The following is a 57,017-nucleotide window of genomic DNA, read 5'->3' on the forward strand; positions in this document are numbered from 1 at the left end:
CAAGTAAGAGAGCCCTGAACACGCGTTCAGGGCTTTTTTACGTCCGCAGAAAGCTCAGAAATGCGTAAAAGCTAACCTTTTTTCAGCCAGCTGACGATAAAGTCTGCGACGTGATCAGGCTGATTGATATCCAGCAGCGGCAGATCCAGCGCCAGTGCTTCATCGCTGGCTACGGCAATAACATATTCATCCAGCAACTCTTCTGCCTCACCTTTTACACCACGCCGCCACAGTGCAATTTTTGTCACTTTCTCATCCCTGAATCCTTCAACCAGTATCAGATCCAGCGCTGCGCTGTTCATCTGTGCTGCCAGATGTTGCAGAGAGGCGGGTTCATCAGGCGTTTCACACATCAGCGCCCAGCGCCGCTCGCTGGCAACCATCACCTGATCGGCGCCCGCTTTACGTAAAACGTAGCTGTCCTTGCCTGGCGTATCGATCTCCAGCTGATGATGAGAATGTTTGATCAAACCGGTCCGCACACCGCGCTGTTTTAACAGCGGTATCAGTGATTTAAGCAGTGTGGTCTTGCCGGTACCGCTCCACGCGGCAATGGCGAGTAAAGGTACGTCCATTATTCTCCCTGCTCCTGTGCCAGATCGTCTGCGGTATTAATATTGCGAAATACCCTCTCATCCTCCTCAAACAGCACTGCGTGACCGCCGCTGGCGCGCAAAAACTGCATCAGACGCCGTTCGCCGCGTGCGAGATACACGGCGAGTTCATCAGCCAGCGCCCGGTTAAGCAGAGCCAGCACCGGATGATCGCGCATGGCTGACCTGACCCAGACCGCCGGCGCTTCTGCGCGCTGTTGCCACAGCCGCAGAACGAAATCCTGAGGTATATAGGGTGTATCACAGGCGCAGAAAACGACCCACTCACTCTGGCTATGGCGTAACCCGCTCAGCATACCTGCCAGCGGTCCGGGCCAGTCAGGTAATGTGTCGGTTATCACCTTACAGCCGCTTAACTGATATTGATCAAGGTGCCGGTTAGCGCTGATCAGCACACTATCTACCTGTGGCTGCAGTCGCTGCAGAACATGCTGATAAAGAGGCTGATTGTGCAGCTGCACCAGCCCCTTATCACGGCCTCCCATACGACTACCCTGGCCGCCTGCCAGAATAACGCCGGTAAATACGGGCATGGTTGTCTCCTTTAATGAACCCGTGCAGTGTAAAGCAGTGTGATGAGGGATCCGCTATGAAAAACCATCGTCTTAACGAACTGATTGCGCTTCTGCAGCCTGCCTGGCAGCAGGAGCCAGAATGTCACCTGCTGGCCTTTTTACACAAGCTGGCGCAGGAGGCGGGCTTTCATGGCCCGTTAAGTGAATTACGCGACGACATATTGATTTACCATCTCAAAATGCGTGATGCCGACAGCACGACAGAAATACCCGGTATCAGAAAAGATTACGAAGCAGACTTTAAAACGGCACTGTTACGCGCACGCGGTGTGATCAAGGCTGACGAGTAGTGCTATCCTTGCGCATCTACTGCAAAGGTAACATACAGGGCCGAAAATGAACGACGCTGCCTTTAATTTTCATACGCTGGATCCGGATGCCATCCTCGATGCTTTATGGGATACCGGGCTGCGGGTGGAGTCAGGCTTAACGGCACTGAACAGCTACGAAAACCGCGTTTACCAGTTCAGCGATGATGAAAACCGGCGCTACGTCGCTAAGTTCTATCGTCCGCAGCGCTGGAGCCGGGAACAGATCCTTGAAGAGCATGCGCTGTCGCTGGATCTGCTGAATGACGACGTGCCGGTAGCGGCACCGCTTACGCTACAGGGCAGCACGCTTAACCAGCATGCCGGATTTATGTTTGCCGTGTTTCCCAGCGTTGGCGGTCGTCAGTATGAAACGGATAACGAAGAACAGATGGAGTGGACAGGACGTTTCCTCGGCCGCATGCATCAGACCGGCTGCCGTAAACCTTTTGTCCGGCGTCCGACGCTGGGTCTTGAGGAGTATATCCTGCAGCCACAGCAGACGCTGGCGCACAGCGAGCTGGTGCCAGCAAGGCTTAAAGAGAGCTTACTGAAGGCGCTGGATAGCCTTTTTATCACGCTGCAGCAGAGCTGGCATACAAAGTGGCAGCCGCTGCGCCTGCACGGTGACTGTCATCCGGGCAATATTTTGTGGCGCGACGGCCCGATGTTTGTTGATCTGGATGACGCGCGCACCGGTCCGGCCGTGCAGGATCTCTGGATGCTGATAAACGGCGACCGGCAGGAGCAGCGCATTCAGTGGGATATCCTGATAGAGGCGTATAACGAGTTCGGTGATTTCGATTTACATGAATTGACACTGATTGAGTCTTTACGCGCCATGCGCATGGTTTATTATCTGGCCTGGGTCGTACGCCGCTGGCAGGATCCCGCTTTTCCGCGTGCGTTTCCCTGGATGACTGACGAGGATTTCTGGCGCCGGCAGATTGCCCTCCTGATTGAGCAGGAGCGACTGTTGCACGAACCCCCATTACGGCTTGGTCCGCAATTTTAATAACGTACTCAGGAGATAGGTTAACAATGAAAAAAATCTGGCTTGCGCTGGCGGGAATGCTGCTGGCATTTAGCGTATCAGCGGCGCAGTTCACCGACGGTAAACAGTATGTCACGCTGCAGAAACCGGTGGCAGGTGAACCGCAGGTCATGGAGTTCTTCTCCTTTTTCTGCCCGCACTGCTATCAGTTTGAACGTGTTTATCACGTCAGCGACGCGGTGAAGAAGAACCTGCCGGCTGAGACCAAAGTGACAAAATATCACGTCGATTTTCTCGGCGGCGATTTAGGCCCGGTGGTCACGCATGCCTGGGCAGTGGCCATGGCACTGGGCGTGGAAAGCAAAGTTACCGCACCGATTTTTGATGGCATTCAGAAAACGCAAACCATCACCGATCCGGCTAGCCTGAAAGAAACCTTTATTAAAGCAGCAGGGATCTCAGCTGGCGATTATGACGCTGCCTGGAACAGCTTTGCGGTGAAAGCGCTGGTTGCGCAGCAGCAGAAAGCGGCTTCTGATGTCAATCTGCAGGGCGTTCCGGCTATTTTCGTCAACGGCAAATATATGGTCAATAACGGCGGTCTCGACACCAGCTCTATGGAGAATTTTGTCGCCGATTATGCCAACGTGGTTAAGTTCCTGGCTGAAAAGCAGTAACGCGCCACCCTTAAACGCTGGCAACGCCAGCGTTTTTTATTTCTTCACCCTCATTTATTCTTTTTCCTGTCTGCACTCTGTAGTGATATCCACATGGACGATCGCGTTTTCAAAATCGCGTTCTGCGTCACGGCAACTTATTAACCTCTTGTAAATAAATAGTTATTATCTGCTTATTATTTTTCTCATGCTAAAAAAATAGCGCCTTATGAAATTTGCGCACAAAGTTATCCACAGAAAGATCGTTGCGATCCACGTTTGATAACCGTGAAAAAAAGCGCCTCTCTCCCGTGTTCATTCAACATTTTTCTCAGGTTGTGGCATCCTTATAAGCCTGAATCTCGCAACGAAGAAACCTTAACACTATGGCGAAAATCGCAGAAAATCCCCTGATTCTGGTAGACGGATCCTCTTATCTCTACCGTGCATATCATGCCTTTCCGCCACTGACCAACAGCGCGGGCGAACCTACCGGCGCGATGTATGGTGTGCTCAACATGCTGAAAAGTCTGTTGATGCAGTATCAGCCCAGCCATGTGGCTGTGGTCTTCGATGCGAAAGGAAAAACCTTCCGCGACGAACTGTTTGAACACTACAAATCTCATCGTCCGCCGATGCCTGACGATCTGCGTGCGCAGATAGCACCGCTGCATGAGATGGTAAAAGCGATGGGGCTGCCGCTGCTGGCTGTATCGGGCGTGGAGGCAGACGATGTTATCGGTACGCTGGCACTGGAAGCGGGCAAACAGGGGCGCAGCGTACTGATCAGTACCGGTGATAAAGATATGGCGCAGCTGGTCACGCCAGAGATCACACTGATCAATACCATGAGCAATACCGTACTGGGACCGGAAGAGGTTGAAGAGAAATATGGTGTGCCGCCGGCACTGATCATCGATTTTCTGGCGATGATGGGCGACAGCTCCGATAACATTCCCGGCGTACCCGGCGTGGGAGAGAAGACCGCACAGGCGCTGCTGCAGGGGCTGGGTGGTATGCACGCCATTTATGACAATCTCGATAAAGTGTCCGGTCTGTCATTCCGCGGCGCGAAAACCATGGCGGCTAAACTCGAACAGAACCGCGATGTGGCCTTTCTCTCTTACCAGCTGGCGACCATTAAAACCGATGTGCCACTGGAGGTCAGTTACGATCAACTGACGGTAAACCAGCCTGACGTTGAGACGCTGCAGACGCTGTTTGCCCGCTTTGAATTCCGGCGCTGGCAGGCCGATCTGCAGGAAGGTAAGTGGCTGCAGGGTAAAAAGAGTAATGTGCAGGCGCAGAGCGCTCTGGCTGATGAGCCTGAGGCTGCGGAAGCTACCAGCGTGCTCTCCGCGGACGGGTATGTCACTATCCTTGATGAGGCAACCTTTAGCACCTGGCTCGATAAGCTGAAGCAGGCTGAAGTGTTTGCATTCGATCTCGAAACGGATTCACTCGATACGCTTAGCGCCACCATTGTCGGTATCGCGTTTGCTGTCGCCCCAGGGGAGGCTGCCTACCTGCCGGTTGCGCATGACTATCTGGACGCACCCGATCAGCTCGATCGCACTGACGTGCTGACGAAATTAAAGCCGTTGCTGGAGGATGAACGCGCGGCGAAAGTGGGGCAGAACCTGAAATACGATCGCGGCGTGCTGAAAAATTACGGTATTGAGCTGCGCGGCATCCGGTTTGACACCATGCTGGAGTCCTACTGCCTGAACAGCGTTGGCGGCAAGCATGATATGGATAGCCTCTCTGCGCGCTGGCTGAATCACAAGACGGTCACGTTCACAGAGATCGCCGGCAAAGGTAAAAATCAGCTCACGTTTAACCAAATCGCGCTGGAACAGGCGGCACACTATGCGGCAGAAGATGCCGATGTGACGCTGCAGCTGCATCAGCAGATGTGGCCAAAACTGGAGCAGGAAGCGGGCCCGAAACAGGTCTTTACCGATATCGAAATGCCTCTGGTTACGGTGATTTCGCGCATTGAGCGTAACGGCGTGCTTATCGATCAGAACATCCTCGCCAGACATTCGCAGGAGCTGACAACCCGCCTCTCTGAGCTGGAACTGAAGGCGCATGAACTGGCGGGAGAGCCGTTTAATCTCTCCTCCACCAAACAGCTGCAAACCATCCTGTTTGAAAAGCAGGGCATTAAGCCTACGAAAAAGACACCGGGCGGCGCGCCGTCAACCAGTGAAGAAGTACTGGCCGAGCTGGCGCTTGATTATCCGCTGCCAAAAGTCATCCTGGAACATCGCGGGCTGTCGAAGCTGAAATCTACTTACACTGATAAACTGCCGCAGATGATTAATCCGGTCTCAGGACGCGTTCACACCTCTTATCATCAGGCGGTCACGGCGACCGGCCGGCTATCCTCGACCGATCCGAACCTGCAGAACATTCCGGTTCGCAACGAAGAAGGGCGCCGGATCCGTCAGGCCTTTATCGCCGGTGCAGATAAACGCATTGTTGCTGCGGACTATTCTCAGATTGAGCTGCGCATCATGGCGCATCTGTCGCAGGATAAAGGTCTGCTGGAGGCCTTTGCGCAGGGAGAAGATATTCACCGCGCTACGGCAGCGGAAGTGTTTGGTTCCCCGCTGGAAAAGGTCTCAGCTGAGCAGCGCCGCAGTGCCAAAGCGATTAACTTCGGCCTGATTTACGGCATGAGTGCGTTTGGCCTCTCGCGTCAGCTGAACATCGGTGCCGGTGAAGCGAAGAAATATATGGATCTCTACTTCGAACGCTATCCGGGCGTACTGCGCTATATGGAAAAGACCCGCGATCAGGCGGCGTCTAAAGGTTACGTAGAGACGCTGGACGGGCGTCGTCTGTGGCTGCCGGATATCAAATCCAGCAACGCTATCCGCCGCAAAGCCGCTGAGCGGGCGGCCATTAATGCGCCGATGCAGGGCACTGCAGCGGATATCATCAAGCGGGCGATGATTGCCGTGGATGGCTGGCTGCAGCAGCAGAACAGTGATGATGTGAAGATGATCATGCAGGTACACGATGAACTGGTATTTGAGATCCACAAAGACGCGGTAGAGAGCGCCAGCGAGAAAATCCGTCAGCTGATGGAGAGCAGTATGTCGCTGGATGTACCGTTGCTGGTGGAAGTGGGTGTCGGTGATAACTGGGATCAGGCGCACTGATCTAACTCGCTGCCTGTTAAACATTTTTTTGGAAATTAAACTACAGCCGCTGTGCGAAAGTGTGACGGAGCTGGTAAAAATTATGTCAAAAGCTGAAATTGGATCACAAAAAATCCTTTGTCGGTCAGAAAAAATCAGGTAAAGTTCGTCGCGTAGGGTACAGAGGTAAGATGTTCTATCTTTCAGACCTTTTACTTCACGTAATCGGATTTGGCTGAATATTTAGCCGCCCCAGTCAGTTATGACTGGGGCGTTTTTTATTGGGCTTTTTTCACCCGGCAACGCTGCCGTTACTCAGCCGGCTGGTTATCTGCGTCACCTTCACGGGCCGGCTCAAGTTCGCTGAACCAGGTATCCAGTTTCTGACGCACCTTGTCCACGCCCAGCTTTTTCAGCGAAGAGAACATCTCAACCTGCACGTCGCCCATAAAGCCCAGCGCGGCTTCGCGCACCATGTTGAGCTGCGCTTTACGTGCGCCAGAGGCGAGCTTGTCCGCTTTGGTCAGCAGCACCAGTACCGGAATATTGCTGCTTACGGCCCACTCAATCATCTGCTGATCGAGATCTTTAAGCGGATGGCGAATATCCATCAGCACCACCAGCCCTTTCAGCGCCTGCCGCTTCTGCAGATACTCTGCCAGCGCACGCTGCCATTTACGTTTCATCTCCTCAGGCACTTCGGCATAGCCGTAGCCGGGCAGATCCACCAGACGTTTGCCTTCAACCACTTCAAACAGGTTGATAAGCTGAGTGCGCCCCGGCGTTTTACTGGTGCGCGCCAGACTTTTCTGGTTGGTCAGGGTATTAAGCGCACTGGATTTGCCTGCATTTGAGCGCCCGGCAAAGGCTACTTCAATACCCGTGTCGGCCGGCAGATGACGGATATCTGGCGCACTGAGCATGAAGTGAGTGATGTGATAATTCAAAGCAGACAAAATAGACTCCAGCTGATAGATACGGACTAATGGCGCTGATTATACCTGTTATGGCGCAAAAGTACCCGACAGCCGTAGCCCTGACAAATCGTGTAAGAGATCGCCGATTTTTGCTGCCAGTTTTAGCTTAAAAATAAAAAGTTCAATATTTTTTTATTATTATAATACAATGAATTGCGCATTATTTTGCTCTTTTCCCTTTAAAAAAGAGCGAGATCTTACTTGTTGATTTGGCACTTTCGTCTACATTTGGTGTCAGTGCAAGGCAGCACCCATCAGGATGATGCGCTCAGGAGTGTCCGGAAGACCAGGAGCATGGCAGGAGTACGATTCAGGCAGGAATCGGGAATGGACAGGGATTACTCGCAGGAGCGATATGGCGACGGAGCGACCGGGACGTTGAGAGCCGTAAAGGATTTATTCAGAGTTTCCTTCGTACGAAGGTGCGAAATAAGGCGATAGCAAAAGCTATCGCCTTTTTTCTTTGTCTGCTTTCTGCTAGATTTCGCCGCAATTCTATACTGAACTCACCAGGCATCACTGAGACCGGACATCATGAAGCAACCTGCACCCGCCCAGCGTGGCAAACCCGCTGCTAAAGCCAAACGTAAATCGCGTGAAGAACTGAATCAGGAAGCGCGCGATCGTAAACGCGATAAAAAGCATAGCGGCCATAAATCGGGCAGCCGCACCAGCCCGACGGCGCAGAGCAGCGGCAGCGCACAGACTAAAAAAAGCAGCGATGCCCGCATTGGCAGCAAAAAACCGGTGGCGCTGGTGGCTGACGGCAAAACGCAGCCCGTGACAAAAGCGGCACCTCAGCCCAAAGCGAAAGCGCAGAAAGTACGCCTGACGCCTGAAGAGGAGCTGGCGAAGCTGGAGAACGATGAACGTCTCGACACGCTGCTCGATCGCCTGGAAAAAGGCGAGACGCTGAGCGGTGAAGACCAGGCGTGGCTGGATGAGACGCTGGACCGCATCGATGAGCTGATGGAAACGCTGGGGATCGCGCTGGATGATGACGCCGAAGATGAACAGGCTGAAGAAGATATGATGCGCCTGCTGAAAGGGCAGTAATCCCGTTACCGGACGGCATGCGCCGTATCGCATGCCGCGCTGAACAGGTATTCGACAATGTTTTGGCCTGGATCAATTTTAGCGCTGCTGCTCACATGTTATATCCTCTGGTTATTGTTTAAACTACGCCGCCTGTCGCGCCTGAAGTCGCGTTTACGGCGGCGTTCTCTTCACCGCTTCACTGACCCTTCTGCGCGACCTTTCCGGACCACACGCCACCGAAAGAGGTAAGCATGACCGCGCAGCAGATAGAATGGGATCAGCAGCTGGTGGAGAAATACAGCGGCTCAGGCCCGCGTTATACCTCCTATCCTACCGCGCCGGAATTCAGCGAAACTTTTCGCGCCGCAGATTTTGAGCAGGCTGCTACCCGTTATCCTCACCGGCCGCTCTCTCTTTACGTGCATATCCCGTTCTGCCACAAACTGTGTTACTTCTGCGGCTGCAATAAAATAGTGACGCGCCAGCGGCAAAAAGCTGATCGCTATCTGAATGCGCTGGCGCAGGAGATTGCCTGTCGTGCTCCGCTGTTTGCCGGTCGCCGGGTGACACAGCTGCACTGGGGCGGTGGCACGCCGACCTTTCTTGACGGAGCGCAGATAAGCCGGCTGATGGCGCTGCTGCGGCATCACTTCGCGATAACGGATGATGCTGAAATGTCGATCGAAATCGATCCGCGTGAGATCGCGCCAGCCACGATCGATCATCTGCGGACGGAAGGGTTCAACCGTCTGAGCATCGGGATCCAGGATTTTGATCGGGCGGTGCAGGCGCGCATTAACCGGATACAGGATGAAGCGGCCATTGGTGCGCTGGTAAAGCGCGCGCGCGAACAGGGTTTTCGTTCGGTCAGTTTCGATCTGATCTACGGTCTGCCGCTGCAGAGTGCGGAACGGTTTGCGCTGACGCTGCAGCGGGTGATCGCGCTCGCTCCCGACCGTCTGAGCCTGTTCAGCTATGCGCATATGCCGGCGCTGTTTGCGGCACAGCGCAAAATCAAAGCAGCAGACCTGCCCGACGGCGCGCAAAAGCTGCTGATCCTGCAGCAGAGCATTGCCACACTGACCGCCGCAGGTTACCGGTTTATCGGGATGGACCACTTCGCCCGGCCGGATGATGACCTGGCGATCGCACAGCGCAGCGGTCTGCTGCACCGCAATTTTCAGGGCTACACCACGCACGGTGAGAGCGATCTGCTGGGGCTGGGCGTATCTGCCATCAGCATGCTGGGCGACAGCTATGCGCAGAACCGGAAAGCGCTGAATGAGTGGTATGCAGGGGTGGAACAGCAGGGTAGCGCGCTGTGGCGCGGATTAACGCTGACGGAGGACGATCGTCTGCGGCGTGAGGTGATTAAACAGCTTATCTGCAACTTCACGCTCGATTTTGCCGCCGTGGAGGCGCAGTGGCCGATCGTGTTTGAGGACTATTTTGCCGACGATCTGGCACAGCTGGCTCCGCTGGTGGCGGAGGGGCTGGTTTGCTATGAGAGGCGGCGTATAACGGCGACCGGACGCGGTCGTCTGCTGATCCGCTCTGTCTGCATGTGTTTCGATCGCTACCTGCGGCAGAAAAGCCGCCAGCAGCACTATTCCCGGATCATCTGAATAACAAAGGGAGCATACGCTCCCTTGCTATTAACTGAACAGGCTCGCCGTAATGGCGCATACCACAGCAGCCAGCGCAGTCTGCGGCGAATGGGCCACCGCGCTGCCAATGGCTGCCAGATTATGCGCTATTGTCAGCATGACAGATTGCAGCATGATACTTCTCTCCCGATTACCGCGAATATCATACTCACCGGTAACGGTCTGTACAGCCTGTGCGTGCAAAAAATCAGCAGAAGCGCCGCTGATGTCGCAGCGTTACTCCATGCCCAGCTCTTTAAGTTTGCGCGTCAGCGTATTGCGCCCCCAGCCAAGCAGGCGTGCCGCTTCCTGTTTATGCCCCTGGGTGTGACGCAGCGCCGTGGTCAGCAGCGTACGCTCCATCTCCGGCTGCGCTTCAGATAACAGGTTCTGATGACCGGAACGCAGCGCGCGATCGGCCCACTGCGCCAGCAGCGTGGCCCAGCTGTCCGGCAGCGACTGCACCGGACTGTCAGGCGTGACGGATTCAAACAGCTCCGGCGGCAGATCCTGAATCAGCACTTCCTGACCGGCGGCCATGACCGTCAGCCAGCGGCAGGTGTTCTCCAGCTGGCGCACGTTGCCCGACCAGTGCAGGCGGGTCAGCGCCGTTTCCGTTTCCGGATGCAGGATTTTAGCCTCAACGCCCAGCTCGCGTGCGGCAACCTGCAGGAAGTAGCGTGCCAGACGCGGAATATCTTCGCGGCGCTCACGCAGCGGCGGAAGATGTACCCGAATGACATTGAGGCGGTGGAACAGATCCTCACGGAATTTGCCTTCCTGCACGCGCAGCTCAAGGTTCTGATGCGTGGCGGCAATAATGCGCACGTCCACTTTTACCGGCGCGTAGCCGCCCACGCGATAGAACTGACCGTCTGCCAGCACGCGCAGCAGACGCGTCTGCACATCCAGCGGCATATCGCCAATCTCATCAAGAAACAGTGTGCCGCCATCAGCCTGTTCAAAGCGCCCCTGACGGATCTGATTGGCGCCGGTAAACGCGCCTTTTTCATGCCCGAACAGTTCAGATTCAATCAGGTCTTTCGGGATCGCCGCCATATTCAGCGCGATAAAAGGCGCCTTGGCGCGCGGGCTGTGGCGGTGCAGCGCATGCGCGACCAGCTCTTTACCGGTTCCCGACTCACCGTTAATCAGCACGCTGATGGAGGAGCGTGACAGACGGCCAATAATACGGAACACATCCTGCATCGCCGGCGCTTCGCCGATGATGTCGGTTGTCGGGCCGCTGACGGGCTGATTGCGCGGCTGCTGCTGCTCCTGATAGTGGCTGATGGCGCGCTCGACCAGCGCTACCGCCTCATCGATATCAAACGGCTTGGGCAGATAATCAAATGCGCCCTGCTGATAGGCACTGACGGCGGCATCAAGATCGGAGTGCGCCGTCATAATGATGACCGGCAGCATCGGATGACGCTGCTTGATCTGCTTCAGTAGCGCCAGGCCATCCATGCCCGGCATGCGAATATCTGACAATAGTACGTCCGGGGTTTTGCTGGCGAGTGCATCCAGCACCTCACTGGCGCTGTCAAACGTCGCGCAGCTTAAACCGGCTCCAGTGAGCGCGCGTTCAAGCACCCAGCGGATGGAGCTATCGTCATCGACGATCCAGACTATCCCTCGTTGCATAGAAACCTCACTGGCGAATGGGCAGGTAGACCGAAAACTCGGTGTGACCTGGCCAACTGTTAAATTCAATTTTTCCGGAGTGCTGATCGATCAGGCTGCGGGCGATAGAGAGTCCGAGACCGGTACCCCCTTCGCGTCCGCTGACCATGGGATAGAACAGCGTATCCTGCAGCTGTGCCGGTATGCCCGGCCCGTTATCTTCCACATCAATACGTGCCACCAGCCGGTAGCGCGTGCCGTGCAGCGTCAGCTGAAAAGCGGTACGCGTACGCAGCACGATGGTACCGCCCTCTACGCCGAGCGCCTGCAGCGCATTGCGTACGACGTTAAGCAGCACCTGTTCAATCTGGTCAGGATCGTGCGGCAGCTCCGGCAGGCTGGGATCGTAGTCGCGTACCAGCGTTATGTTGTCCGGCAGCTCCATCGAGACCAGCTTGACCACGCGCTCCGCCACCTGATGAATGCTCTGCGTAACGTGCAGCCCCGGCTGCTGCGGGCCCAGCAGACGATCGACCAGGTTGCGCAGCCGGTCTGCCTGCTCGATGATAACGTTGGTGTATTCGTTCAGCGACGGGTCAGGTAGCGCGCGCGACAGCAGCTGTGCCGCGCCGCGCAGGCCGCCAAGCGGGTTTTTAATCTCATGCGCCAGGCCGCGCACTAAATCGCGTGCGGCAACCTGCTGAGCATGCTGGATCTGCTCCTGGCTGAGCCGGCGCTGATTGTCCATCGGCGCCATCTCCAGCAGGATCAGGCCGTCCGGCAGACGCTGCGCGGTCAGCGACATGATGTGCGCGCGTCCATCGACCACCAGCGTGACTTCGCTGTCGGTAAAGCCCTGGCCTGCGGCCAGGCTCTCGCGCATCACGTCAAGATTGAGCGAAAAGTAGCCGGTCAGCTCCGGCAGCGGCGTACCGAACAGCTTACGCGAACTCTGCGCCAGCAGCTGCTGCGCAGCCGGATTGGCATAGTGGATCACCAGCCCGTCATCGACCAGCAGAATACTGTTTATCAGGGAGTTGAGAATCTGCCCTGCGTCGGGCAGTGAGCCAGCAACCATACCACGATCCTCTGCACCAAATGGGTGCACTATAGCGTTTTGGGATGGAAAACTCCCCGATAACGGCAATTTTGCGGTGAAAAAAACCCATCCGGAGATGGGCTAAAGTTTCCACGGCAACAAAAAAACGTTGTCCTCTTTTGCCCGGCCTGGCGGACAAAAGAGGTGAATGGCCATTTAAACGCTGTAGTAGAGTTCAAATTCAACCGGGTGTGGCGTCATGCGAACGCGATCAACATCTGGCTTGCGCAGTTCGATATAAGCATCGATAGCGTCATCAGTGAATACGCCGCCGCGGGTCAGGAACTCGCGATCTTCATTCAGCGCGTTCAGTGCTTCTTCCAGAGAACCGGCTACTTTCGGGATCTCCGCTTCTTCTTCCGGCGGCAGATCGTAGAGATTTTTGTCCATCGCATCGCCAGGATGGATTTTATTGATGATACCGTCGAGGCCAGCCATCAGCAGCGCAGTAAACGCCAGGTATGGGTTAGCCGCTGGATCCGGGAAGCGCGCTTCAATACGGCGGGCTTTCGGGCTGGCAACCACCGGAATACGGATGGAGGCTGAGCGGTTACGCGCGGAGTAAGCGAGCATAACCGGCGCTTCATAACCCGGCACCAGACGCTTGTAGGAGTTGGTGGTTGGGTTAGCCAGGGCGTTAATCGCTTTAGCGTGCTTGATCACACCGCCGATGTAGAACAGCGCGGTTTCAGAGAGGCCGCCGTACTTATCGCCAGAGAACAGGTTTACGCCACCTTTAGAGAGTGACATATGGCAGTGCATACCGGATCCGTTGTCACCAAACATCGGTTTTGGCATAAAGGTTGCGGTCTTGCCGTAGGCGTGCGCAACGTTGTGCACGACATACTTATAAATCTGAATTTCATCCGCTTTTTTGGTCATGGTGTTGAAGCGGGTTGCCACTTCGTTCTGACCAGCGGTTGCCACTTCGTGGTGATGTGCTTCTACAACCAGACCCATCTGCTCCATGGTCAGACACATGGCAGAACGGATATCCTGAGAGGAGTCAACCGGTGGTACCGGGAAGTAGCCGCCTTTCAGACCCGGACGGTGGCCTTTGTTGCCGCCTTCGTACGCTTTGCCAGTGTTCCAGCACGCTTCAATATCATCGATAGCGACGTGTGAACCTGAAGTCGATGAACCGAAACGGATATCGTCAAACAGGAAAAACTCTGGCTCAGGTCCGAACAGCACGGTGTCAGCAATACCGGAAGCGCGCAGGTACTCTTCAGCGCGCTTGGCGATGGAGCGCGGATCGCGATCGTAACCCTGCAGCGTGCCTGGCTCGAGGATGTCACACCGGATGATGAGGGTCGGGTCTTCGAAGAACGGGTCCATCACCGCAGTGGTGGCATCCGGCATCAGCACCATGTCTGATTCGTTAATGCCTTTCCAGCCACCGATGGATGAACCATCGAACATTTTGCCTTCTTCAAAGAAGTCTGCGTTAACCTGATGAGCAGGAATGGTGACGTGCTGTTCTTTACCTTTAGTATCGGTAAAACGCAGATCGACGAACTTAACTTCATGCTCGTTCATCATCGAGAGAACGTGTTCAGCGGACATACTCAACTCTCCTGGAAATGGTCATCTGTTGTCGTGGTGAGAGAACTCAAAATGCCTGGAATGTGTCACGACTACTGACCACCCCTGACTAAGATCCCGGCAAGCTATTCAGCCATCAGGCCACTGTCGTTTGCACTTAAAAAAGATAAAGCGAATTCTGTGCCAACTTTTTTTAAGCGCAATAAATAGCGCTGTGCGGCGCGCTGCGGTGCATCAGCAGCTGCACCAGAACAGACGCATTGCTTTATTATGGTGCAAAACGGTGCGCTGATGGCACTAAAATGGTGCATAAAGCCAGCAGAGTGCAGATATTTGCACCGCTAATGGTGCTAAAAACCAGCAGCGTGAGAATATTGTCGGGAAAACTGTGATCATGTTCAGTATTCCGCTTAATCCGTGTACAATACCGCGTTATTTCTATAATGCCTGAGGCAAAGCTGTGATCGAAAATTTGCGTAACATCGCCATCATCGCGCACGTTGACCATGGAAAAACCACCCTGGTCGACAAACTGCTGCAACAGTCTGGTACTTTTGACGCTCGTACCGAAGCGACTGAACGTGTGATGGATTCCAATGATTTGGAAAAAGAGCGTGGAATTACCATCCTCGCAAAAAACACCGCCATCAAATGGAACGACTACCGTATCAACATCGTTGATACCCCGGGACACGCCGACTTCGGTGGTGAAGTAGAGCGCGTCATGTCCATGGTGGATTCGGTGCTGCTGGTTGTTGATGCGATGGATGGCCCTATGCCGCAAACCCGCTTCGTAACCAAGAAAGCCTTTGCTCACGGTCTGAAACCTATTGTTGTTATCAACAAAATTGACCGTCCAGGCGCGCGTCCTGACTGGGTTGTAGACCAGGTATTCGACCTGTTCGTTAACCTCGACGCGACTGACGAGCAGCTGGACTTCCCTATCATTTATGCGTCAGCGCTGAATGGTATTGCAGGTCTGGAACACACTGATATGGCTGAGGACATGACTCCGCTGTATCAGGCAATCGTCGATCACGTTTCTCCGCCGCAGGTTGAAGCTGATGCGCCGCTGCAGATGCAGATCTCTCAGCTGGACTACAACAACTACCTGGGCGTTATCGGTATTGGCCGCATCAAGCGCGGTAAAATCAAGCCGAACCAGCAGGTTACTGTGATTGATAGCGAAGGCAAAACCCGCAACGCGAAAGTGGGTAAAGTGCTGACGCATCTGGGTCTGGAGCGTATTGACAGCGATCTGGCAGAAGCGGGCGACATCATTGCCGTTACCGGTCTGGGTGAACTGAACATCTCCGATACCATCTGCGACACGCAGAATGTAGAGGCGCTGCCGGCGCTGAGCGTAGATGAGCCTACCGTAACCATGTTCTTTAACGTCAATACCTCACCGTTCTGCGGTAAAGAAGGTAAATACGTTACTTCACGTCAGATCCTGGATCGCCTGAACAAAGAGCTGGTACACAACGTTGCACTGCGCGTTGAAGAGACCGAAGATGCTGATGCATTCCGCGTATCAGGTCGTGGTGAGCTGCACCTTTCCGTTCTGATCGAAAACATGCGTCGTGAAGGCTTTGAGCTGGCGGTATCCCGTCCGAAAGTTATCTTCCGTGAGCATGAAGGCCGCAAGCAGGAGCCGTTTGAGAACGTTACCCTCGATATCGAAGAGACCCACCAGGGCTCAGTGATGCAGGCGATGGGTGAGCGTAAAGGCGACATGAAAAACATGGATCCGGATGGCAAAGGCCGCGTACGTCTCGACTACGTGATCCCAAGCCGTGGTCTGATCGGCTTCCGTAACGAATTCATGACCATGACCTCCGGTACCGGTCTGCTCTACTCGACTTTCAGCCACTACGACGACGTGCGTCCGGGCGAAGTTGGTCAGCGTCAGAACGGCGTTCTGATCTCTAACGGTCAGGGTAAAGCCGTTGCGTTTGCTCTGTTTGGTCTGCAGGATCGCGGTAAGCTGTTCCTGGGTCACGGTGCAGAGGTTTATGAAGGCCAGATCATCGGTATTCACAGCCGCTCTAACGACCTGACGGTAAACTGTCTGACCGGTAAGAAACTGACCAACATGCGTGCGTCAGGTACCGATGAGGCGACGACGCTGGTTCCGCCACAGAAAATGACGCTGGAGCAGGCGATCGAGTTCATCGATGATGACGAACTGGTTGAAGTTACGCCACAGTCAGTCCGTATCCGTAAACGTCACCTGACCGAGAACGATCGCAAACGCGCGTCTCGCGGCGGTAAAGAGTAAACGATACGTTCTGTTATCAGGCCCCGCACTGCGGGGCTTTTTTGTTTCTGTTGCCCGCCTTTTTCCCCGAATGCTCCCTGTTCAGCTACGCTTTTTGCCGCTAGAGTGAATGATCCCGGAAGCACAGAGGAGAGGCGTCATGCTGTACATCTTTGATTTGGGTAACGTGATTGTTGATATCGACTTCAATCGCGTACTGGGCGTCTGGAGTGATTTAGGCCGTGTGCCGCTGGCCACGCTGCAGAGTCGCTTCAGCATGGATGAAGCGTTTGAACAACATGAACGGGGCGAGATCAGCGACCCGGAATTTGCCGAGCGCCTTTGCGAGCAGCTCGATATTGCCCTGAGCTATGAGCAGTTTACCGCCGGCTGGCAGGCCGTGTTTGTCGGCGTTCGCCCGGAGACGCTGGCGATCATGAACCAGCTTCGCGCCCGCGGCGAACGCGTGGTGATCCTTTCCAACACCAACCAGCTGCATTTTGAATTCTGGCCGACGCACTATCCGGAAGTTCAGCAGGCTGCCGATCGCGTCTATATGTCGCAGGAGCTCGGCATGCGTAAACCGGAAGCGCGGATTTTCAGCCATGTGCTGGCGCAGGAGGGTTACACGGCGGACCAGGCCATCTTCTTTGATGACAATCAGGCGAATATCGATGCGGCGCGCGCGCTGGGAATCGAAAGCGTGCTGGTGGAAGATCACAAAACCCTGCCCGCCTGGTTCGCAGCGCGTGGGTAAATGTGATGGCTAACACTCTGCGCCACCGGGCGCATGCGTTCTTTTTGTGGCTGAAACTGCTGTGGCGGCGCATCGACGAAGATAACATGACCACGCAGGCGGGGAATCTTGCCTACGTTTCCCTGCTGGCGCTGGTGCCGCTGGTGGCGGTGATCTTCGCGCTGTTCGCCGCGTTCCCGGTTTTTTCCGACATCAGCGTACAGCTCAAGAATTTTATCTTTACCAACTTTATGCCGGCAGCTGGCGACGTGATCCAGCGCTACCTTGACCAGTTTGTCGCTAACGTAAATAAAATGACGGCGGTAGGCGCGGTAGGGCTGATTGTCACGGCGCTGCTGCTGATGCACTCCGTTGACAGCGCGCTGAACGCCATCTGGCGCAGCAATTCGCCGCGTCCGATGATCTATTCGTTTGCCGTTTACTGGATGATCCTGACGCTCGGCCCGCTGCTGGCTGGCGCCAGCCTGGCGATTAGCTCCTATCTGCTGTCGCTGCGCTGGGTCAATGTCACCGGCGTTACCAGCCTGATCGACCAGGCGCTGCGTATCTTCCCGCTGGTGCTCTCCATTCTGGCGTTCTGGCTGCTTTACAGCGTGGTGCCAACGCGGCGCGTGCCGGGGCGCGATGCGCTCACCGGGGCGGTGGTGGCAGGCCTGCTGTTTGAGCTGGGTAAAAAAGGCTTTGCGCTCTATGTTACGATGTTTCCCTCGTATCAGTTAATTTATGGCGTACTGGCCGTTATCCCGATTCTGTTTCTGTGGGTCTACTGGACGTGGTGTATTGTTTTGCTGGGAGCGGAAGTCACCGTCACCCTGAATGACTATCGCCAGCTAAAGCTGCAGGAACATGAACCATCCCGTGAGGAAACATGATTGCATTAATTCAGCGCGTCAGTGCCGCCAGCGTGGCGGTCGACAACCAGATCATTGGTGAGATTGGCGCCGGACTGCTGGTGCTGCTGGGCGTGGAAAAAGAGGATGATGATCAAAAAGCCCGGCGGCTCTGCGATAAAGTGCTCGGCTACCGTGTTTTCGGTGACGAGAATGACAAAATGAATCTGAATGTGCACCAGGCTGGCGGCAGCGTGCTGGTGGTTTCGCAGTTTACGCTGGCGGCAGATACCCGTAAGGGCATGCGTCCCTCCTTTTCCGGCGATGCCGTACCGGCAGAAGCGGAGCGGCTCTATAACGTCTTCAGCGACTGCTGCCGGGCCAGCGGTATCACAACCGCCAGCGGTCGCTTTGCGGCCAATATGCAGGTTTCACTGGTTAACGACGGTCCGGTCACTTTCTGGTTGCAGGTGTGAGATCGGCAGCCTGGCGGCAGGCAATCGGCCACGCTGGCTCCGAACGGGAGAATCATTTTATGTATCATCTTCGAGTGCCTCAGACGGCCGAAGAGCTGGACATGTATTACCAGTTCCGCTGGGAAATGCTGCGCAAGCCGCTGCGCCAGCCGCAGGGCTCAGAGCGGGATGCCTGGGACGCGCTGGCGCACCATCAGATGGTGGTGGATGAGCAGGGCAAGCCGGTTGCCGCAGGCCGCCTCTATATCAACGCAGAGAATGAAGCAGCTATTCGCTTTCTGGCCGTGCACCCGTCGGTACAGGGCAAGGGGCTCGGGACGCTGGTGGCGATGACGCTGGAATCCGTGGCGCGACAGGAAGGCGCCAAGCGCGTAACCTGCAGCGCGCGCGAAGACGCCGTGGAGTTTTTTGCCAAGCTGGGTTTTATCAATCAGGGTGAAATCACCGCACCGCAGACCACGCCGGTGCGCCATTTTCTGATGATCAAACCGGTGGTGACGCTGGATGATATTCTGCATCGCGCCGACTGGTGCGGCCAGCTCCAGCAGGCGTGGTATGAGCATATTCCCCTGAGTGAGAAGATGGGCGTGCGCATCCTGCAATATACCGGGCAGAAATTTGTCACCACCATGCCGGAGACCGGCAATCAGAATCCGCACCATACGCTGTTTGCCGGCAGTCTTTTCTCGCTGGCCACGCTGACCGGCTGGGGGCTGATCTGGCTGCTGCTGCGCGAACGTCATCTGGGCGGAACCATCATTCTGGCGGATGCGCATATCCGCTACAGCAAACCGATCAGCGGACGGCCCGGCGCCACTGCCGATCTCGGCTCGCTGAGCGGCGATCTCGACCGCCTCGCGCGCGGGCGCAAGGCGCGCGTGCAGCTGGAGGTTGAGCTGTACGGAAATGAAGAGCCGGGCGCAGTATTTGAGGGCGTCTATATTGTGCTGCCTGCGGACCAGCATGGTCCACTCGAAGCGGGTGGCTCCGGCGCGCTGATAAACTGAGGATGGTGCAGCCGATCGCGCGGCAACAACGCGATCGGCCTGCCGTTCTTAATCTGTCTGCCCGTTACGCATGCTCTGCTGCAGCGAGCCGGCGTCCGTGGTAACGGAAAGGTCTGCCGAAATGCCCGGACGCAGCGGCGTACCGGCGCGCAGTGACCCCTTAAGCTGCAGCTGCAGATTACTGTCACCGCTCTGCGTCAGCGCTGGCCAGCCCCAGTTTTCCAGTACGTTGACCGGCACCGCCTGGCCCTTCAGGCTCAGCGTCAGCGGACGTTCGGCGCTCTGGCCTACCGTTGCCGTCGCCTCCAGCAGTCCATTGCCGTTAAAAGCGCTCATTTCTGTTATCTGGATTTGCTGCTCATCTGCCGTCAGCGCTATTGAGGGATGACGCAGATCGGTACGGTTAAAGGTCGCTTCTGCCGCGTTAAGACTCGCTTTGCCCGACCAGATCCCCCACTGATGCGCGCGCGCCAGCAGCAGATTATCCGCAGAGCCGTCCAGCGCCGTCATCTGGAAAGGAAACGCCGGGTTGATATCGATGATCAGGTTACGATTGGCGGTGGCGTGCTTCACCAGCACGCTGTCAAGCCAGGCGGGCAGGGCGGCCTGCCAGCGCTCGCGCCAGTTCTGCGGCAGCGTATACTCCAGTCCGGCCACGGCCAGATCGTCCAGCGTCAGCTGCCGGTTGCTGCGCGTCCAGCTGCCGCTGGCGCGCAGAATACCGTTAACCCAGCGGGAGCTGAACTGCGTAAGTCTGACGCCTTCAGGCGAGAACTCTGCATTAACGATAGGATCATCCAGCGCCAGGCTGCCATTGATAAAGTTGCCGGCATTCATCGCCAGATAGCCTTCGTTACTCTGCCAGTCGCCGTTGCGCAGGGTAATGTCCCGCAGCGTAAGATCGAGGTCGGTGACCGCCCAGTCCGGTCCCTGCAGCCGGGCGTCGGTGACATCCAGACGGTTAATTGTGACCGCAGGGGCCGTCAGCAGCGGGCGCAGGAAATCATTCAGCGATTGGCTGGTCTGCAGACGGATATCATTCAGGCGCAGCTGATCAATGCTCCAGTTACCCTGGTCGTCACGCTCTGCCCGACCGGTCACCGATCCCCGGGCGATATCCGCACCTATCGTGGTGAGCTGCAGGCGGCGCTGCGCCACGTTGCCCTGTAGCAGCACGTTATCACCGGCCAGCCCGTTCAGCGTCAGCTGCGCGGCGCTTATCTGAAACTGTGCGTCACTGCCCAGCATATCGGCGGATACAGGTTTCCATGGAACAATACCGCCATTGACGCCGCGGGCAGAGAGCGGCAGCGCGGTGCGCGGGCTTTCCAGGCGCACATTGCGCAGCTGCAGGCGGTTGGCCTGAACGGGCAGCGTGGTGGATGGCGTCTGATTAGCGAGATTGATCTCCCCTTCATGAATTTCAATGCTGTCAAAATGAAGCCAGTCGCTGAACTGCACCATCGCCAGGCCCAGATCGATGCGTTTAGCCACGACAACCGCAGGCTGGCCATCGTGACCAAAACTGAAATTATCCAGCACGATATGCGAAGGGGAAGAGAAGTTGTGCTCAATTTTACTGACGGAGAGATGCCACGCAGTTTTATCACTTACCCAGCGGCTAAACCAGCCGGCGCCCCACTGTGTCTGCACCAGTACATAACCGATCACCAGCAGCAGCAGAATCAGCAGTAATAGAGTAAGGAAAAACTTGCCCAGGAATTTCATTGCATTCATCCATCGCGATCGTTGTCCGGTCAGTGGTTGTTATGCCTGAATTACCGTTACAGCTCAACCGTCTGGCGAAAAATGCGGATAAATAGCAGGCAGGCGGGCGCCTGCCTGCTGCGCTATTTTTCCTGCGGGAAAATAAGATTAAGCACGATCGCCGTAATACCGCCGGCAGCAATACCGGAAGAGAGCAGCGTTTTCAGCCACTCTGGCGCAAACTGCAGGATCAGCGGCTGCTGAGAGACACCGAGTCCGACCGCCAGCGATAGCGCAATAATCATGATAGCGCGGCGGTTAAGCGGCTCACGGGATACAATGCGCACGCCGGAAGCGGCAATGGTGCCGAACATCACGATAGTGGCCCCGCCCAGCACCGGTTCCGGAATATGCTGAACAAAGCCGCTGACCGCCGGAAACAGCCCGAGAACCACCAGCATCAGCGCCACCACAAAGCCTACATAGCGGCTGGCCACGCCGGTCAGCTGGATCACGCCGTTGTTCTGACCAAAACAGGAGTTGGGGAAGGTGTTAAACAGGGCAGAGACGCAGGAGTTCAGGCCGTTTGCCAGTACGCCCCCTTTCAGGCGCTTCATATAGAGCGGGCCGCTGACCGGCTGTTCTGAAACGTCAGAGGTGGCGGTGATATCACCGATGGTTTCCAGCGAAGTAACCATAAAGACCAGCATCAGCGGGATCAGCAGATTCCAGTCAAAACCCAGCCCGTAATAGAGCGGTGAAGGCACAGCCAGCAGCGGCTGCTCTACCGGTGCCGCGCTCTCCGGCAGCATATCCAGTCCCCACGCCAGTGCATAACCCACCGCCATCGCGATCACCAGCGATGCCACACGCAGATAGGGGTTGCGCTGACGGTTAAGCAGAATAATCACCAGCAGCACGGCACCTGCCAGCAGCAGATTTCCAGGCGCGCCAAAGCTGTGATCGTTCATAGCAGCAAAGCCGCCGCCAATTGAGGTCAGCCCGACCTGAATCAGTGAGAGACCGATAATCATCACTACGATGCCCGACACCAGCGGCGTAATAATCCGGCGTGCAAGATGCAGCACGCGCGACAGCAGCATTTCGGTACAGGAGGCGACCATCAGCGTGCCAAACAGCGCTGCCATCATGGTGGGCACATCCGCGCCACCATTCTTCAGCGCCATACCGCCCATAATCAGCGGCGTAACAAAGTTAAAGCTGGTGCCCTGAATCGACAGCAGCCCGGAGCCCACCGGTCCCCAGGTTTTGATCTGCAGCAGCGACGCTACGCCGGAGGCAAACAGCGACATACTGATGATGTGCTGCGTATCCTGTGCCGGTAGCCCCAGCGCCTGGCAGATCAGCAGTGCCGGGGTGATCACGGCAACGAACATCGCCAGCAGGTGCTGACAGGCGGCAAACAGCGTCTGCGGCAGCGGCGGGCGATCCTCAAGACGATAAATCAGTTCGCTTTTTGTCGTGGCAGACGCACTGGCGGGCGAAAGGGGTTCGGCACGATTAACAGACATGACAGGCTCTCAGTAACAGCAAAGTGGCGATTTTAAACGGTTGCCCGCTGAAAGCAATCGTTTGCATCGCTGCGGCTAATTACCGGCTGGACAATTTTTCAGCGGGCGCGCAGGGCGCGCCTGAAACCGGCCTCTATGCGTGGCTGTAGCGTTCAGTTTCCGGCAACCAGCGCTCAATCAGCGCCTGTGCCTGTTCGGGGTAATATTGATGGATATGGCGCGCCACGCGCTGCACTTCGGGGATCATGGCCTGATCGCGCAGCAGGTCAGCGACCCTGAATTCAGCGTTGCCGGTCTGCCGCGTGCCCAGCAGCTCGCCGGGGCCGCGAATTTCAAGATCGTGCTGCGCAATCACAAAGCCGTCGTTGCTGTCGCGCAGTACCTGCAGGCGACGCTGAGCGGTTTTGCTCAGCGGGGCTTTATAAAGCAGCACGCAGTGTGAGGCGACAGCGCCGCGTCCGACGCGTCCACGCAGCTGATGCAGCTGTGCCAGACCGAGCCGCTCCGGGTTTTCGATGATCATCAGGCTGGCGTTAGGGACATCCACGCCAACCTCAATAACGGTAGTGGCGATAAGCAGCTGGATCTCGTTCGCTTTGAACGCGGCCATTACCGCCTGCTTCTCTGCGGGCTTCATCCGACCGTGCACCAGGCCGGTGCGCAGATCGGGTAATGCCACGCTCAGCTCCTGCCAGGTCGCTTCAGCGGCCTGCGCTTCCAGCACGTCCGATTCATCAATCAGGGTGCAGACCCAGTAGGCCTGACGTCCCTCCAGGCAGGCGCTTTTTACGCGTTCAATAATCTCGCTGCGGCGCGTGTCCGGAATGGCAACCGTTGTGACCGGCGTGCGGCCCGGCGGCAGCTCATCGATTGTCGAGGTGTCGAGATCGGCGTAGGCGGTCATCGCCAGCGTGCGCGGAATGGGTGTCGCGGTCATAATGAGCTGATGCGGATGAAAACCCTGCTCTTCGCCTTTTTCCCACAGCGCCAGCCGCTGATGCACACCAAAGCGGTGCTGCTCATCAATAATCACCAGCGCCATGCCGTTGAACTTCACCTGCTCCTGAAACAGCGCGTGCGTGCCCACCACCATCGCCACCTGACCACTGGCGATCGCCGCCTGCTGCGCTTCGCGCGCTTTGCCTTTCTGCTTGCCGGCGAGCCAGCCAACCTCGATGCCGAGCGGCGCAAACCACTGACGGAAATTTGCAGCGTGCTGCTCGGCCAGCAGTTCAGTCGGCGCCATCAGCGCCACCTGTTTGCCGTGGGCAATGACGTTCAGCGCTGCCAGAGCCGCCACCAGCGTTTTACCGGAGCCGACATCGCCCTGTACCAGGCGCAGCATCGGATAGTCATTAGCCAGATCGCGCTCAATCTCTTTTACCACGCGCTGCTGCGCGCCGGTCGGAGAGAAAGGCAGCGCGGCCAGCAGCCTGTCCACCAGCGTATGGCAGGGGGTCAGCGGCAGCGCATGATGACGCTGTGCGCCCGCGCGCACGGCCAGCATGCTGAGATTATGCGCCAGCAGCTCTTCAAGAATTAATCGCTTCTGTGCCGGATGGCGGCCGGTTTCCAGTTCGCTGAGCCGGAGATCGGGCGGCGGCCGGTGCAGCGTGCGCAGCGCATCAGGCAAGCTGATCAGCCCGCCGCTCAGCTCTGACGGCAGCAGCTCAGCGATCGCACAGCTCTCCAGGAGAGTCAGCGCCTGGTCGGTAAGATTGCGCAGCGTGGCCTGACGTATCCCCTCCGTGGTGGGATAGACCGGCGTCAGGGTTTCCTGCAGCTCAACGCCGCCCTGCTCACCCTGAACGCGGTATTCAGGATGGATAATTTCGGCGCCGCGCTGTCCGCGCTTGATCTCACCATAAGCGGTGACGCGGCGACCCGGCGCCAGGCTGTTTTTCATGCCGGCGGTGAAGTTAAAAAAGCGCAGAGTGGCAATCCCGCTGCCGTCACCAATCTGGCATACCAGCATGCGGCGGCGACCAAAGGTGACTTCGCTGTTCAGCACTTCGCCTTCGATGGTGGCCCAGATACCAGGCAGCAGATCGTTAATTTTGTAGAGCTGGGTGCGATCTTCATAGCGCAGGGGCAGGTGCAGCAGCAGATCCTGGATAGTAAACAGGCCGAGTCTGGCCAGCTTAGCGGCCTGGCTGGCGCCGACGCCGGTCAGGGTACTGAGCGGTATGGCATCCAGCAGCCGGCCTTTCATTTCCGACCCGTGGCTTGCATGGCGGACCACCAGCTGGCATCAGCATCGATGCCACCCTGCATGTTGATCTGCGGATAGGGCAGGCCTTTCTGCTTCGCCACGCGGGCGAGAACCGGATAGCCGCCTTCAAACAGCAGACGCTGCTGCTCTTCTTCATCCAGCAGGCTGTGCTTACGCTGATACATGCCGGCATTCTGTCGCTGGCGCTGTGCTTCATACAGAATCAGCGCCGAGGCCACAGAGACATTCAGCGACTGCACCATACCCACCATCGGAATAATAATATCCTGGTCAGCCAGCGCCAGCGCGTCGGCGGTGATGCCGGTTTTTTCCTGACCCATCAGAATGCAGGTCGGGCGGGTGTAATCGATAGCGCGAAAGTCGACCGCCTTGTCTGAAAGATGGGTGGCGAGCACCTGCATGCCGCGATCTTTCAGATGGCGTACCGCTTCCGTAATGTGCGTATGGGTTTTAACTTTTACCCAGCTGTTGCTGCCTGCGGAGGCCGAAACCATCGTGCGCATCCGCACGCTGGGCCAGACGGCGTGAACCTCATGAATGCCCACTGCGTCTGCCGTGCGGATCACCGCAGAGACATTGTGCGGCTTGTGCACCTGCTCCATGCAGACGGTGAGATCGTGCTGACGCAGCGCCAGCATTTCCTGAATTCGGGCAAAACGTTGAGCATTCATGCATTAATTACGGTTACGGTGGACTTTAATCACATCCGGCATCACGCGAATTTTGCGCATGATGTTTGCCAGATGGACGCGGTCGTTAGCAGTCAGACGGATAAAGGCGCTGTAGACGCGGCCATCGCGCTCTTCGGTATTCAGGCTCTGAATATTCGATCCCGCCGTGTTAATGGCGGCGGTCAGGTTCGCCAGCGCACCCTGGTGGTTAAACATATCCACCTTAATCTCCGCCACGAATTCCTGATCGGTTACCTTATCCCACTCTACAGCCATAAACTTCTCGGGCTCTTTCTGGTAGCCACGGATATTACGGCACGATTCATGGTGTACGACCAGACCCTTGCCAGGGCTGACGTGTGCGACAATCGGGTCGCCGGGAATAGGACGGCAGCACTTGGCGAAAGTGATCAGTACGCCATCCGCGCCTTTAATCGGCAGTTTTTTGCTGCGCTTGCTGCTCTGCGCCGCATCCGCAGCGGACTGCAGCAGGTTTTTCGCTACGACCACGCTCATGGCGTTGCCCAGACCAATTTCAGCCAGCAGATCGTCCATGCTGGCGAGCTTCATACGCTCCAGCTCCAGCTGCACGTTTTCTGCCGGTATCTCAGCCAGCTTTTTACTGCCGCCCAGCGCATGGCTCAGCAGACGACGCCCGAGGTTAACGGAATCTTCACGCTTGAGGTTTTTCAGCAGCTGACGGATCTTGGCGCGCGCTTTTGAGCTGACCACAAAGTTGAGCCAGGCAGCGTTCGGGCGTGCGCCAGGCGCGGTGATAATCTCGATTGTCTGTCCGCTGGTCAGCGGCTGTGACAGCGGATAGGGCTGGCGATCGACGCGCGCGCCGACACAGGCGTGGCCAATGTCGGTATGTACCGCGTAGGCGAAATCGACCGGCGTCGCACCAGCAGGCAGCTCAACGATGCGGCCTTCCGGCGTAAATACGTAGATCTCATCCGGAAACAGATCGGATTTAACACTTTCGATAAATTCAAACGAGCTGCCAGCGCTTTGCTGCAGCTCCAGCAGGCTCTGCAGCCATCGCTGAGCGCGGATCTGTGCGGTCGTGCCGCTTTCGCCCGCTTCTTTATAGGCCCAGTGGGCTGCCACCCCCATCTCTGCCATTTGATCCATATCTTCGGTACGGATCTGCACTTCAACCGGCACGCCGTGCGGGCCAATCATGGAAGTGTGCAGGGATTGATAGCCGTTGGCTTTGGGAATAGCGATATAATCTTTGACGCGGCCGGGACGCGGCTTATACAGGCTGTGCATCTGACCCAGCACGCGATAGCAGGTGTCGAGATCTTTCACCACCACGCGGAATGCGTAGATATCCATGATCGAGTGAAAACGCTGCTCTTTGAGGTGCATTTTGCGGTAGATCGAGTAAAGATGCTTTTCGCGTCCGCTGACGCGGCAGGGAATGCCCGCCTCCAGCAGACGCCCGTCAATTTCTGACAGGATCTTCTGAATCATCTCTTTACGATTACCGCGCGCCGCTTTGACCACCTCTTTGATCACCCGAAAACGATTAGGGTAGAGCGCTTCAAATCCCAGCTCTTCCAGCTCTGTTTTCAGATGATGAATACCAAGACGGTGCGCCAGCGGGCTGTAAATCTCCAGCGTCTCCAGCGCAATGCGGCGTTTTTTATCCGGACGCAGGGCGCCCAGCGTGCGCATATTGTGCGTACGGTCAGCCAGCTTGATCAGAATGACGCGGATATCCTGCACCATCGCCATGATCATTTTGCGGAAGTTTTCAGCCTGCGCTTCTTTCTTGTCGCGGAACTTCAGCTTGTCGAGCTTGGATACGCCTTCCACCAGTTCAGCCACGCTCTTGCCAAACAGCTGTTCCATGTCCTGATAGGTGGCAGGTGTATCTTCGATCACATCATGAAGCAGCGCGGCCATCAGCGTTTCATGGTCGAGTTTCATCTCGGCCAGAATGCAGGCCACGGCAACAGGATGGGTGATGTAGGGCTCACCGCTGGAGCGAGTCTGTCCCTCGTGAGCATCACGTGCGACAAGGTAGGCTTGCTTGAGGCGCTTGATTTGCTCCTCAGGCAAGTATTTTTCAATCAGCTGATTGAGGCTTTCAAACAGATACAAGGTTGACCTGCAGAGTGCGGTTAACGACGACCTTCAGCGATAGCGGTAACGGCTTGCAACTCAGCGGCTTCCTGCTCTTGCTGTTCCTGACGATCACGCACATCCAGAATCTGGTTGGTGATCAGGCCTTCTTCGATTTCGCGCAGGGCGATAACGGTGGCTTTATCGTTCTCTTCCGGAACCAGCGGGTCTTTGCCGCCTACCTGCATCTGACGTGCACGACGTGCAGCGACCAACACCAGGTCAAAACGGTTACCAATTTTCTCTACTGCGTCCTGAACGGTTACGCGTGCCATAGGTGTGCTACTCCACAGATGATGAAGAAATGACTGGGCATAATACTGAAACTGAATTCAGACTGCCAATAGTTTGCTGATTAAAGCATCATGACGCGCTTTCTGGCGTCCCATACGCAGACGTTCTGCGCGAATAATGGTTTTCAGATCGGACAGCGCCAGATCGAAATCATCATTAACAATCAGGTAATCGTATTCAGCATAGTGGCTCATTTCCGCCACGGCCTGCGCCATGCGGCGGGCGATAACCTCTTCGCTATCCTGACCACGGCCGCGCAGACGGCGATCCAGCTCTTCGGTTGACGGCGGCAGGACAAAAATACTACGTGCTGCAGGCATTCTGCTGCGGATCTGCTGCGCGCCCTGCCAGTCGATATCCAGAAAGACATCCACGCCGGTGGCCAGAACCTGCTCAATCGCGGCACGGGATGTACCGTAATAGTTGCCAAACACTTCGGCATGCTCGAGGAACGCATCTTCAGCAATCATGCTTTTGAATTCAGCTTTGGAAACAAAAAAGTAGTGCTCACCATGCGCTTCGCCAGGCCGCATGTCGCGGGTGGTATGCGATACCGACACCTGCGTGTCGTAGAGCGGTTGTGTCTTTAACAGCGCCTGAATCAGGCTGGATTTACCCGCGCCGCTGGGGGCGGAAACAATATAAAGCGTGCCTTGAGCCATGGTTATCTTGAATTGAGTAAAGAGCGGAGTCGATTTCCTGCACAGTATACACGGGTTAGGGCCGCCACGCAGCGTTTGCCGCGCAGGTAAGGCAATTCTTTTCTGCGAACAGGCGCAAACCGCGCGGTAACAGAGAGTAAAACGTCAGATTTGTGCGCGAGCGCGATTCCATACTCTGCGCAGGCTACTGGCTATGACCACCGCCGCACGCTTCAATCAGCAAAAAGGAGAGCGGCAATGAAACGATGGCTGTGGTTAGGTCTCTGCCTGCTGAATGCAGAAAGCCGGGGAAAAGCGCTGTGCCCCGTCTGGTCGCCGGTGCGGGCGCAGCAGGAGATAACGCGCCTGCAGGAGCAGCTGCGTCACTGGGACAACGTTTACTACCAGCAGGGGGCGTCGCCGGTCAGCGATGATGACTATGACAGTCTGCTTTCCCGGCTGCAGCAGTGGCAGCGCTGCTTTGTACCCGGCGAACCGGTACATGAAACCGCGCTGCCAGCCAGCCGTGGCGCGCCACATCCGGTTGCGCATACCGGGGTGCGCAAGCTGCGCGACAGGCTGGCGGTTGCTTACTGGATGCAGCATAAATCCGCGCTCTGGGTTCAGCCTAAAGTCGATGGCGTGGCCGTCACGCTGCTCTATCGTCACGGCAGGCTGACGTCGCTTATCAGCCGTGGCGATGGCGTGCGCGGTGAGGAGTGGCGCGACAAAGCGGCGCATATTCCGGCTATTCCGCAGCGGATTGAGACCTCGCTGGCGGAGGTCGTCCTGCAGGGAGAGCTGTTTCTGCAGATGACCGGTCATCAGCAGGCGCGCGATGGCGGAGCCAATGCGCGGGCGCAGGTGGCCGGCGCGATGATGCGGCGCGAGATCGGTCCGCTGCTGAAACGCACCGGGCTGTTTATCTGGGCGTGGCCGGACGGCCCCCCGGAGATGACGGAAAAACTTACGCAGCTGTCGCGCTGGGGCTTTGATCTTGCCCGGCAGTGGAGCCAGCCGGTCAGTGATGAAGAACAGGTTGCCGCGTGGCGCGAGCGCTGGTTTCGCGCCGCGCTGCCGTTTGCCACCGATGGCGTGGTGATCCACGCTGCGCCTTCTGCTGCCGGCCGGGACTGGCAGCCAGGACAGGGAAGCTGGTCCGCCGCATGGAAATATCAGCCTGCCGAAGTCAGCAGCGAAGTGCGTGCCGTTACGTTTTCCGTTGGCCGCACCGGGAAAGTTGCGGTGGTGCTGAACCTGCAGCCGGTGCAGGCAGAGGATAAAACCATCCGGCGTATCAGCATCGGCTCTGTTGCACGCTGGCGCGCGCTGGATGTGATAGCCGGCGATCAGGTCACGCTGACGCTGGCCGGGCTGGGGATCCCGCGTCTGGAGCGGGTGATCTGGCGGGTGGCGGAACGCCACTATCCGGAACCGCCCGCCAGTGATGATTTTCACGCTACCAGCTGTCTGCATATTACGCCTGCCTGTCGTGCGCAGTTTCTTTCCCGCCTGAGCGGGCTGAGCCAGAAAACCGTGCTCGATATTGCCGGTATGCAGCGCAGCAGCTGGCAGCGCCTGGTACAGCACGGTGCGCTGACGCACCTGTTTTCATGGCTGACGCTGACGCCAGAGCAGATTGCCGCAGCGGAAGGCATATCGCCGGCGCGGGCGCAGCGTATCTGGCTCAGTTTCAGGCTTACGCGTCAGCAGCCGCTGCGGCGCTGGATCGCGGCGCTGGGTCTGCCGCTGCCGCGTCAGGCGCTTGCGTCCCTGCCGGATACGCAGTGGGAAGCGCTGCTGGCACGCACCGGGGCGGACTGGCAGCAGCTGCCGGGGGTTGGCGACGTGCTGGCGCAGCGGCTGGTCACCATGCTGCAGACGCCTCAGCTGCGTGAGCTAATCGCGTTTCTGCAGCAGCAGGGCATTCCGGCCGCTCCCTCAGTGTTCAGGATGGGGATAGTTGAAGACCGGCAGGCCGAGACGGAAACGCAGGGCGAGCAGGCGGGCAGCAAAACCGAACAGCAGGGTGATAATGACCACCGCTTCATGCGCCAGCGAGGTTTTCAGCAGCAGGATATAGATCCAGCCAGATGCGAAGGCGATACCGGCATACAGCTCTTTCTGGAACACCAGCGGAATGCGGTTGCAGAACATATCGCGCAGCACGCCGCCAAATACGCCGGTGATGACCGCAGCAATTGCGGCGATGATCGCTGCGTGGCCGGAATCCAGCGCGACCTGCGCACCAATAATCGAGAACACCACCAGGCCCAGCGCATCAAGTACCAGAAACACTTTGCGCAGGTGATTCATCAGCGGTGCAACAAAAGTGGTGACCACCGCTGCCGCCGCAACAATCATGATGTACTCCGGATGCTTTACCCAGCCGAGCGGGTAGTGACCCAGCAGAATATCGCGCACCGAGCCGCCTCCGATTGCGGTGACAGAAGCGATGATAATAACGCCAAACAGATCCATTTTGCGCCGGCCTGCAGCCAGCGCGCCGGTCATCGCTTCAGCGGTAATGCCGATAAGGTAGAGAACAGTTAATAGCATGGGGGGCTCCAGCAGTCTGGCCGGCAAGGCTAAAGCCTCCGCGGCGCAGAGACTATTGAGATTTTTTCAACTGAACGGCGTCAGATTAGAATAGATAATGTGATGATTAAGAAAAGGCAGGCAGGGAAGGGGATAAACAAAATGCGTCAATATTTGTGATAAAAAAATATGATGCGGGGAAGCCTGTTTTCAGACGAGGATCGATTAAATCGCCTGCAGCGCAGAAAAGAAAAAAGCGTGCTGTTAACCAGCACGCGAACGCATCGGACAGATGCCCAGAGCCCACCATACAGACTTGTTGTTATTATCCGTTTCTTGCTCGCACGCTGGCGAATTCTTTCAGGCTAAAACGGTACGCAGGCTGGAACCAGGCGCGACCGTAGTAGCAACAGAGCAGCATTCTGACGGAGACCAGCGCAAGGTATCCCCAGACCGCGCATAGCGCCGACGGCATCAGCCACACCGTAAAGAGTGTTGCCGCCAGGCCCGCTGCTACCGAGGTGATCTCAATAAAAGCGATACGCGTAAACTGCTTTTCCCGCTGCAGGATAGCCCGGTAGTGCTGCCCCTGCGGGATAATAATAAATATTACCGACATCATCTCCAGCATAACCGCAAGATGCGGCTGCTGCGCTATTATAGCGCTATAAATGTCACTGCCAATAAACAATGCTGCAAAAATAAATAAGCCGGTAAAAATACTTCCCCAGTAAAGAACGGACATTTCGCTATTATTAAAGCTTATTTTGCGAATTATTTTATTATTAAAGCCGCGATCGGCAAGTGTATCGATAACCAGCAGAGCCAGTATGGCGATAACCAGCAGGTTTAATTCATTCGCCTGCAAAGTCTGCGCCAGCAGCGTCAATTGTAAAACGCCAATGCCAATAATTTTTGCTGAAGAGAGAAGCGACCATTTGGCGCTGGACAGCTCTCTTTCACGTATCGCCACAGTATGCTCATTATGGTACATGTACCATCACAGTTAAGGAGTTGTACAGAGCAGAAGCGGCACGCCCTGCACCTTAGTGCAGCACATCCTGACGCAATCCTGAGATACCTTTCAGGTTTTGCCATTTATAAATACACTGCAGCAAATGGTGTTCTGAAAATAGCGCAATACCGCAGGCGTTTATTATTTCTTTTGTCTGCACGGTATCTCCTCCGGTACGGAGGAAATCCGTGAGATCGTTATAAAATCCTTTTGTATTATTATAATCCCCGGCCAGCATCCGTCTGGCAATCTCAACGAATTCTTTTTCTGACAACAAAGGATAAGTTGAGCGATCCATGTTTTTCCCTGTTTTTATTATTAAGTCTTGCTGTGTGTGAATACGTTATACAGTTTTTTATTTAATTTAACACCATGAGAAAATTCCTATAAACAAACTTTAGAAATTAATGGTTTCAGACTATGCATTAAAATAGTTAAGCAGCGATGTTTCTGACTAATTAATATTTTCAGGAAACTGTCTTATTTCTCTCAGCGCCTGACCTCCAAATGATATGAATATCTTTTTATATCAATACCTTTACAGGATTACGTCATGCGGTCAGCCAGGAATTTTCCTGTTAACAACGCTTTAGCCTGGCTGGGGATACGGTGCTGAAATCGGAGAAAAAACCACGAAACAGTTAAGGAGTACTGCGCAAAAAAAATGCAGTTTTTTTTGTAATTGCGCCCAGCAATGGCTGGGAAATCAGGATTTATGTAAGCGTTTGATTCTAGTGAGTTAAAAGATAAAGTAATCTTTCCATGTCGGCGCGCAGGGCCGCCACTTCCTGCACGAAGTGCGCATCGGAAGTAAAAGGCTGACAGTAGAGCACGGCCACAAGTTCAGCTCCCTGGCCATTAGCAATCACGCGCATCGGCATGTAGCGCTCTTTACCGCTGCCGTTATCTGTCCAGTAGTCCATAACGCCAAACGGATTATGCGGGGTAAAACGCAGTTTCAGCGAATTCTCTCCGCGCTTTGCCCGCCAGTATTGTCCCTCCTGCACCAGTGTTGCGCCGTTCAGGTCGCTTACCCATTTTGCAAAACAGGTGGGTTGCCAGATGGTTTCATACAGATCCAGCCAGTTACGCGGCACGGTAAGCGTGAGAGTCTGTGAGGGCAGCATAATGCCTCCTGAGGCAGTGTCATTCATAATGAACTCACCCTATCGGAAGCTGACCGGGCTGCCTATGACGCAACAGAAAAAGTGTGGTGCAGCAGAGGTTTTTTGCGCTATGGCCGGTGAAGCCGCGCCGCCGGCAGGAGGATGGCTGTTACGTGAGGGGGCAGGGCAGCCGGCAGCGGATGCTGCCAGCGGGTGGATCCTGATTACCGGAGCGGCAGTCCGCACGAAAGAGGAAATGCATGCGGACCGTTATTGCGCAGATCAGACGTAAAGAGAGGCTTCACCTGGCGGACGCGTTTTGAAACGACGATGCAGCCACAGGTACTGCTCCGGCGCACGCAGGATCTCTTTTTCAATCACTCTGTTCATATAGGCAGCGGCAGCGGCTTCATCTTCATGCGGATAGCCTTCCAGTTCCGGCTGAATGATGAGCTGGTATCCGGTTTTATCCGGATTGCGGATCAGGACAATCGTCAGCATTGCGGGCCGCGCAAGACGCGACAGAACAAAAGTACCGTTCGTGGTAGCGGCTTTCTCTACTGCAAACAGCGGTGCAAATACGCTGCCTTTCGGACCGTAATCCTGATCGGGGGCAAACCAGACGGCTTCGCCCTGCTTCAGCGCCTGCACCATGCCGCGTAGATCGCGACGGTCAATCATCGCTTTATTGGAACGCATACGGCCTCTGGTCTGCGCCCACTCCATCGCCTGATTGTTATGCGGACGATACATGGCCATCATTGGCTGACAGAGACCGGTAATGCGGCCGCCCAGCTCCAGCGACATAAAGTGCACGCCGATAACCATCACGCCGCGCTGCTGATTCTGCGCATTCTGCAGGTTAGCAATGCCGCTGACGTCAAACAGACGACGAACCCGCGCATCTGACCAGAACCATGCGATACCGGTTTCCGCCAGCGCCATGCCGAGCGACTCAAAGTTGCCGGCAATCATGACCTCTTTCTCTTCTTCATTAATATGCGGGAAGCAGAGTTCAATATTGCGACGGGTGATGCGTTCGCGCCGCTTGAGGAAATGGCGCGAGAGTTTACCCGCCGTTGCCCCGAGACGGATCAGAACGGGATAGGGAAGCTGCACCAGCAGCCAGAGCACGGCCAGACCGAACCAGGTAAACCAGTAACGGGGATGCAGCAGTGTGGAGCGAAACTGTCCGGTTTTCTTCATAGCACCTTCATAGGTAGAGTAAATGTAACGCGCTAAGAAGTCGGTCCATGGTTCCTGGTGCGGTACAACTGTAGTAATTACGACCGGCACTTTAGCAAATAGTGCCTTAGGAATTCTGCTAACTTTAGTATCTTTAGGATTGATGGAATTTATGGAACCCGGGACATTACCGGCTGCAGGAAGGATGAGTTTTCTATTAATTGAGTAAAATCAATCAGATAAAATAGCAGTATTAATGCTGAAGATACCGCAGATATGTCAGGACAGGTCAGCAGCAGACACAGCTGTACATCATTGCACGCACAATGCTTACATTGCAAAAGATAAAAAATAGTCTAGCGAAAGGGTTGCTGCCTGAACCTGCTGCTGCGGGCTCAGGCAGAGATGCTGCTGAGGCTGGCAGATGAAACGTTATTCGATGTTCTGAATCTGCTCGCGCATCTGCTCAATCAGCACCTTCAGCTCAATGGCTGAAGCGGTGATATCTGCATTGATCGATTTAGAGGCTAAGGTGTTCGACTCGCGGTTAAACTCCTGCATCATAAAGTCGAGGCGACGGCCGACCGCTTCCTTCTTCTTCAGGATGTTGTAGGTCTCTTTAACATGCGCGTCGAGGCGATCCAGCTCCTCCGCCACGTCAACGCGCTGGGCCATCATGACCAGTTCCTGCTCCAGACGATTATTCTCCAGCTGAACTTCTGCCTCTTCCAGCCGGGTCACCAGGCGTTCGCGCTGCCATTTCAGCACGTCCGGCATCTGCGCACGTACTTTGCTGACTTCCTGCGATACGCCCGCAAGACGCTGCTCAATCAGACTCTTCAGCGCGTTACCTTCACTTTCACGCGCTTCGATAAAGTCATCCAGCGCGCCATCCAGCGCCGTCAGCAACTCAGCATTAATGGCGTCCAGATCCTGCTCCGGTGCTGACATTACACCCGGCCAGCGCAGAATATCCAGCGGATTAATGGCACCCTCATCGCTCTGCATTTTTACCCAGTTGGCAGCCTGCACCAGCTGTTTTGCCAGCGCTTCGTTCAGTTGCAGCTCGCCCTGTGCGCCCGGATCGGCATCAAAACGCAGATGGCACTCAATTTTGCCGCGCGTCAGGCGGGTGCGGATGCGCTCGCGGATCACCGGCTCCAGGCCGCGGAACTGTTCCGGCAGGCGAATATAGGTTTCCAGATAGCGCTGGTTCACCGAGCGCAGTTCCCAGGTCGCGCTGCCCCAGCTGCCTTTGGCTTCGCGACGGGCGTAAGCGGTCATACTGCGGATCATAAGCTTGTACTCTTTCAGGGAATGTTCTGCGCATTATAGCGGCGTGCGGTGCGGCGGGATAGGGATAGCAAAACGCTGCTATGTTTAGAGCAGGCCTACTGATCCTGAGCGAGCATATTACCCGGCGATGATGATGTCCGATCTGTTTCGTACTCCGTATAAGTCTTTTTGCAGCCTGGTGGCACTGCTGCTGCTGGCCGGATGTCAGACTGCACCCGCGCGCCTGCAGCCGATCCCGCAGCACAACGCACCGGTGGCGCTGTGTGGTGCCGGAGAGATGATGATGCAGACCACGCTGTGGCTGAGTGCAGTGCCGGAGCGGGAATGGCAGCCGTTTCTGCGTGAGGAGCTGATGCCGCACTTTGGCGATACGCTGACAAGCTATGACGCCGCAGGAAAGGGAGAAGCGCGCCGGGTTGTAGTGCTGCTCTATCCGCCGGATGTCGCCTTTTCTGCCGTGATTGAGCGCGCGCGCGACCGGTATCGTACGCGCTTTAACGCCAAAACCACTACCCGCATCGATACGCTGGTCTGCGCCGCGGTCCGCTGAGCAGAAAGAGAATCGTCGATCTGCTCCACGCGCGCGGGACAGCTGCGGCTGAAGTCCGTATAATGCGCAGCCAAACTCAAGCAAGCCGGAGAGAACCTATGCGTCCTGCAGGCCGTAGCACTTCTGAAGTGCGCCCCGTTACCCTTACCCGTCACTACACCAGACACGCCGAAGGCTCGGTTCTGGTTGAATTTGGTGAAACCAAAGTGCTCTGCACCGCGACCGTCGAGGAAGGCGTGCCGCGTTTTCTTAAGGGTAAAGGTCAGGGCTGGGTAACCGCAGAATATGGCATGCTGCCGCGTTCAACCCACAGCCGCATGGCGCGCGAAGCGGCCAAAGGCAAGCAGGGTGGCCGTACGCTGGAAATCCAGCGTCTGATTGCCCGCTCGCTGCGTGCTGCGGTTGACCTCGCCGCGCTGGGTGAATACACCATCACGCTGGATTGCGATGTAATTCAGGCGGACGGCGGCACGCGTACCGCGTCAATTACCGGCGCCTGCGTGGCGCTGGCGGATGCGCTGAATGCGCTGGTTGCCGCAGGTAAACTGAAGAGCAGCCCGCTGAAAGGCATGGTAGCCGCTATCTCCGTCGGTATCGTTGGCAGCGAGGCGCTGTGCGATCTGGAGTATGTTGAAGATTCCGCAGCGGAAACGGATATGAACGTGGTGATGATGGAAGATGGCCGCATGATTGAGGTGCAGGGCACCGCAGAAGGCGAGCCGTTCAGCCACGAGGAGCTATTAACACTGCTGGCGCTGGCGCGAGGCGGGATTGAACAGTTGATTCAGGCGCAGAAGGCTGCGCTATCCAGTTGATGTACTAAGGCGACCCCCGGGTCGCCTTTTGTTTATTTGAGGAGTGAGAGATGAAAGCCTGGCAGCGTCAGTTTATTGAATTTGCCCTGAATAAAGGGGTGCTGAAATTTGGTGAGTTTACCCTGAAGTCGGGGCGAAAAAGCCCCTACTTTTTTAATGCCGGCCTGTTTAACAGCGGACGCGATCTGGCCCTGCTGGGGCGTTTCTATGCGCAGGCGCTGGTTGACGGCGGTGTCAGTTTCGACCTGCTGTTTGGCCCGGCGTATAAAGGTATTCCCATCGCCACGACCACCGCCGTGGCGCTGGCCGACCATCACGATCGCGACGTGCCCTACTGCTTTAACCGTAAAGAAGCAAAAGATCACGGTGAAGGCGGTTTGCTGGTGGGCAGCACGCTGGAAGGCAAAGTGATGCTGGTTGATGATGTGATCACCGCCGGTACGGCGATTCGCGAATCGATGGACATTATCAGCGCGCATCATGCCACGCTGGCTGGCGTCCTGATTTCACTCGATCGCCAGGAGCGCGGGCGCGGGGAGATATCAGCGATTCAGGAAGTCGAGCGCGACTATCACTGTACGGTTACCGCCATTATTACCCTGAGCGATCTGATTGATTATCTGGCTGAGAAGCCGGAGATGGCAGACCATCTGGCGAAGGTACGCGCTTACCGTAACGAATACGGTATCTGAAACCGCGCTGCGGCCGCCATCAGTGACGGCCGCAGCATGCGCGCTGATGCACGCCTGGCCCGGCAGGCAAGAGGTTAAATCAGCTGCGCGGCTATCAGCGGCCAGCGGCTGTCAAACTCCGCAGTCGGACTGTAGCGAAACTCAGAACGGACAAAGCGCGACAGCAGGCCTTCACAAAACGCCAGCAGCTGGCTGGCCAGCAGGGCCTCATCTGTCCGGAACCCCTCTCCGTCGCGGATTTTCTTTTCGCGCATTACCTGACGCATCTGCGTTTCAATGCGCTCAAACAGCTGGTTGATACGTCCCTGCAGGCGATCCTGTTCAAACATCAGCGCGTGGCCGGTCAGAATACGCGTCAGCCCCGGATTACGCTCACCAAATCCCAGGATCAGCTGCACAATCAGACGCAATCGTGTCGTGGTCTCTTTTTCGTCATTCAGGATCAGATTGATGCGGGTAATCAGACTCTCTTCGATAAACTCAATCAGACTGTCAAACATCCGTGTTTTACTGGGGAAGTGGCGGTAGAGGGCCGCCTCGGAAACGCCTACGTTAGCGGCCAGCCGGGCGGTGGTAATTCGCTGGGTGCCATCCCCTGACTCCAGCATCTGCGCCAGCGTCTGCAAAATATCTTCGCGACGATTCCTTTTCGCGACTTTTTTCTCTGCCATGACCTTCAACACCCCTGAAATTCATTAAATACAGGCAATACCTGCCTGTCTGCCACAGGTAATTACCTGCAGCGACATGCGTTAACAAGATGGCTAAATGAAGAGTGGTAACTTACTGACGGCCAGAGTGGCCAAACCCGCCTGCACCGCGATCGCTGGTGTCAAAATCTTCGACCAGGTTAAATTCCGCCTGTACCACCGGCACAAACACCAGCTGCGCCAGACGATCGCCCGGCTGCAGGGTAAAGTGCTCCTGACCGCGGTTCCAGACTGAAACCATAAGCTGTCCCTGGTAGTCAGAATCGATCAGGCCGACCAGATTACCGAGCACGATACCGTGCTTGTGGCCCAGGCCGGAGCGCGGCAGGATCACCGCGGCCAGCGTCGGGTCAGCGATGTGGATGGCGAGGCCGGTTGGTACCAGGGTAGTCATACCTGGCGCGATCTCCAGTGCCTCATCAAGGCAGGCGCGTAAGTCGAGACCTGCAGAACCAGAGGTGGCGTAAGCGGGCAGCGGAAAGTCGCTGCCAACGCGCGCATCAAGAATTTTAACGTCTATTTTTTTCATCATAACGGCTGACTATCTCGTCTATTAACTGTTGGCCAAGGAGCGACTTATCGCTGAGCGGTAAGCGTTTTTCTCCCTCCTGCCAGAAAAGGTGAAGCGCATTGGTGTCGCTGTTAAAACCCTGACCCGCCTGCGCGACATCGTTAGCGCAAATCAGATCCAGATTTTTCCGTACGCGTTTTTGCCGCGCGTATTCTTCCACATTCCGGGTTTCGGCGGCAAATCCCACCACGTAGGGACGATTCTCCTGCAGTGCCGCCACGCCGGCGACAATGTCCGGATTCTTCACCAGCTGCAGCGTGACGTTATCGTCGTCACCCTGTTTTTTCATTTTTTCAGCTGCAACGGTTGCCGCGCGATAGTCCGCCACGGCGGCACTGGCAATAAAGATATGCTGCTGGCCGATTTGCGCCATGACCGCCGCCTGCATCTCCAGCGCGGTCGTCACGTCGATACGCTGCACGCCGGCGGGGGCGGCCAGCGTGACCGGACCGGAGACCAGCGTGACGCGCGCACCGCGCCGGGCCGCGGCGGCGGCTATCGCGTAGCCCATTTTGCCTGAGCTGTGGTTGCTGATATAGCGCACCGGATCCAGCGCTTCGCGGGTCGGACCCGCGGTAATCATGATACTGAGATGCTGCAGATCGCGGGCTGGCTCGGCCCACTCAAGCGCATGCGCCACAATCGCCAGCGGATCGAGCATACGGCCTGGTCCTGTGTCACCGCACGCCTGGCTGCCGCTATCCGGTCCCCAGATCATGACGCCGCGCTGCTGCAGGCGCTGCAGGTTCTCCTGCGTAATGGCGGCACGGTACATCTGCTGATTCATCGCCGGTACCAGCGCCAGCGGCGCGTCGCTGGCGAGACAGGCGGTAGTCACCAGATCGTTAGCCATCCCGGCAGTTATACGGGCGATTAAATCAGCCGAGGCGGGAGCCAGTACAATCAGGTCAGCCCATTTCGCCAGCTCAATATGGCCCATCGCGGCTTCGGCAGCGGGATCGAGCAGGTCATCAAACACCGGGTAGCCGGAGACCGCCTGCAGACTGAGCGGGGTAATAAAGGCGCGGGCTGCGGAGGTCATCATTACGCGCACCTCGGCGCCGCGATCGCGCAGACGTCGCACCAGCTCCGGCGCTTTATAGGCAGCGATACCGCCGCTGACGCCCAGCAGAATTTTTTTCCCGGCTAATCCAGTCATGTTGTTTGCCTCAACTTAACGCATGATGCCGCGCCCGGCGCAGCAGACAGGCCAACTTTATCATAAAACCGCCCGGCCGCCTGTTCACCGACCGTGCCCTTTGCGAGGCATCTCTGAAAAGAGAAATGCAGCACTGGCATCGCTGACCGCCAGCGCGCATCCTGACGCTCCGCCACAGGGAGTAGCGCAATGAAGAAACTGGCACCACGGGAAAAACTGATACAGGCGGGCGCAGAGTCGCTGGATGATGCCGAGCTGCTGGCGATTTTTCTGCGCACCGGTACGCGCGGCATCAGCGTTATGACGCTGGCGCGGCAGATGCTCAATGAGTTTGGCTCACTGTATCGCATCATGACCGCCAGCGAGCGAGAACTGAGCCTGATTAAAGGCGTTGGCCGGGCAAAGCTGACCCAGCTGCACGCGATAGCCGAGCTGGGACGGCGTTTTTTTGCCAGCCAGCTGGCGCGTGAAAATGTGATGGAGAATCCGCAGGTCACACGTCACTATCTGCAAAGCGTACTGGCCCATGAGAAGCGGGAGATTTTCATGGTGCTGTTTCTTGATAACCAGCATCGCGTATTGCAGGCGCAGAAGATGTTTTCCGGCTCAATCAGCAGCGTGGAGGTTCATCCGCGCGAAATTGTGCGGGAAGCGCTGAAAATTAACGCTGCAGCGGTGATTCTGGCGCACAATCACCCTTCGGGACACGCCGATCCGAGCCGTGCCGATCGGGAAATTACCACCAAAATTGCCCAGGCCTGCGCGCTGCTGAGTATTCGCCTGCTGGACCATCTGGTGATCGGTCACGGCGAGTTTACCTCATTCGCTGAGCGCGGCTGGCTATAGTTTTACGCCTCAATCGGGCAGAAATGCGGCGTTTTTGCGCGATCCGGAGGGATCTTTATCTGTTCGGGACTTGAGCACTTGAGCTGAGCGGCGTATACTACGCCACCTTTGAGAATCTCGGGTTTGGCGTTTGGGCCAGCTTAGCGGGTTCACATGGAACTCGCCTGGCGGGCTAAGGCCTGACGAGGCGGCCAAAACCTATGTTTTTAAAGCTCGAGCTGATTTGATTTTTGGAGAATAGAAATGTCACGAGTCTGCCAGGTAACTGGAAAGCGTCCGGTGACCGGTAACAACCGTTCCCACGCAATGAACGCGACGAAACGCCGTTTCCTGCCGAACCTGCACTCTCACCGTTTCTGGGTTGAGAGCGAGAAGCGCTTCGTTACTCTGCGTGTATCTGCTAAAGGTATGCGTGTTATTGATAAAAAGGGCATCGATACGGTTCTGGCCGAAATCCGCGCCCGTGGTGAGAAGTACTAAGGAACTGAATCATGGCTAAAGGTATTCGTGAGAAGATCAAGCTGGTTTCCTCTGCTGGTACAGGTCACTTCTATACCACCACGAAGAACAAGCGTACTAAACCTGAGAAACTGGAACTGAAAAAGTTCGATCCGGTTGTACGTCAGCACGTGATCTACAAAGAAGCCAAAATTAAGTAATTTTGGTGTTCTTGCGAAAAACCCGGCTCCGGCCGGGTTTTTTGTTTGTGCGCTATGTCAACACGTTGAGGAGATGCGATGCCTGAATTACCTGAGGTAGAAACCAGCCGACGCGGTATTGAGCCTCACCTGGTGGGGGAAACCATTCTGCACGCTATTGTGCGCAATGCGCGCCTGCGCTGGCCGGTTTCCAGTGAAATACACGCGCTGAGCGATCAGCCGGTACTGAGCGTGCAGCGGCGGGCAAAGTATCTGCTGCTGGAGCTGCCCCATGGCTGGATCATCATTCATCTCGGCATGTCCGGCAGCCTGCGCATTCTGCCCGGTGAACAGCCGGCAGAAAAGCATGACCATGTCGAGCTGGTCATGAGTAACGGCAAAGTGCTGCGCTATACCGATCCGCGACGTTTTGGCGCGTGGCTCTGGAGCGCCGATCCGGCGGGCAGCAGCGTGCTGGCCCATCTTGGACCGGAGCCGCTGAGCGACGCCTTCAGCAGTGACTATCTGTTTACCCGCTCGCGCGGCAAGCGTACCGCCATCAAGCAGTGGCTGATGGACAATAAAATTGTGGTCGGGGTGGGCAATATTTACGCCAGTGAGTCGCTGTTCACCGCCGGTATACTGCCGGATCGGGCAGCGGGAAGCCTGAGCGAGGCGGAAGCGACGCTGCTGGTGGACACGATAAAAGCGGTGCTGCTGCGCTCCATTGAGCAGGGAGGCACCACGCTGCGCGATTTTTTACAGACCGACGGAAAGCCTGGCTATTTTGCTCAGCAGCTGCAGGTTTACGGCCGCGCTGGCGAACCCTGCCGCGCCTGCGGCACGCCGATCCTCAGCGGCCGGCATGGACAGCGCAGCACCTTCTGGTGTCCGCACTGCCAGCACTGATCACGGCTGCTGCAGTCTGGCCAGCAGCGCCTGATGAATGACGGCAGGCAGGAATGCCTGTACGTCACCGCCGTGACGCGCCACCTCTTTAACCAGCGATGACGACACAAATGAGAAGCCCTGCGACGGCAGCAGAAACACCGTTTCCAGCGCGGGCAGCAGATGGCGGTTCATCTGTGCCAGCTGTGATTCGTACTCAAAATCAGCCACCGCCCGCACGCCGCGGACCAGTACGTTCGCCTGCTGCGTCCGGGCAAAATCAGCCATCAGCTCATTAAAGCCCACGACCTCAACGTTAGTCAGGTGCGCTGTGGCCTGACGCGCTAAATCGACGCGTTCGTCCAGCGTAAACAGCGGTTTCTTACCGGGGCTGGCAGCAATCGCCACGACCAGGCGATCAAACATGCGGGCCGCGCGCGTGACAATATCAAGGTGTCCGAGCGTCATCGGGTCAAACGTGCCGGGATATATCGCTTTCGTACTCATACGCGGCCTTGTGCAGAAGTATGGTGCAGCGCCCAGAGCGCGGCATATTTATTGAACGTGTACTGTGCGTTAACCACTGCCAGGATCCAGCCCTGCTTCCCGTCAAGAAAGCCGGCGCGCAGCAGCAGCGTTTTAGCAAACGCCCCCAGCGTATGGGAGAAAATAGCGAACAGGCCGCAGCGCTTGCCGCGCTGAAAGCGCTCCTGCGCCCAGGCTTCGGCATAGTTCATCTGCTTACGCTGAAACGTTATCAGATCGCGGCAGGTGAGGTGCGCCAGATCGCCAGGCAGCGCCACCACGGGCGCGCCCTGCGTCTCCAGCGACTCATGCACCAGATTGTCGTTATAGCTGAGATGGCGCGGATAGAGACGCATCACGCGATCCGGATACCAGCCGCTGTGACGCATAAAACGGCCGAGGAAAAAATTGCTGCGGCTAAGGCTATAAACCGTGGCAGAAGGCGGCTGGCACAGCACCTGCTCAATTGAGCGGCGCAGCGCCGGAGTCACGCGCTCGTCAGCATCCAGCATCAGGATCATCTCTCCGGTAGCGAATGCCTGCGCGCGCTGGCGCTGCTTGCCATAGCCTGCCCACGGCAGCGCTTCATACACCTGCGCGCCCTGCGCCCGGGCAATCTCAGCAGTGGCGTCACTGCTGCCCGAATCAAGCAGGATAATTTCATCGGCCCAGGCAACAGATGCCAGCGCGTCAGGCAGAAGTTCAGCTTCATTCCGGGCGATCATCACGACCGAAAGACGTTGGCGTTGTGACATAAATTAGTGTGCTCGCGGTGGCAGATGAGGCTCCAGCAGCTGCAGCAGGCGCTGCAGCGCGCCCTGATTCTGATGCAAAACCTCAACGGCGTGACGGCCATAATAGCGACGATAGTCATCATCCTGCAGCAGATTGGCGACCTCTTTCTCCAGCGCAGCGGCGTCGCTGACCGTGATCAGCCCCTCTGCCTGCTGCAATTTGGCGCAGATATCTTTGAAGTTCCAGGTGTGCGGCCCCATCAACACCGGGATGGCATGAGCAGCAGGTTCGAGCGGGTTATGACCGCCGCGTTCAACCAGACTGCCGCCGACAAAAGCGAGGTCGGCAATGCCATACAGCAGCATCAGCTCGCCCATGGTGTCGCCAATCACGACCTGTGTGGCGGCGGAAGGAACCGCACCGCTGCTGCGCAGCATAAACGTAAAGCCGCGCTTTTGCGTCAGATGGCACGCATCCTTAAAGCGTTCCGGATGACGCGGCACCAGGATCAGCAGCAGATCGGGAAACTGCTGCAGCAGCTGGCGGTGGGCATCCAGCACGATGGCCTCTTCACCTTCGTGAGTGCTGGTGGCAATCCACACCGGACGGCGCGATGCCCACTGACGCCGCAGCGTAACGGCTCTGGCCGCCAGCTCTGGCGTAACGGAGATATCAAATTTCAGGCTGCCGGTGACCGCCAGGTGCGACCGTTTCAGGCCCAGGCTGAGAAAGCGGTCGCCATCTTCGCTGTTCTGCGCCGCGATAAGCGTGATGCTCTGCAGCAGATCGCGCATAAAGCCACCCAGCTTTTTATAGCCGCGGGCGGAACGCTCAGAGAGACGGGCGTTGGCGATGACCAGCGGAATCTCGCGCTGGTGCAGGATGCGAATGATATTTGGCCACAGCTCGGTTTCCATGATGATCACCAGACGCGGATCAACCGTATCCAGAAACCGGTTAATGGCACCGGGCAGATCGTACGGCAGGTAAACATGGTGCACATCTTTACCAAATGCCGACTGCGCGCGCTCTGAGCCGGTGGGCGTCATGGTGGTCACGGTGATGGGCAGTGACGGATAGCGATGGCGCAGCGCCCGCACCAGCGGTACTGCAGCCAGCGTTTCACCTACCGATACTGAATGCAGCACGATACCGTGCGGCTCAACCTTGCCGGTGCAGTAGCCATATCGCTCAGCCCAGCGTTTACGGTAGGCCGGCGCTTTGCGACCGCGCAGCCACAGGCGCAGCCAGATAAATGGCTGAATCAGATAGAGCAGGGCGGTATACAGGGTCGTCATAGTTATCGTTACGACATATTCGCGTCAAAAAACCGGAGAAAGGCGGCATACTATCAGAAATTCACCGCCTGCTCACATCACTTCGTCAGCGCTGGCTCAGCACGCGCTGGTAGAGCGAGGTCAGCGCATCTGCCAGCCGCTCAGGCCCGTAAGGTTCCACCCGGCGGCGGGCGGCGGCGCCCATACGGTTGTCATCTGACAGGGCAGGCACCGCCAGCACGGCCTCTTTTAACGCGCGAATATCCAGCGCGTCGCAGACAAAGCCCTCTTCACCCTGGCGGATAAACTCGGCTCCGCCGCAGCCAGTGCTGGTGATCACCGCCAGTCCGCAGGCCATGGCTTCCAGAACCACATTCGGAAACGGATCGTACAGCGTTGGCAGCAGCAGCGCATCGGCGGCGTGATAGAACGGCTGCACATCCTGCTGAACGCCGGCAAAGCGCAGGCGGTCAAGACAGTTAAGCTGGTTTGCCAGCTGCTGATAGCGCGACAGCTGTTTATCCTGACCGACCACAATCAGATAGCGATCGGTTTGCGCCACCGCTTCAATTGCTGCTTTCAGCCCCTTGCGCTCAAACCCGGAGCCGACGTAGATCATCACGTGCGCGTCCTGCGGCAGCCGCAGCTGATGGCGCGCCGCATGGCGCAGGCTGGATGTCGCGGGCTGAAAGCGTTTGCTGTCAATGGCATTGTGGATCACGTGAATATTGCCGGCATCCAGCGTGAAATGGCGCAGGATATCCCGCTTCACCATCTCAGAGTTGCAGATCACCGCTTTGAGTGACGGGTCGTTAAACATCTCCGCTTCAGCCTGCAGCACATAGCGATGGTACGGGCTGAGCGCTGCGCTCAGACGCTGCCACGGGGAAACAATGCGCGCCCGCTGCTCTAACCAGACCCGATGCACGCCGTCGCCGGCACGAAAAATATCGCACCCGGCGATGCGCTCGTGACTCTGAACAAGGTCAAACTGCTCCCGCTCCCAGCAGGCGCGCGCTGCACGTGCAAAACCGCGTTCGCGGGAGATACGGCCAAACTTTGCCGGGTTGCAGATATGCAGATGCCAGGCGGGATTGGGCGCGCCCTGCCAGCTGCGGGTAATGATATTGAGATCCAGCTGCTCGCTATCCAGCGCTTCCAGCGCGCGTGAAATAAAGCGTTCGGCCCCGCCGTCCGGGCGATATTTCTGCCGGACGATAGCCAGACGTATTTTATTCATGCAAATAGCTCCTTGCGGCGGTCAGCACATCGGCGACCGGAATCGCGGAAAGATAGCGCTGCTCCGTGCGGGTGTCGATCGAGTCGGGCGACGGCAGCGGTGCATAATCACCTGCCCAGATCACCCGGTTATTATTGCCCCACGGGCGCCAGTGCTGCAGCTTTGTCGGTCCGAACAGCGCCAGGCAGGGCGTATCCAGCGCCGCGGCCATATGCATCGGCGCAGAGTCGACACCAATAAAGAGCTGCGCCGCGTCGATTAGCGCGGCCAGCTGCGGCAGCGACAGCTGGCCGGCAAGGGATACCACGCGTGAGGCGGAGCAGAGCGACTGAATATGCGCTATCATCGCCAGCTCTTTTTTATCCGGCGCTGCCGTCAGCACCAGGGTATGCCCTTCATCAGAGAGCGCCGTGATCAGCTGCGCCATCTTTTCATCGTCCCAGCATTTAAATACCCAGCGCGACGTAGGCTGCAGCACAATAAACGGCCCGGCGATCTGCTGCTGCGCCAGCAAAACATCTACTTTCTGCCGATCGGCTTCGCTGAAATGCATCGACGCGACTGCATTTGTTACGTCGATTCCGAGCGGAGCCAGCGCGCTCATATTCTGTTCAACCGTATGCAGCTGATGATGCCGGGTGGTAGGGACGCGCTGATTGTGGCACCAGCGCCAGAGGGCGTTGTCGCGTTTGCGATAGGCAAAGCCGATGCGCACCGCAGCACCTGACAGGCCGGTAATAATGGCGCTGCGCCACTGGTCGGCGAGGTTGATCACCAGATCGTAGCGGCAGGCGCGAACGGCGGAGAGCAGCGCCAGTTCATGGCGCAGTTTCTGCAGGCTGCCCTCTTTTTTCCAGCTGCGATCGATAATATGCAGCTGGCGAATTGCCGGATGCGCTTCCAGCATCGGCCGGGTTTCTTTATAGAGCAGCACATCGATATGTGCATCAGGATAACGCGCGCGCAGCGCATTGATGACAGGCGTTGTCAGCAGCATGTCACCATGATGGCGCAGTTTGATCACTAAAATAGATTGTGGTGTGAACCGGGCTGGAATCGGGCTTGCCATACTTATTGATCTCAGGATTCAGTGAGCCGATTGTAGGGCAAACCCGAAAGGGGTTAAAGCGAGCAGTGGTGCTTATTTCTGGCGCCAGCGATAAATGCGGCTCAGCCACAGCAGCAGCTGATACCACTGTTTCAGGCCGCGCGCATTGCGCAGCATACGTTTATGCGTCCCTGTACTGAACAGATCCGCCAGCATCGCCTGCCGTGCTTCCGCTTCAGGCTCGCGCCGGATAGCGTGACAGACGCTGAGCGCTTCATGCGTGATCTGGTAGTGAAATGCCGGATAAATGCGGATATGACGGCGATAACGCTGGTTCAGCTCTTCCAGCATCCGGGCAATTTTCAGATAGTGACGCTGATACTCTACGTTGCGCTGGCCGGTGCGTTTACGGTTGCTGATGGAAGCGTCATGCATGTAGTAGCGATAGAGCACGCGATCGGTATAGCGCACGCGCGTGGCGTTAAACATAAATTCCGTGGTCCAGGGAATATCCTGATGATGCAGTCCCGGCTCAAACAGCAGATTGCAGCGCGTAATCAGCTCACGGCGATAGATGCCGAGCCAGACAACATGCATGTAACGCCGCGTTTTGAGCGCGGTGTTCAGCCACTCAGGTCCGCTCAGCACAGCGGTGCTGGTGAGACGATCGTGAGGAATAAGCGGTCTGGTACGCTGGCTCGCTTTGAAATACCACTCGGCGTTGCACTGTGCTGCGTCAAGTCCATCACGCTCTGCCATCTCCGTCAGCGTCTGATACATCGCCGCATCCATGGTGTCATCGGCGTCGGGAAAGCTGACGTACTTACCGCGCGCGATCGCCAGGCCGGCATTTCGCGCCCGTGACACGCCGCCGTTGGCCTGATGGATCACACGGATATGCGGATAGCGCGCAGCGTAAGCGTCTGCCTGCTCGCCGGAGCCGTCAGTTGAGCCATCATCGACGATGATGATCTCAAGGTCGGTCAGCGTCTGAGCTAACAGCGCCTGAAGGCAGGCAGCAAACTCAGTGCCGGCATTAAACATCGGGATGATAAGGCTGAGTAATGGCGTGGAATGTTCTGGCTGGGCTGTCATGAGGTCATTTCATTGTTTCGGCGCGCCAGACGCTGCTGCTGTCGGGTGCGAATAAAATCGTGGATATCACTCAGCTTACGCTGATCCAGGTTGAAAAGCTGTTCAACCGGATGCGCGAATTTATATTGCGCATCAAATACAAAAGAAGAGGGCGCGATATGGTCAGGACCAATCAGCAGTATATCGCCCAGCGGCCTCTGCTCTTCTACGCAGCAGGGACCATAAATCAGAATCACCGGTACCTGCTGTGCATCAGCGATGTACACATTGCCGGAATCGGAGGCGATATAAAAATCCATTTCGCCGATAACGGCCGGCAGCGCTTCCAGCGACACTTTCCCCACCAGACTGATCAGGTTGTCGCGATGCCCGGCTGTTTTGAATAGCTCCTGAACGCGCGATTGTTCATTTGGCGCACCAAAAGCAAAAAAGGTGCAGTGAAGATCGCTCAGGTGGTCAAACAAACGCTGCCAGATAGCTGGCGGAATGGTTTTAGCCTGATTACCGGCGGTCACACTGATACCGATACGCGTTCCCGCGCACGCTGTGATCTCTGCGGGCAGGGAAGCAGGCTGCCATAGCGGCAGCGTCGCGTGTTTGGGGTAGCTCTCTTTGGTGAAAGAGCGATCGGCCAGCTTCAGATAGTTTTCCAGCGTCAGCGTATTTTTTTCATGCTGCACTTCGCCGCTTGCGGTGTAATAGAAGATGTTCTGATATCCCTTGCGGCGATAGCTGGACAGAAACTGCTTATTATCCGCATTGCAGCAGGCGGCAATAAACAGATTCAGGTTGGTCGGGTGCAGCAGATAAACGTTGTCGTAGCGATTGAGCAGATGCCAGACTAACCTGAGCTTTTTCAGCAGGCCAGAACGATACTCTTCGATATACCAGATGTGTTCAAGGGTAGCGTCATTGCTGGCGAGCGGCGCAACGCTTCTGCTCAGCAGCGCATCGCTTTTCCCGAGGTGCGTGAGCAGCGGAGTGATATTAATAAAATCGCCAATTTTGGCGGTCTGAATGACCAGGTTTTTTCCGCTACGCGTCCGGAACAGCTTCATTACCCATTTAATCGGGCAAAAAATGATAAATATAATAATGTAGGTCAAGCAATTATCCCCATATTCTGGCCGCATCCCACCGGGGATTTATTAATTCGAAACATGGCGTGCCGTTGAAAATGATGTTTCTGTTACAGGATCCAGCTGCAGATATTGCTGACAAATAGTAGCCAGACTATAAATGCTCAAATCGAGGTGCTGCAAATCGGGGGGGCTGGCATACACATCGCGCATTTTTTCTGCCAGCGACGCGGCGTTCAGATCGGCCAGACAGCGGGAGAGCGGGCCAGTCAGAATCTCAGCCGGGCCACCGGGGCAGCGTGTACTGACCACCGCCGTGCCGCAGTGTAAAGCCTCAACCAGCACATTGCCAAACCCTTCGCTATCTGAACTCATAACCAGCATCTGAGCATGGCGGATCCACGGATAGGGGTTTTGCTGAAAGCCTTCGAAGCAGACGCGCTCTGAAATTCCCAGGTCCCGTGCCTGCTGGCGTAACGCCTCCAGGAGTTTCGCGCTGCCCTGACCCAGCAACACCAGGGGAGCCATTATGCCGCTGCGTGCATAGGCCTCAAGCAAGCGGTCCTGACGTTTCGCCTCATGAATGCGTCCTACGTGGACAAGGTAATTCTGGCCGGCCAGCGGGCAGGGCCCGGCCGCCAGCTCGTCGAGCCGATCGAAGTCGAAAGGATTGAAAATAACGCGGGTCAGGCGTGGCCTGACGCCGACATTCTTTATCAGATCATCGATAACATATTGCGACACGCCGACCAGCTGACGCCCCTGATAGACATAACGTATTTTTAGCTGCTTTAACCAGCGGGAAAAACCTGTTTTACGTCCCAGATAGGAGGCAGAAAAGACGCCGTGCAGGCAGTACCAGGTTTTAGCTGAATCAAGCGATCGGGCTCGCCTGACAATGCGATCGGTTTTGTGCAAGTGGGAAAAGATTAAACTGAACTTGCCGTTCAGCGCTTCACTCTGGCGTACCGCCTCATCCAGCAAGCGCGCACGGCGTACGGTTTCTGTCATTTTTCGCCACGGGCGGACGCTGTGATCGCACACCACCTGATAATCCACGCCTGCAGGGATAGGGTAATCGCATATTTTTCGCAGAGAGAAAATCGAGACACGATGTCCCAGGGAAATAAAACCCTCAGCCAGCGTTAAGACGACTTTTTCGGCGCCGCCGCCGGGCAAACCATCGATCACCATTAAAATGCGTTTCGACAAATTATCTACCTCTGCCTGCCTGTCAGCCTGGTGGTGAAACTGATCTATTATCTTTCCGATATGAGTACGTTTATCGGCAAATGAACGAATGCTGTAAAAAGTCTGCCATAACTGCGCGCGGTAAGCAGCTAAAGATAAATCCGCCCTGCTTTTTATTCACGCTATTCTGGTTTAATCAGAGCGCTGCTCCCTGACCCGGCCAGCGGCGCTGGAAAAGTTTGCGCCTGCCACAGGCGGTGCGTACCATAGTGATAATAACAGTGAAATATACCGGACAAGTTATGGAAAAGCCTGCCTTTTTGATTACCCTGGATACGGAAGGCGATAACCTGTGGCGCAACCGCAGCGGAAAGGTGACAACGCATAATGTCAGCTTCCTGCCCCGCTTTCAGAGGCTGTGCGAAAAATATGGCTTCAAACCCACCTGGCTGACGAATTACGAGATGGCGAGCGATCCTGCCTATGTGGAGTTCGGACAGGATCTACTGGCCCGCGGACAGGGGGAGATCGGTATGCATCTTCACGCCTGGTATAGCCCGCCGGAATATAAACTGACGCAGGATGACTGGCGTTATCAACCCTATCTGATTGAGTATCCTGAGTCCGTTTTACGCGATAAGGTCGCCTTTATGACGGCATTGCTGGAGGATGCATTTCAGCAAAAAATGACCAGTCATCGCGCCGGTCGCTGGGCCTTTAACGAAGTTTATGCGCAGGCTTTAATCGATAACGGTTATCTGGTTGACTGCTCCGTGACGCCCCGGGTCAGCTGGCGTAATTCATCCGGCGCCCCGCAGGGGAGCGGAGGAACCGACTATAGTCATTTCCCCGATCGCGCTTACTATATAGACACCAGCGATATCTCAAAGCCGGGTAACAGTTCGCTGCTGGAGTTGCCCATGAGCATTCAGTATCGCTATGGCGCGATGACCAACCAGTTTAAAAAGGCGTGGAATCAGCTGCGTGGCAAGCCGCGTGGTCCCTCAGTTAACTGGCTGCGCCCGACCGGCGGCAACCTGAATGAAATGAAAAAGGTTGCTGCGCAGACGCTCGATCAGGGCAGTGATTACATCGAGTTTATGCTGCACTCCTCTGAATTCATGCCAGACGGCAGCCCCACGTTTAAAACGGAGGCGGACATCGACAGGCTGTACGACGATCTGGAGCAGCTGTTTATCTGGCTTCAGCCGCGTGTACAGGGAATGACGCTGACAGAGTATGCCTTGCATAAAAAAGCTCATGCACGCTGATGCGTTTCAGATTTGCGCTTTCTGAACCGGCTCTTCAGGTATAGATTACTAATGCTATTGAGAAGGTATGGCTGGCAGAAATAGCTTTCTGCCAGCCATATTTTATTTTTCTTGCTTAGGAAGCACTACTGCTAGCGGTATCCAGAAAAGAATCCACATTTCTGCTGGTCCGCTGATAACAAACATTCCCTGAGTCGAGATAAACACCAGTGAAAATATATAGAGTGCAGCCTCAAGCTCTTTGCCATGACGAAACTTCTTATATGCCTGCAATAGAGCGCTGGCAATAACGACAAACAGGAGCGCTAATCCTGCTAAACCGCCCTTAAGAAAAGCCGCAACATAAACACTATGTGTAGTAGCTATATGCTGTCCAACACTATTTACGAAGCGCAATTCTTTATCAAACCCCCACCCAAAAAATGGATGAATCATAGACTCTTTAATACCATGCTCCCAAATGCCGAAACGAATAAAGCTTTGTTTGTAAGATGCAATTATTCTTAGCCAAAACTGATGGCCATAATCAGTGATAAAAAAGAATATGCAAATTGAAATTAAAATAAAAGTGATATATATAACGTTTTTTATACGGTACTTTCTATAATTAGCCAGCGTGACAGCAAGAGCTATCAGTAATGAAAAAAACGGTCCTCGACTTTGTGTTAAAATCAGACCAATAAAAAGGAGTGCACACAGGAAGTAAATCCATTGCTTACCTGATTCACGAGCCACAATAAGGCCGCTCAAAATTCCTATAGCAAAATACCCCCCTAAATCGATAACGTTAGAAGGGGCTGCAAAAAAAGCATGTTCAAGCCGATTGGATAGTAAAGTACTTTTGTTAACCATAAACAAGATTAACACCAAAAGAATAAGGCTTGCGGAAAAAATTATTGAAAAAAACGTCACTGCTCCATGTTTTTTTATTATATGGTTGCAGATGTACAGAACAAAAAGCAGATAGAAAGAATGTTTTAATGTAGAGAAAAAGTTTGAAGGATTACCTGACCAAAAATTGGACAGGCTGTAATAAAACAGGAAAATTCCCACGAAAATATAGGGTCGCCAGTTGATTTTCTCCAGCGCCGTGTTTTTCCTTTTTAAGGAAAATATATATAAAGCCATTGAGATGAAAGATATATAAAATAAATTGTTTATTTTTCCGATGTCAGTAAAAATGACAAGCAAGAAAATAAAAGACATAAAAGAGAAAGAAGCGATTCTCTCCAATAAGTTATTTTTTTGTGAAAAGTTCATTTAGTCTTGCCTTTTTAAAAATAGAGTCGCTCAATCCGCTTTTCATTGATAGGTTATATACTGTTATGCCCTTTTTCTGCAGACCCTGGCTGGCCTTACAAAAAGCAGGTTTTATTAATTTTTCAAAGTTCAGCTGCAGGGAACTTGGCTGCTTATCATTTTCGTTTTCATAGAATCTGGGCAGGGAAAAATTATTCATATCTACACCCGCTAAAAATATCCTTGTAGCTCCCAACCACACCGCTACCTGCAATGCCCAATAGGCTACTGTCCCGGCATCGAATATTCCTTTTCTGATATCCCATGAAAAACCAGTTTGCGGGCTTGCAGGATAGATATCGAACTCTGGATATTTTCCATAAACGGTAGTGTAATCTTCTGGGTTAACCTTTTCCTGATAAATTTTATAGCTAACATCTTCAATGATCGTTAAACCGCAGCGTATATCTCCACTGCTTTTTTTGAGGAGTAAATCATTCAGGCAGTGCAGTGTTATTAACAATGTTAACTGAGTGTCGTTAATTATCTTCTCGATAATATCGAACCTGTTCTTTATGAAATCCCTGTCCACAATAATATAAAAACTAAAGCTTATCGCTTTTCGCAATTCATAAGCCCCATTTACCCCAATAAACGTCGTGTTGCTTAATAATGTAAAATCTGTATCTCTGACCGATGGACCTGTGGCAACGATTGTTACATCCGTTGTTGCAGCTTTTAGTGCAGAGTCCAGTGGTTTTATATTAATTTCTCTTTTTTTCCAAAAGAGCTGACTAATGTGCCCTTCCGGAGCACGTTTGATGGAGAAATGTGGCCACAAATTTTCGTTATGCCTTAGGCCTCTGCTGTGCGTATAGCGATATAATTGTTTAAAAAAAGATCGCATCTACAAAATTTCCTTCAGCTTATCAATAACCTGACTTGCTGCGATATCCTGCATAGAATCATTCTTACCGATCAGCGCATGCTGGTTTCTGCCGTAACCGCCAATCAGACCCGGATCGGTGGGACCGAACAGCGTAATATTGGGTCTGTCCAGCGCGGCGGTCAGATGGCTGAGCCCGGTGTCGACGGAGACCACTGCGCGCGCGCCTGCCAGCTGCTGCGCCACCTGCTCCAGCGTCAGTTTTGGCAGGACTTCTACATGGGAAAAGCCCTCTGCCAGCCGCTGTGCACGCTGCTGTTCATGTATTGCACCCCACGGCAGCCTGATTTGCAGGCCGGTGGGCTGCAGCAGCCTGATCAGCTCACGCCAGTGCGCTTCCGGCCAGTGTTTATTGTCGCGGGTTGTGGCGTGCAGAAACACCAGCCAGGAGGGGGCTGCTTCGATCCGGGGAGTCAGAAAATGTGCCGCGATGGCGTAATCGCCCTGGGTGGCAGGCTTTTCATAGCCCAGACTTTTCGCAAACAGCTCACGCGTGCGCTCAACGGCGTGCTGCTGCTTGCTGACCTCATGGCGCCTGTCGTACCACCAGCTCGCAAAAGGCTCACGCGCGCTGCGGCTGTCCAGACCATGCTTCGTGCCGGTTGCCAGACGCGTCACCAGGGCTGCGCTTTTAATCAGGCCCTGTGCGTCAATAACCACATCATACTGGCGCGACTGCAAATTGCGCTTAAACGCGACGCGCTCTTCGCGCTGCTGACTGCCAAACCAGTGTTTGCGCCAGCGACGGATTGCAACCGGCAGGACTTTATCTACGGCAGGATGCCAGCCGGGGATCTGAGCAAAATTCTCTTCTACTACCCAGTCAAAGCGGATACCTGGCAGCGCCTGCATGGCGTCAGTAAGCGCGGGTAGCGTATGGAGAACATCTCCCATCGAAGAGGTTTTAACGATTAAAACGTGCATGTCTGCTCCTGCGCCGGCTGTAGCAGCGCGCTCAGGGTCTGATGCACGCGCGCAGGGGTAATGTCGATCAGGCTCTGATGATAACCCTCAGCGGCATCGCCTTTACGCACTTTGTGATAGCCGCTGATTAGCCGGATAACGCGGGCCTGACGGGAAAGCGGCGGCGTGAAATCCGGGCTGCTCGGGCCATACAGCGCGACCAGCGGCCGGTTGAGCGCTGCCGCAATGTGCATCAGACCGGAATCGTTGCTGACCACGGCGCGACAGTGGGCGAGCAGGATCACGGCCTGCTCCAGCTGCGTCTCACCCGCCAGATTTTTGCCGTGCGCACGCAACGGCTCAGGCAGCGCCTGCAGAATCGACTCGCCGGTGTCGCGATCTTTGGCTGAGCCAAACAGCACGACCTGGTAGCCTTCTGCGATCAGCTGTTCCGCCAGGGCAGCATAGTGATAATGCGGCCAGCGTTTCGCCGGTCCAAACTCTGCTCCCGGACAAAAGCCGATAACCGGACGATCGGTGGAGAGGCCAAACTGCGCAGCCGTCATGCGCTTTTCGTCGTCCTCTACGCGCAGCTGCGGCCATAGCAGCGGCTGTGGCAGCTGCTGAGCGGAGGTTACCGGCGTGTCATACGCCAGGGCAACATAGCGCTCTACCATTAGCGGAAACGCCGCTTTGTCCAGTACCCGCACATCATTGAGCACGCCGTAACGCATTTCACCGCGCCAGCCGGTGCGGCGCGGTATGCCGGCGAAAAAGGGGACCAGCGCCGATTTAAACGAGTTCGGCAATACGTAAGCGCGATCGTAACCGCTGGCCTGCAGGGTTTTGCCGAGACGACGGCGTTCGCCCAACGCCAGCGCGCCGTGCCCCAGCGGCATCGCCAGCGCCTGATTCACTTCCGGCATGCGTGACAGCAGCGGGCGGCACCACGCGGGTGCCATCACATCAATGACCGCATCAGGATGCGCCACCTTGAGAGTGCGATAGAGACTTTGCGACATCATCATATCGCCGACCCAGGAAGGGCCAATAACCAGAATTTTCATCGCTGATGCGGGTGTCCTTATGCGTTGCGATTCAGCCAGGCCATGTACTCGCCCACGCCCTGTGCGACAGTTTTAAATGGCTTGTCATAGCCCGCTTCACGCAGTTTTGTCAGATCGGCCTGGGTAAATGCCTGATAGCGTCCTTTGAGTTTATCCGGGAAAGGAATGTACTCAATCTGGCCCTGCTGATGGAATTTAAGCACGGCATCAGCCACTTCCTGGAACGATTCCGCGCGTCCGGTGCCGCAGTTATAGATACCGGATACGCCGTTCTCCCAGCACCACAGGTTTACAGCCACAACATCATCTACATGGATAAAATCACGGCGGAAGCTGTCGCTGCCTTCAAACAGCTTAGGGTTCTCGCCGTTGCTGATTTGCGTATTCAGATGAAACGCCACGCTGGCCATACTGCCTTTGTGCCCTTCGCGCGGACCATACACATTGAAATAGCGGAAACCGCACACCGGCGAATCCGCTTCAGGCAGAATCTGACGCACGTAGTGATCGAACAGCATTTTTGAATAGCCGTAGACGTTCAGCGGCTCTTCATACTGACGTTCTTCGATAAAGTTCTCATTGCGGCCACCATAGGTCGCGGCAGAGGAGGCGTAGAGAAACGGG

General features: G+C 55.9%; 55 protein-coding genes and 1 pseudogene (1 of these 56 running past the window's edge). 20 read left to right on the forward strand and 36 right to left on the reverse strand.

Annotation, left to right across the window (positions count from 1 at the left end):
- Window positions 1–71: 71 nt before the first annotated feature.
- The gene (gene mobB / locus DBY66_RS13470; protein WP_108570158.1) at window positions 72–575 is read right to left on the reverse strand and encodes a molybdopterin-guanine dinucleotide biosynthesis protein MobB; all 504 of its coding nucleotides are present in this window, start codon (window positions 573–575) and stop codon (window positions 72–74) included.
- A complete protein-coding gene (gene mobA / locus DBY66_RS13475) occupies window positions 575–1,147 on the reverse strand; it encodes a molybdenum cofactor guanylyltransferase MobA (RefSeq protein WP_108570157.1) in 573 nt (190 codons plus the stop codon). Before mobA ends, mobB begins: the two co-directional genes overlap by 1 nt.
- Before the next feature lie 56 nt (window positions 1,148–1,203).
- On the opposite strand from mobA, the gene DBY66_RS13480 reads away from it, so the two are divergent.
- The 4 genes from DBY66_RS13480 to polA all read left to right on the forward strand — a co-directional run bounded on the left by DBY66_RS13480 (window position 1,204) and on the right by polA (window position 6,317).
- Window positions 1,204–1,479 (forward strand): YihD family protein, encoded by a 276-nt coding sequence (locus DBY66_RS13480; protein WP_039381361.1) that lies wholly within the window; start codon window positions 1,204–1,206, stop codon window positions 1,477–1,479.
- A gap of 46 nt (window positions 1,480–1,525) precedes the next feature.
- Window positions 1,526–2,512 carry a serine/threonine protein kinase gene (locus DBY66_RS13485; RefSeq protein WP_039381359.1) on the forward strand — a complete coding sequence of 329 codons (987 nt, stop codon included), beginning with the start codon at window positions 1,526–1,528 and terminating at the stop codon, window positions 2,510–2,512.
- Between the two features lie 26 nt (window positions 2,513–2,538).
- On the forward strand, window positions 2,539–3,168 hold the full coding sequence (dsbA, locus tag DBY66_RS13490) for a thiol:disulfide interchange protein DsbA (protein ID WP_039381357.1): 630 nt from the start codon (window positions 2,539–2,541) through the stop codon (window positions 3,166–3,168).
- A 365-nt stretch (window positions 3,169–3,533) separates the two neighbouring features.
- Complete coding sequence (gene polA / locus DBY66_RS13495; RefSeq protein WP_104086036.1) at window positions 3,534–6,317, forward strand: DNA polymerase I; 2,784 nt, start codon at window positions 3,534–3,536, stop codon at window positions 6,315–6,317.
- Between the two features lie 290 nt (window positions 6,318–6,607).
- Here the strand turns inward: polA and yihA are convergent, their stop codons facing one another.
- Window positions 6,608–7,252: a ribosome biogenesis GTP-binding protein YihA/YsxC gene (gene yihA / locus DBY66_RS13500; protein ID WP_039381353.1), complete on the reverse strand. Its 645-nt coding sequence runs from the start codon at window positions 7,250–7,252 to the stop codon at window positions 6,608–6,610.
- 555 nt (window positions 7,253–7,807) lie between these two features.
- On the opposite strand from yihA, the gene yihI reads away from it, so the two are divergent.
- Window positions 7,808–8,329: a Der GTPase-activating protein YihI gene (yihI, locus tag DBY66_RS13505; protein ID WP_039381350.1), complete on the forward strand. Its 522-nt coding sequence runs from the start codon at window positions 7,808–7,810 to the stop codon at window positions 8,327–8,329.
- A gap of 233 nt (window positions 8,330–8,562) precedes the next feature.
- Complete coding sequence (gene hemN, locus DBY66_RS13510) at window positions 8,563–9,936, forward strand: oxygen-independent coproporphyrinogen III oxidase (RefSeq protein ID WP_039381347.1); 1,374 nt, start codon at window positions 8,563–8,565, stop codon at window positions 9,934–9,936.
- Window positions 9,937–9,966: 30 nt separating this feature from the next.
- On the opposite strand, the gene DBY66_RS17795 is transcribed toward hemN, so the two are convergent.
- The 4 genes from DBY66_RS17795 to glnA form a co-directional block, all read right to left on the reverse strand.
- Entirely contained in the window at window positions 9,967–10,092 is a 126-nt protein-coding gene (locus DBY66_RS17795; RefSeq protein ID WP_139239666.1) for a YshB family small membrane protein, read from the reverse strand.
- Window positions 10,093–10,194: 102 nt separating this feature from the next.
- Complete coding sequence (glnG, locus tag DBY66_RS13515; protein ID WP_065648389.1) at window positions 10,195–11,604, reverse strand: nitrogen regulation protein NR(I); 1,410 nt, start codon at window positions 11,602–11,604, stop codon at window positions 10,195–10,197.
- 7 nt (window positions 11,605–11,611) lie between these two features.
- Window positions 11,612–12,661 carry a nitrogen regulation protein NR(II) gene (gene glnL, locus DBY66_RS13520; protein WP_108570156.1) on the reverse strand — a complete coding sequence of 350 codons (1,050 nt, stop codon included), beginning with the start codon at window positions 12,659–12,661 and terminating at the stop codon, window positions 11,612–11,614.
- Window positions 12,662–12,838: 177 nt separating this feature from the next.
- The gene (gene glnA, locus DBY66_RS13530; protein ID WP_039381340.1) at window positions 12,839–14,248 is read right to left on the reverse strand and encodes a glutamate--ammonia ligase; all 1,410 of its coding nucleotides are present in this window, start codon (window positions 14,246–14,248) and stop codon (window positions 12,839–12,841) included.
- 439 nt (window positions 14,249–14,687) lie between these two features.
- Here glnA and typA point away from each other — a divergent pair, with 439 nt between their 5' ends.
- The 5 genes from typA to fabY all read left to right on the forward strand — a co-directional run bounded on the left by typA (window position 14,688) and on the right by fabY (window position 19,557).
- Window positions 14,688–16,508 (forward strand): ribosome-dependent GTPase TypA, encoded by a 1,821-nt coding sequence (typA, locus tag DBY66_RS13535; protein ID WP_039381337.1) that lies wholly within the window; start codon window positions 14,688–14,690, stop codon window positions 16,506–16,508.
- 139 nt (window positions 16,509–16,647) lie between these two features.
- Window positions 16,648–17,244, forward strand: a complete 597-nt coding sequence (yihX, locus tag DBY66_RS13540) for a glucose-1-phosphatase (RefSeq protein ID WP_039381334.1) — start codon at window positions 16,648–16,650, stop codon at window positions 17,242–17,244.
- A gap of 5 nt (window positions 17,245–17,249) precedes the next feature.
- Window positions 17,250–18,116: a virulence factor BrkB family protein gene (locus tag DBY66_RS13545; RefSeq protein ID WP_039381331.1), complete on the forward strand. Its 867-nt coding sequence runs from the start codon at window positions 17,250–17,252 to the stop codon at window positions 18,114–18,116.
- Window positions 18,113–18,550, forward strand: a complete 438-nt coding sequence (dtd, locus tag DBY66_RS13550) for a D-aminoacyl-tRNA deacylase (RefSeq protein ID WP_108570154.1) — start codon at window positions 18,113–18,115, stop codon at window positions 18,548–18,550. The genes DBY66_RS13545 and dtd overlap by 4 nt, the downstream gene beginning before the upstream one ends.
- A gap of 59 nt (window positions 18,551–18,609) precedes the next feature.
- Window positions 18,610–19,557, forward strand: a complete 948-nt coding sequence (gene fabY / locus DBY66_RS13555; protein ID WP_039381327.1) for a fatty acid biosynthesis protein FabY — start codon at window positions 18,610–18,612, stop codon at window positions 19,555–19,557.
- A 48-nt stretch (window positions 19,558–19,605) separates the two neighbouring features.
- Here fabY and DBY66_RS13560 read toward each other — a convergent pair whose 3' ends face one another.
- The 7 genes from DBY66_RS13560 to gmk form a co-directional block, all read right to left on the reverse strand.
- Window positions 19,606–21,285, reverse strand: coding sequence for an AsmA family protein (locus tag DBY66_RS13560; RefSeq protein WP_039385670.1), 1,680 nt, complete (start codon window positions 21,283–21,285; stop codon window positions 19,606–19,608).
- A 122-nt stretch (window positions 21,286–21,407) separates the two neighbouring features.
- On the reverse strand, window positions 21,408–22,796 hold the full coding sequence (locus DBY66_RS13565) for a uracil-xanthine permease family protein (protein WP_039381325.1): 1,389 nt from the start codon (window positions 22,794–22,796) through the stop codon (window positions 21,408–21,410).
- 133 nt (window positions 22,797–22,929) lie between these two features.
- Window positions 22,930–25,008, reverse strand: a complete 2,079-nt coding sequence (recG, locus tag DBY66_RS13570; RefSeq protein ID WP_108570153.1) for an ATP-dependent DNA helicase RecG — start codon at window positions 25,006–25,008, stop codon at window positions 22,930–22,932.
- The gene (gene trmH / locus DBY66_RS13575) at window positions 25,005–25,700 is read right to left on the reverse strand and encodes a tRNA (guanosine(18)-2'-O)-methyltransferase TrmH (RefSeq protein WP_039381320.1); all 696 of its coding nucleotides are present in this window, start codon (window positions 25,698–25,700) and stop codon (window positions 25,005–25,007) included. The genes recG and trmH overlap by 4 nt, the downstream gene beginning before the upstream one ends.
- Before the next feature lie 3 nt (window positions 25,701–25,703).
- Window positions 25,704–27,812, reverse strand: a complete 2,109-nt coding sequence (gene spoT, locus DBY66_RS13580) for a bifunctional GTP diphosphokinase/guanosine-3',5'-bis pyrophosphate 3'-pyrophosphohydrolase (RefSeq protein ID WP_039381317.1) — start codon at window positions 27,810–27,812, stop codon at window positions 25,704–25,706.
- Window positions 27,813–27,832: 20 nt separating this feature from the next.
- A complete protein-coding gene (gene rpoZ / locus DBY66_RS13585) occupies window positions 27,833–28,108 on the reverse strand; it encodes a DNA-directed RNA polymerase subunit omega (protein ID WP_013511051.1) in 276 nt (91 codons plus the stop codon).
- Between the two features lie 57 nt (window positions 28,109–28,165).
- Window positions 28,166–28,789 (reverse strand): guanylate kinase, encoded by a 624-nt coding sequence (gene gmk / locus DBY66_RS13590; RefSeq protein WP_104086040.1) that lies wholly within the window; start codon window positions 28,787–28,789, stop codon window positions 28,166–28,168.
- Window positions 28,790–29,026: 237 nt separating this feature from the next.
- Here gmk and ligB point away from each other — a divergent pair.
- Window positions 29,027–30,769: pseudogene (ligB, locus tag DBY66_RS13595) on the forward strand (NAD-dependent DNA ligase LigB); the annotation flags it as partial.
- Here ligB and DBY66_RS18030 read toward each other — a convergent pair.
- The 6 genes from DBY66_RS18030 to DBY66_RS13625 form a co-directional block, all read right to left on the reverse strand.
- Window positions 30,710–31,327, reverse strand: a complete 618-nt coding sequence (locus DBY66_RS18030; protein WP_071668661.1) for a trimeric intracellular cation channel family protein — start codon at window positions 31,325–31,327, stop codon at window positions 30,710–30,712. The pseudogene ligB and the gene DBY66_RS18030 overlap by 60 nt on opposite strands.
- Window positions 31,328–31,631: 304 nt before the next feature.
- Window positions 31,632–32,279: an oligosaccharide flippase family protein gene (locus DBY66_RS13600; RefSeq protein ID WP_186368996.1), complete on the reverse strand. Its 648-nt coding sequence runs from the start codon at window positions 32,277–32,279 to the stop codon at window positions 31,632–31,634.
- A gap of 73 nt (window positions 32,280–32,352) precedes the next feature.
- A complete protein-coding gene (locus DBY66_RS13605; protein ID WP_071668654.1) occupies window positions 32,353–32,619 on the reverse strand; it encodes a hypothetical protein in 267 nt (88 codons plus the stop codon).
- Between the two features lie 433 nt (window positions 32,620–33,052).
- Window positions 33,053–33,448, reverse strand: coding sequence for a polyketide cyclase (locus tag DBY66_RS13610; RefSeq protein ID WP_071668653.1), 396 nt, complete (start codon window positions 33,446–33,448; stop codon window positions 33,053–33,055).
- 261 nt (window positions 33,449–33,709) lie between these two features.
- Window positions 33,710–34,633 (reverse strand): kdo(2)-lipid IV(A) palmitoleoyltransferase, encoded by a 924-nt coding sequence (lpxP, locus tag DBY66_RS13620; RefSeq protein WP_094111960.1) that lies wholly within the window; start codon window positions 34,631–34,633, stop codon window positions 33,710–33,712.
- 411 nt (window positions 34,634–35,044) lie between these two features.
- Complete coding sequence (locus tag DBY66_RS13625; RefSeq protein ID WP_039381293.1) at window positions 35,045–35,908, reverse strand: YicC/YloC family endoribonuclease; 864 nt, start codon at window positions 35,906–35,908, stop codon at window positions 35,045–35,047.
- A 133-nt stretch (window positions 35,909–36,041) separates the two neighbouring features.
- Here DBY66_RS13625 and DBY66_RS13630 point away from each other — a divergent pair, with 133 nt between their 5' ends.
- The 3 genes from DBY66_RS13630 (at window position 36,042) to pyrE (ending at window position 37,965) form a co-directional block, all read left to right on the forward strand.
- Window positions 36,042–36,458, forward strand: coding sequence for a DUF3574 domain-containing protein (locus DBY66_RS13630; RefSeq protein ID WP_158249875.1), 417 nt, complete (start codon window positions 36,042–36,044; stop codon window positions 36,456–36,458).
- A 98-nt stretch (window positions 36,459–36,556) separates the two neighbouring features.
- Entirely contained in the window at window positions 36,557–37,273 is a 717-nt protein-coding gene (gene rph / locus DBY66_RS13635) for a ribonuclease PH (protein ID WP_094111962.1), read from the forward strand.
- Between the two features lie 50 nt (window positions 37,274–37,323).
- Window positions 37,324–37,965 (forward strand): orotate phosphoribosyltransferase, encoded by a 642-nt coding sequence (gene pyrE, locus DBY66_RS13640; RefSeq protein ID WP_108570150.1) that lies wholly within the window; start codon window positions 37,324–37,326, stop codon window positions 37,963–37,965.
- A gap of 74 nt (window positions 37,966–38,039) precedes the next feature.
- Here pyrE and slmA read toward each other — a convergent pair whose 3' ends face one another.
- From slmA to coaBC, 3 genes are all read right to left on the reverse strand, one after another.
- Window positions 38,040–38,636, reverse strand: a complete 597-nt coding sequence (gene slmA / locus DBY66_RS13645) for a nucleoid occlusion factor SlmA (protein ID WP_108570149.1) — start codon at window positions 38,634–38,636, stop codon at window positions 38,040–38,042.
- Between the two features lie 112 nt (window positions 38,637–38,748).
- On the reverse strand, window positions 38,749–39,207 hold the full coding sequence (gene dut / locus DBY66_RS13650) for a dUTP diphosphatase (protein ID WP_039381277.1): 459 nt from the start codon (window positions 39,205–39,207) through the stop codon (window positions 38,749–38,751).
- Entirely contained in the window at window positions 39,185–40,405 is a 1,221-nt protein-coding gene (coaBC, locus tag DBY66_RS13655) for a bifunctional phosphopantothenoylcysteine decarboxylase/phosphopantothenate--cysteine ligase CoaBC (RefSeq protein WP_104086046.1), read from the reverse strand. The genes dut and coaBC overlap by 23 nt, the downstream gene beginning before the upstream one ends.
- A 189-nt stretch (window positions 40,406–40,594) precedes the next feature.
- On the opposite strand from coaBC, the gene radC reads away from it, so the two are divergent.
- The 4 genes from radC to mutM all read left to right on the forward strand — a co-directional run bounded on the left by radC (window position 40,595) and on the right by mutM (window position 42,798).
- Complete coding sequence (gene radC / locus DBY66_RS13660) at window positions 40,595–41,251, forward strand: DNA repair protein RadC (protein WP_104086047.1); 657 nt, start codon at window positions 40,595–40,597, stop codon at window positions 41,249–41,251.
- Window positions 41,252–41,494: 243 nt separating this feature from the next.
- Complete coding sequence (gene rpmB / locus DBY66_RS13665) at window positions 41,495–41,731, forward strand: 50S ribosomal protein L28 (RefSeq protein WP_010616494.1); 237 nt, start codon at window positions 41,495–41,497, stop codon at window positions 41,729–41,731.
- An 11-nt stretch (window positions 41,732–41,742) separates the two neighbouring features.
- A complete protein-coding gene (rpmG, locus tag DBY66_RS13670; RefSeq protein ID WP_001051798.1) occupies window positions 41,743–41,910 on the forward strand; it encodes a 50S ribosomal protein L33 in 168 nt (55 codons plus the stop codon).
- Between the two features lie 78 nt (window positions 41,911–41,988).
- Window positions 41,989–42,798, forward strand: a complete 810-nt coding sequence (gene mutM, locus DBY66_RS13675; protein WP_108570148.1) for a bifunctional DNA-formamidopyrimidine glycosylase/DNA-(apurinic or apyrimidinic site) lyase — start codon at window positions 41,989–41,991, stop codon at window positions 42,796–42,798.
- On the opposite strand, the gene coaD is transcribed toward mutM, so the two are convergent.
- The 8 genes from coaD to DBY66_RS13715 form a co-directional block, all read right to left on the reverse strand.
- On the reverse strand, window positions 42,799–43,284 hold the full coding sequence (gene coaD / locus DBY66_RS13680) for a pantetheine-phosphate adenylyltransferase (RefSeq protein ID WP_039381263.1): 486 nt from the start codon (window positions 43,282–43,284) through the stop codon (window positions 42,799–42,801).
- Window positions 43,281–44,057 carry a glycosyltransferase family 2 protein gene (locus DBY66_RS13685; RefSeq protein WP_071668649.1) on the reverse strand — a complete coding sequence of 259 codons (777 nt, stop codon included), beginning with the start codon at window positions 44,055–44,057 and terminating at the stop codon, window positions 43,281–43,283. The genes coaD and DBY66_RS13685 overlap by 4 nt, the downstream gene beginning before the upstream one ends.
- A 3-nt stretch (window positions 44,058–44,060) precedes the next feature.
- Window positions 44,061–45,335: a lipid IV(A) 3-deoxy-D-manno-octulosonic acid transferase gene (gene waaA, locus DBY66_RS13690; protein ID WP_039381256.1), complete on the reverse strand. Its 1,275-nt coding sequence runs from the start codon at window positions 45,333–45,335 to the stop codon at window positions 44,061–44,063.
- Between the two features lie 85 nt (window positions 45,336–45,420).
- On the reverse strand, window positions 45,421–46,554 hold the full coding sequence (locus DBY66_RS13695) for a glycosyltransferase family 4 protein (protein ID WP_108570147.1): 1,134 nt from the start codon (window positions 46,552–46,554) through the stop codon (window positions 45,421–45,423).
- The gene (rfaQ, locus tag DBY66_RS13700; RefSeq protein WP_039381252.1) at window positions 46,547–47,623 is read right to left on the reverse strand and encodes a putative lipopolysaccharide heptosyltransferase III; all 1,077 of its coding nucleotides are present in this window, start codon (window positions 47,621–47,623) and stop codon (window positions 46,547–46,549) included. Before rfaQ ends, DBY66_RS13695 begins: the two co-directional genes overlap by 8 nt.
- A gap of 72 nt (window positions 47,624–47,695) precedes the next feature.
- Window positions 47,696–48,697 (reverse strand): glycosyltransferase, encoded by a 1,002-nt coding sequence (locus tag DBY66_RS13705; RefSeq protein ID WP_104086050.1) that lies wholly within the window; start codon window positions 48,695–48,697, stop codon window positions 47,696–47,698.
- Window positions 48,694–49,803: a glycosyltransferase family 9 protein gene (locus DBY66_RS13710; protein WP_108570146.1), complete on the reverse strand. Its 1,110-nt coding sequence runs from the start codon at window positions 49,801–49,803 to the stop codon at window positions 48,694–48,696. The genes DBY66_RS13705 and DBY66_RS13710 overlap by 4 nt, the downstream gene beginning before the upstream one ends.
- A 42-nt stretch (window positions 49,804–49,845) precedes the next feature.
- Window positions 49,846–50,970, reverse strand: a complete 1,125-nt coding sequence (locus DBY66_RS13715; RefSeq protein WP_094111637.1) for a glycosyltransferase — start codon at window positions 50,968–50,970, stop codon at window positions 49,846–49,848.
- Window positions 50,971–51,269: 299 nt separating this feature from the next.
- On the opposite strand from DBY66_RS13715, the gene DBY66_RS13720 reads away from it, so the two are divergent.
- The gene (locus tag DBY66_RS13720) at window positions 51,270–52,238 is read left to right on the forward strand and encodes a deacetylase (RefSeq protein WP_039381247.1); all 969 of its coding nucleotides are present in this window, start codon (window positions 51,270–51,272) and stop codon (window positions 52,236–52,238) included.
- A gap of 102 nt (window positions 52,239–52,340) precedes the next feature.
- On the opposite strand, the gene DBY66_RS13725 is transcribed toward DBY66_RS13720, so the two are convergent.
- The 5 genes in view from DBY66_RS13725 to rfaD are tightly spaced (at most 17 nt apart) and all read right to left on the reverse strand, a layout consistent with a single transcriptional unit that may run on beyond the window.
- Window positions 52,341–53,498 (reverse strand): O-antigen ligase family protein, encoded by a 1,158-nt coding sequence (locus DBY66_RS13725; protein ID WP_108570145.1) that lies wholly within the window; start codon window positions 53,496–53,498, stop codon window positions 52,341–52,343.
- Complete coding sequence (locus tag DBY66_RS13730) at window positions 53,476–54,384, reverse strand: sugar glycosyltransferase (RefSeq protein ID WP_108570144.1); 909 nt, start codon at window positions 54,382–54,384, stop codon at window positions 53,476–53,478. The genes DBY66_RS13725 and DBY66_RS13730 overlap by 23 nt, the downstream gene beginning before the upstream one ends.
- The gene (gene rfaC, locus DBY66_RS13735; RefSeq protein WP_108570143.1) at window positions 54,385–55,347 is read right to left on the reverse strand and encodes a lipopolysaccharide heptosyltransferase RfaC; all 963 of its coding nucleotides are present in this window, start codon (window positions 55,345–55,347) and stop codon (window positions 54,385–54,387) included. It abuts the gene before it with no gap.
- Window positions 55,335–56,393, reverse strand: coding sequence for an ADP-heptose--LPS heptosyltransferase RfaF (rfaF, locus tag DBY66_RS13740; protein ID WP_071668642.1), 1,059 nt, complete (start codon window positions 56,391–56,393; stop codon window positions 55,335–55,337). The genes rfaC and rfaF overlap by 13 nt, the downstream gene beginning before the upstream one ends.
- 17 nt (window positions 56,394–56,410) lie before the next feature.
- Window positions 56,411–57,017 carry the 3' portion of an ADP-glyceromanno-heptose 6-epimerase gene (gene rfaD, locus DBY66_RS13745; protein WP_039381236.1) on the reverse strand. It continues 326 nt past the right edge of the window, so 607 of the gene's 933 nt are visible here — the last part of the coding sequence; its start codon lies off the right edge, out of view; its stop codon occupies window positions 56,411–56,413.

Source organism: Pantoea sp. RIT413, from assembly GCF_003057675.2.
GTDB classification, from domain to species: Bacteria; Pseudomonadota; Gammaproteobacteria; order Enterobacterales; family Enterobacteriaceae; genus Pantoea; species Pantoea eucrina.

Bases quoted from the DNA above. Each gene is read 5' to 3' on its own strand.
- mobB (WP_108570158.1), bottom strand. From the start codon at position 575: ATGGACGTACCTTTACTCGCCATTGCCGCGTGGAGCGGTACCGGCAAG.
- mobA (WP_108570157.1), bottom strand. From the start codon at position 1,147: ATGCCCGTATTTACCGGCGTTATTCTGGCAGGCGGCCAGGGTAGTCGT.
- DBY66_RS13480 (WP_039381361.1), top strand. From the start codon at position 1,204: ATGAAAAACCATCGTCTTAACGAACTGATTGCGCTTCTGCAGCCTGCC.
- DBY66_RS13485 (WP_039381359.1), top strand. From the start codon at position 1,526: ATGAACGACGCTGCCTTTAATTTTCATACGCTGGATCCGGATGCCATC.
- dsbA (WP_039381357.1), top strand. From the start codon at position 2,539: ATGAAAAAAATCTGGCTTGCGCTGGCGGGAATGCTGCTGGCATTTAGC.
- polA (WP_104086036.1), top strand. From the start codon at position 3,534: ATGGCGAAAATCGCAGAAAATCCCCTGATTCTGGTAGACGGATCCTCT.
- yihI (WP_039381350.1), top strand. From the start codon at position 7,808: ATGAAGCAACCTGCACCCGCCCAGCGTGGCAAACCCGCTGCTAAAGCC.
- hemN (WP_039381347.1), top strand. From the start codon at position 8,563: ATGACCGCGCAGCAGATAGAATGGGATCAGCAGCTGGTGGAGAAATAC.
- DBY66_RS17795 (WP_139239666.1), bottom strand. From the start codon at position 10,092: ATGCTGCAATCTGTCATGCTGACAATAGCGCATAATCTGGCAGCCATT.
- glnG (WP_065648389.1), bottom strand. From the start codon at position 11,604: ATGCAACGAGGGATAGTCTGGATCGTCGATGACGATAGCTCCATCCGC.
- glnL (WP_108570156.1), bottom strand. From the start codon at position 12,661: ATGGTTGCTGGCTCACTGCCCGACGCAGGGCAGATTCTCAACTCCCTG.
- glnA (WP_039381340.1), bottom strand. From the start codon at position 14,248: ATGTCCGCTGAACACGTTCTCTCGATGATGAACGAGCATGAAGTTAAG.
- yihX (WP_039381334.1), top strand. From the start codon at position 16,648: ATGCTGTACATCTTTGATTTGGGTAACGTGATTGTTGATATCGACTTC.
- DBY66_RS13545 (WP_039381331.1), top strand. From the start codon at position 17,250: ATGGCTAACACTCTGCGCCACCGGGCGCATGCGTTCTTTTTGTGGCTG.
- dtd (WP_108570154.1), top strand. From the start codon at position 18,113: ATGATTGCATTAATTCAGCGCGTCAGTGCCGCCAGCGTGGCGGTCGAC.
- fabY (WP_039381327.1), top strand. From the start codon at position 18,610: ATGTATCATCTTCGAGTGCCTCAGACGGCCGAAGAGCTGGACATGTAT.
- DBY66_RS13560 (WP_039385670.1), bottom strand. From the start codon at position 21,285: ATGAAATTCCTGGGCAAGTTTTTCCTTACTCTATTACTGCTGATTCTG.
- DBY66_RS13565 (WP_039381325.1), bottom strand. From the start codon at position 22,796: ATGTCTGTTAATCGTGCCGAACCCCTTTCGCCCGCCAGTGCGTCTGCC.
- recG (WP_108570153.1), bottom strand. From the start codon at position 25,008: ATGAAAGGCCGGCTGCTGGATGCCATACCGCTCAGTACCCTGACCGGC.
- trmH (WP_039381320.1), bottom strand. From the start codon at position 25,700: ATGAATGCTCAACGTTTTGCCCGAATTCAGGAAATGCTGGCGCTGCGT.
- rpoZ (WP_013511051.1), bottom strand. From the start codon at position 28,108: ATGGCACGCGTAACCGTTCAGGACGCAGTAGAGAAAATTGGTAACCGT.
- gmk (WP_104086040.1), bottom strand. From the start codon at position 28,789: ATGGCTCAAGGCACGCTTTATATTGTTTCCGCCCCCAGCGGCGCGGGT.
- DBY66_RS18030 (WP_071668661.1), bottom strand. From the start codon at position 31,327: ATGCTATTAACTGTTCTCTACCTTATCGGCATTACCGCTGAAGCGATG.
- DBY66_RS13605 (WP_071668654.1), bottom strand. From the start codon at position 32,619: ATGGATCGCTCAACTTATCCTTTGTTGTCAGAAAAAGAATTCGTTGAG.
- DBY66_RS13610 (WP_071668653.1), bottom strand. From the start codon at position 33,448: ATGCTGCCCTCACAGACTCTCACGCTTACCGTGCCGCGTAACTGGCTG.
- lpxP (WP_094111960.1), bottom strand. From the start codon at position 34,633: ATGAAGAAAACCGGACAGTTTCGCTCCACACTGCTGCATCCCCGTTAC.
- DBY66_RS13625 (WP_039381293.1), bottom strand. From the start codon at position 35,908: ATGATCCGCAGTATGACCGCTTACGCCCGTCGCGAAGCCAAAGGCAGC.
- DBY66_RS13630 (WP_158249875.1), top strand. From the start codon at position 36,042: ATGTCCGATCTGTTTCGTACTCCGTATAAGTCTTTTTGCAGCCTGGTG.
- rph (WP_094111962.1), top strand. From the start codon at position 36,557: ATGCGTCCTGCAGGCCGTAGCACTTCTGAAGTGCGCCCCGTTACCCTT.
- pyrE (WP_108570150.1), top strand. From the start codon at position 37,324: ATGAAAGCCTGGCAGCGTCAGTTTATTGAATTTGCCCTGAATAAAGGG.
- slmA (WP_108570149.1), bottom strand. From the start codon at position 38,636: ATGGCAGAGAAAAAAGTCGCGAAAAGGAATCGTCGCGAAGATATTTTG.
- dut (WP_039381277.1), bottom strand. From the start codon at position 39,207: ATGATGAAAAAAATAGACGTTAAAATTCTTGATGCGCGCGTTGGCAGC.
- coaBC (WP_104086046.1), bottom strand. From the start codon at position 40,405: ATGACTGGATTAGCCGGGAAAAAAATTCTGCTGGGCGTCAGCGGCGGT.
- radC (WP_104086047.1), top strand. From the start codon at position 40,595: ATGAAGAAACTGGCACCACGGGAAAAACTGATACAGGCGGGCGCAGAG.
- rpmB (WP_010616494.1), top strand. From the start codon at position 41,495: ATGTCACGAGTCTGCCAGGTAACTGGAAAGCGTCCGGTGACCGGTAAC.
- rpmG (WP_001051798.1), top strand. From the start codon at position 41,743: ATGGCTAAAGGTATTCGTGAGAAGATCAAGCTGGTTTCCTCTGCTGGT.
- mutM (WP_108570148.1), top strand. From the start codon at position 41,989: ATGCCTGAATTACCTGAGGTAGAAACCAGCCGACGCGGTATTGAGCCT.
- coaD (WP_039381263.1), bottom strand. From the start codon at position 43,284: ATGAGTACGAAAGCGATATATCCCGGCACGTTTGACCCGATGACGCTC.
- DBY66_RS13685 (WP_071668649.1), bottom strand. From the start codon at position 44,057: ATGTCACAACGCCAACGTCTTTCGGTCGTGATGATCGCCCGGAATGAA.
- waaA (WP_039381256.1), bottom strand. From the start codon at position 45,335: ATGACGACCCTGTATACCGCCCTGCTCTATCTGATTCAGCCATTTATC.
- DBY66_RS13695 (WP_108570147.1), bottom strand. From the start codon at position 46,554: ATGAATAAAATACGTCTGGCTATCGTCCGGCAGAAATATCGCCCGGAC.
- rfaQ (WP_039381252.1), bottom strand. From the start codon at position 47,623: ATGGCAAGCCCGATTCCAGCCCGGTTCACACCACAATCTATTTTAGTG.
- DBY66_RS13705 (WP_104086050.1), bottom strand. From the start codon at position 48,697: ATGACAGCCCAGCCAGAACATTCCACGCCATTACTCAGCCTTATCATC.
- DBY66_RS13715 (WP_094111637.1), bottom strand. From the start codon at position 50,970: ATGGTGATCGATGGTTTGCCCGGCGGCGGCGCCGAAAAAGTCGTCTTA.
- DBY66_RS13720 (WP_039381247.1), top strand. From the start codon at position 51,270: ATGGAAAAGCCTGCCTTTTTGATTACCCTGGATACGGAAGGCGATAAC.
- DBY66_RS13725 (WP_108570145.1), bottom strand. From the start codon at position 53,498: ATGAACTTTTCACAAAAAAATAACTTATTGGAGAGAATCGCTTCTTTC.
- DBY66_RS13730 (WP_108570144.1), bottom strand. From the start codon at position 54,384: ATGCGATCTTTTTTTAAACAATTATATCGCTATACGCACAGCAGAGGC.
- rfaC (WP_108570143.1), bottom strand. From the start codon at position 55,347: ATGCACGTTTTAATCGTTAAAACCTCTTCGATGGGAGATGTTCTCCAT.
- rfaF (WP_071668642.1), bottom strand. From the start codon at position 56,393: ATGAAAATTCTGGTTATTGGCCCTTCCTGGGTCGGCGATATGATGATG.